The following is a 49,511-nucleotide window of genomic DNA, read 5'->3' on the forward strand; positions in this document are numbered from 1 at the left end:
CCGGCGCGGCGGCCTGTGTGTCCTCCTGGGCGCCCGGCGCGAACTGGGGCGGCTGGCTGATGAAACGCTGCACCAGGCTGTTCCGCCCGGTGTTCTACTATCTGGCGTTCTGGGCCGTCACGCTGACGGTGCTGTATCGGGCGCTGCCGCAACATATCTATGAGCCGATCGCCGGCGTCAGCACGCAGCTGCTGTGGTTCCTGGGGGCCTACGTCCTGGTGCTGGGGGCCATGCCCGTGCTCTACCGCATCACCACGGCCGGGCGCCTGGTCGCCGGTGTGGCGACCGTCTATGGTGCGATCGCGCTGATCGACGTGATCCGGCTGCACTGGCCGGCGATGATGCCGCTGGGGTACCTCAACCTGGCCGTCTGGCTCATTCCCGCCATGTTCGGCGTGGCTTACCGTCGCGGGCTGCTCGGCGGCCGCGCCGCGCCGGCCATCGCCGCCGCCTTCTTCGCCGTGGACGTCGCCCTGGTGCACTGGGGCCCGTATCAGATCAGCATGGTCGGCACCGGTGACCACCACCTGTCCAACACCAGCCCGCCGAGCCTGCTGCTGGCCGGACACGCAATCATCCTGAGCGCGTTGGCGATCGCGGCCGCACCGGCGATCGGGCGCTGGGCGCAGCGGCCGCGGGTGTGGTGGTGGACCGCCATCGGCAACTCCGGCGCAATGACCCTGTACCTGTGGCACATGCCGGTGCTGCTGGGCGTGCACCTGGTGTTCGATTACCTTGGCTGCCCGCGCTTTCCGGGCGCGCCGGACTTCCTCGCCATCAGCCTCGTGCAGGTGCTCCTCGTGGTCGTCGCGGTGGCGGTGCTGTTCGTCGTGCTGCGGCCGCTGGAGAACAACCCGCTGTCCGGCTGGGACGGCGCACCCGCGGTGACCTCGCGCGGGTGGGGCGCAACCATCGGTGCCCTGCTGTGCGTGGCCGGCGTGGCGCTGCTCGCCGCGATCCGATGGGGGCTCAAGGACGACGGGCTGGTGTGCATGGCCGTGGTGGTGACCGCACTGGTGGCCGCGCGTGTCGGGGCTCAGCACAACGGCAAAGTGCTGACGCGGTAGCCGCGGGATTCGTTGACCCGCCGGATTATTCGCACACCCGGCGGGTCACGGCTCTTCGTCGAGGCCGTGCTCGATGGCGTAGCGGGCCAGTTCCACCCGGTTGGCGACCTGGAGCTTGCGAAAGGTCGCCTGCACGTGGTTTTCCACCGTGCGGTGGCTCAACGAGAGCTTCTCGGCGATCTGCTTGGCGGACAGCCCTTTTGCGACATATCGCAACACCTCCGTCTCGCGGTCGGTGAGGCTGGGACGGGCCGGGCCGTCGTCCTTGCTCTGCGCGATGCGCCGGTATTCGCCCAGCACCAGCCCGGCCAGGCTCGGGGTGAACACGGCCCGCCCGGCCGCAGTGTCCGTCACCGCCTGCGCCAGCTCGGCTTTCGAGGCGCTCTTGACCAGGTAGCCCGCCGCACCGGCCTTGACCGCCTCCAGGACGTCCTCGCGTTCGTCGGAGGCGGACAGCACCAACACGCGCGACGAGGGTGAGACCGCGAGCACCGCGGCGGTCGCCTGCGCACCGTCGCCGTCGGTGAGCTGCATGTCCATCACCACCACGTCGGGCTTCACCACGCCGGCCCGCCGCTGGGCGGCGGCCACGCCGTCGGCGGTGGCGACCACGGTGAACCCGCCCTCGGCCAGGTCGCGAGCGACCGCGTCACGCCAGATCGGATGGTCGTCGACCACCATCACCGTCGTCGTCGTGGCGTCATCGGTCATGGCGTCCCTCCCCGCGGCACGCGCAACTCCCACTCGGTGCCTTCCCCGGGCTCGCTGTGCAATTGGGCGCTGCCGCCCAACGACGTCAACCGTCCCACGATCGATTGGGAGATGCCCAAGCGCCCCTGCCGCGTCGCTTCCTCGAGCCGGCCGGCGGCAATCCCCACGCCGTCGTCGCGGACACTGACCAGCACGCAATCGCCGAGGTCTTCCACGAGCACGAACGCGTGCACGTCCGGGCCGGCATGGGCGACCACGTTGTCCAACGCATTGCCCACCGCGGCGTCGAGTTCGGTTGCCGCCCAACGTTCTAACGGCACCGGGGTGCCAGGCAGGCTTATCGACACCTGATCGGAGTTCCGGCACCGCAGCAGCGTGCGCAGGTCGACCGTGGCCCCGTCGGCGTCCTGATCGATGTCCGTGCATGCCAGCCAGCGCCGCAGCGCGCGTTCCTGCTCGCTCGCCAGGTCGGCGAGTTCTGCTGTGGCGCCGCCGATCTCGTGCCCCTTCTTGGCGACCAGGGCCAGTACCTGAATGGCGCCGTCATGCACCTGGCGGGACAGTCGGTCGCGTTCTTGCACCGCGGCCGTCAATTGGGCCGCGCGTTGCAGCTCGTCGTGGGCGCGCCGCGCGGTCTGCGCGGCCATCCCGATCGCCATACCGATCGCCAGTTCGATGATGACGGTGGCGTTGTGCCCGAGGTTGAGCGCGAAATAATCCTTGACGGCGAAATTGGTGGCCATCACCGCCAGGCCCGTCAGCATGCCGCCCGCGGGGCCGAACTGGACGGCGGCCGAAATCGTGGGATTGCTGGCCCACAACGTCGTCGGCCAGGTCTGGTTGTCGGCCGCCCAGTGCGGGCTCGCGACGAGGTTGTTCGACCACATCAGCAAGACGGCGACCACCAGCTCGGCGAGCACCCACGCGGGTTTGCGACCGAAGCCCCGCAGATAGGCGAACGCGCAGGCCGCGCTCCAGCCGATCAGCCCGGCAAAAAGCACCCAACCCAGCACGGGCCGAACCAGATCCGGGTTGATCGCGATTTGAAAGCCGGTGGCGTAGATGCAGCTCAGCAGGCGGAATACTTGCGCCGCGCGCCACAGCGGCGTGGTGGGATCGGGGCCGTGGTTCGCCATCGTGGTCAGCATAAAGGCGGACTGCCCCGCGGCGGGCCGGCCACGGATATTGCCAAAAGTCCCTTGAGCTAGTGCCGTCGTGCCCTCGCGGGGCCGCCGAGAACGCGTGATCGTTGATACCGGCAGGCGCTAGGCGAGAGGGGGATCGGGTATGGACACCCGCTTTCCGGACGCCGGAACGATCCGGACGGCCCTGACTTTGGCATCGCGCGCCCCGTCGGTGCACAACACCCAACCGTGGCGCTGGCGCGTCGACGCGACGAGCCTGCAGCTGTATGCCGATCCCGGCCGTCAACTGCCCAATACCGACCCCGATGGCCGCGACCTGATCCTGAGTTGCGGCACGGCGCTGCATCACTGCGTGGCGGCGTTCGCGGCGGTGGGATGGCGGTCCCGGGTGAGCCGGCTGCCGGACGCCGACGACCCCACGCACCTCGCCACCATCGAGCTCTCCCCTCAGGTTGCCGATTACGTCGACATCGCGCTGGCGGCCGCCATCCCGCGGCGGCGCACCGATCGGCGCCACTACAGCTCCTGGCCGGTGCCCATGGGTGATATCGCCCTGATGGCGGCGCGAGCCGCCCGCACCGGCGTCACGCTGTGCCAGGTGGAAGACATCGACAGGCTGCACGACATCGTCGCCGAATCCGTCCGCGATCACCTGACCCAGGACTATCTCGCCGAGCTGACGGCCTGGAGCGGGCGCTACTTCTCGGTCGCGGGTGTTCCCGCCCGCAATACGCCGATATCCGATCCGGACGCCAAGATCCCCAGTCGTCTGTTCGCCGGTGCGGCCCTGCCGATGGCTCCGGATTCATCCCCGGCCGACGACAACGCGGTGGTGCTCGCGCTCGGCACCCGCCACGACGACCGGCTGGCGCAGCTGCGTGCCGGGGAAGCCACCAGCGTCGCGCTGCTCACCGCGACGTCGACGGGCCTGGCCAGTTGCCCGGTCACCGAGCCCCTGGAGACGGCCGCAACACGCGAAGCGGTCCGCTCCGACATCTTCGGCGACAACAGCTACCCGCAGATGCTGCTTCGGGTGGGCTGGGCGCCGATCAACGCCGACCCGCTCCCGGCGACGCCGCGACGCGATCTCGGCGACTTCGTCGAGTGGGCGGACTGATCGTGGGCGTTACACGTCGCCCGGCGGTGACCCGAACTGAAACCGGCGGCCGGTGACGCTCTCGGGGACGATGCGGACATAGTGCGTCTTTTCCGGCCTGGTCCACGGCAACACCTGCGCGCGCTCGGCCTCCTCGAGCTCTTCGGGCGTGCGCAGCGACCGCGCGGTGCCGCGGACGATCACGCTCCACGCCTCGGCGACGTTGTGGTCGTCGACCTCGAAGAGCACCCGATTGTTGATCGCGGAGCTGACCAGCTTGGTTCCCGCCGCGGTGCGGAACAGCACGGTCCGGCGCTGGACGACGTAGTTGACCGGGAAGATGTCGGGCTGACCGTCGGCGTAGGTGACCAGCCGGCCAAGCGCCAGGCTGCCGAGGAGCTGCCAGCACTCGTGCATCGGCAGGATGGTGACTCCGTCGTCGGTCATCAGGATTTCCTTCCCGCGAATGCGACCGTTGTCCTCAATGGGCCACTGTCGCAATGGGCCACTGCCGCAAGGCTATTGGCGCACCGTCCACCGGAGCGTGGGCCGAATGTCCTCAGCCGTGGGGACCAAAGTCGTTGAACCCGTTGCTTCTCGATGGTTCCCGTCGAGAATATGGGATATTGGATTGGTCTGCCGCAAATCTTTCCAGTTGCGAGACCGGCAGGAAAGGGCCCGCCATGGTCAAGGTGTTCCTGGTAGACGACCACGAAGTCGTCCGCCGCGGTCTTTCCGATCTGCTCGCTTCCGACCCCGATCTCCAGATCGTCGGCGAGGCCGGCACGGTGGCGGAGGCGAAAGCCCGGATACCGGCGTTGCAGCCCGACGTGGCCGTGCTCGACGTACGCCTGCCCGATGGCAACGGCATCGAACTGTGCCGCGACCTGGTATCGGATCATCCCGACCTGCGCTGCCTGATGTTGACGTCGTTCACCTCCGACGAGGCGATGCTCGAGGCGATCCTGGCGGGTGCCAGCGGGTTCGTCGTCAAGGACATCAAGGGCATGGAGCTGGCACACGCGATCAAAGAGGTGGGCGCGGGTAAGTCGCTGCTCGACAACCGGGCGGCCGCGGCGCTGATGGCGAAGCTGCGCGGCACGACGGCGCGCGAGGACCCGCTGTCCGGACTGACCGAGCAGGAACGCACGCTGCTCGGACTGCTCAGCGAAGGATTGACCAACCGGCAGATCGCCGCGCGGATGTTCCTCGCGGAGAAGACGGTGAAGAACTACGTGTCGCGGTTGTTGGCCAAACTCGGCATGGAGCGCCGCACCCAGGCGGCGGTGTTCGCGTCGAAACTCAGTCAGCGGTCCGGCCCACCGTCGACGCCGCCGGACTGGTCTGGGTGACCGGCGGCGAAAAGGGCTCGGCGTTCGCCGGACTCGGACAGCGTGGGCTGGTCAGCAAGATGCATGCCCAGCTCGACGAGCTGCTGGCCGCGCGCGATCAGATGGAGCAATTGCTGCGGGTGATCGTGGAGATCGGCGCGGGCCTGGACCTCGACGCCACGCTGCACCGGATCATCAGCGCGGCAAGGGAATTGACCTCCGCCCCGTACGGCGCGCTGGCCATCCGCGATCGCGACGGCAACTTGATGTCGTTCGTCCACGAGGGCATGGACGCCGAGACGGTTCGGCGCATCGGGCACCTGCCGGTCGGCAAGGGGCTGTTGAGTTTGTCGCTGCTGGACACGCCCGCGCTGCGGATGGACGACCTGACCGCGCACCACGCCGCGGTCGGATTCCCCGAACACCATCCACCGATGCGCGCCTTCCTCGCGGTCCCGATCACCATCCGCGGCACGGTGTTTGGCAACCTCTACCTCACCCACATCGATCCGGCGCGGGTGTTCTCCGAGCCCGACGAGGTTGCCGCGCGTGCGTTGGCGTTCGCGGCCGCCGTCGCCATCGACAACGCGCGGGTCTTCGAACGTGAACGGACCTCGGTGAAGTGGATCGAAGCCAGCCGCGAGATCACCACCGCGCTGCTGGCGCGACCCGAACCGCACCGGCGTCCCTTGCAACTGATCGCCGAACGCGCGCGGGTGTTGACCGACGCCGAACAGGCCATCGTGCTGGTGCCGGCCGACGCCGACGCAGGCGACGACGAGGTCGACACGCTGGTGGTCTCCGCAGCGGTGGGGATACACGCCTCCGATGTGCTCGGTCAGCGAGTCCCGGTGGACGGCTCCACCAGCGGCGCGGTGTTCAAGTCCGGCGAACCGCTGATCACCGAGGAGCTGCGCTACCCGATCCAGGCCTTCACCGACGTCGGGCAGCGCCCGGCGATCCTGATGCCGCTGCGCGCCCGCGACGAGGTCGTCGGCGTGATCGCCATCGCCCGCGGCGCCGAGCAGCCGCCGTTCGACGAGAGCTATCTGGACCTGGTGAGCGATTTCGCCACCCACGCCGCGATAGCGCTGGCGCTGACCTCGGCGCGTGAGGACGCGCGGCAGCTGACCATTCTGGCGGAACGTGAACGCATCGCGCATGACCTGCACGACCACGTGATCCAGCGGCTGTTCGCGGCCGGCATGAACCTGCAGGGCACGCTGGCCAGGGCGCGCTCGCCGGAGGTGGCCGATCGGCTCAACCGCACGCTCGACGACCTGCAGACCATCATCGAGGAAATCCGCACCACGATCTTCGCGCTCAGATCCCCGATGGCCGCCAGCGGCGATTTCCGCCAGCGCATCCAGCGGGTGGTCGCCGACCTGACCGAAAACCGTGATCTCGTCACGACCGTGCGGCTGGACGGGCCGATGACGGCCGTCGGCGCCGAGCTCGCCGACCACGCCGATGCCGTCACGACCGAGGCCGTGAGCAATGCCCTGCGTCATTCGGGGGCATCCCGGCTGACCGTCGAGATCAGCGTCGCGGATATGTTCATCCTGAACGTGATTGACGACGGTTGCGGCATCCCGGCCGGCAACACGCGGCACAGCGGCTTGGCCAACATGAAGCGGCGCGCCGAACAACTCGGCGGCACCTGTGAGATCACCAGCCCGCCCGAGGGTGGCACCCGGGTGCACTGGGTCGCCCCGCTGATCGACCGCTGAGGGCGAAAGGCTTTCTCCTTCAGTGGGTTGACGCGTGATCGCCGACGACGCGGACGCGCTGGTGCGCCGTCAGCATCAGGTGGTCGTATTCGGACTGCGTGTTCAGCGGCAGGCCGGCGCGGCGGAAGTCTTCGGTGATCTGCTCGGCCAGCGGCCGCAGCTTGACATTCGCTTCCTGGGACAGCCATTTGAGCAACTCGAAGGCCGCGCGTTCGCCGATGCCGTAGATCAGCATCAGCATGCCCTTGGCTTGTTCGATGCCCGCGCGATTCTCGCTGATCTCAGCGAGTTTCGCGCTCATCTCGTCCTCGCGCATGCGCTCGCGGGGACCGGAAACGTCGATGTAGAACCCGTGTGTTCCGATCACGTCGCCCTCGTCGTCGAAGATCCGGTCACCGACCACGACGACGTGGTGCACATTGCCCTGGGTATCGACGATCCGATGGCGCGTGCTGAAAGCCTGGTGCGTGTCGACGATTTGTTCGATGGTGGCCGCGACGTGTCCGCGGTCCTCGGGATGCTTGTGTGACAGCACCAGTTCGGTGGTCGGGGTGACGCTGCCGGGCTCGTACCCGTGCATGCGTTGCACCTGCTCCGACCATTCCCAGCGCTGGTCGGTGAAGTAGAACCGAAACCAGCCCGCCGGTTGCGCGGAGCCGCCGGCCAACGCCTGTTCCACGTTGGCCGTTTGGCCGTCGAGTTCCCATTTCATGGTGTATCCGGTCTCCGTGACACCGGGGCGAGACGTTCGCGCCGGTGGCCTGGGGCCGGCGGCGGGCGGCGGTTGGGGGAGTCGGCACGCGGGCGCGTGCCGGAGGGACCGCCGCCCGGCCCGCCGGTCGGTCAGGCGTTGATCACCTCGCGCTGGGCGCCGCCGTCTCGGACGGCCCGGGGTGTGTCACCGCGGCCCACCGCGATCTTGCGCGGCTTGGCCTTCTCGGCCACTGGAACGTGAAGGCGCAGAACGCCTTCGGCATACGAGGCCTCGATCTTGTCGGTGTCGAGGTTCTCGCCGAGCACCAGCTGGCGGCTGAACACGCCGCGCGGCCGCTCGGTGGCCAGCATCTCGCGGTTGGGATCGACGGCCGGTCGTTCGGCGCGCACGGTCACCACGTTGCGCTCGATGTCGATATCCAGCGAGTCGGCATCGATGCCGGGCAGGTCGAACTCGATGACGAACTTCTCGCCTTCGCGCCAGGCATCCATGGGCATCACTGCCGGCCGGGCGGCGGTACCGAGGACCTGGTGGGCGAAGCGGTCGAGGTCACGGAACGGATCTGAACGCATCAGCATGGTGGTCACCTCTCACTCCAATCTAGGCGGTGGGTCGGCAATTTCCTATGTCTAATGACATAGATTTGATATATCATCCTCGACAGAATGATGCAAGTGTGCTAGACAGATTTTTTGAGCCGGTAGTGAAGGAGATGCGCGATGGCCGACCACCGCGGCGACGCGGGTGCCCCCTCGTCCGACCATGGTGTGTACGGCATCTCGGTGGCCGCCGAATTGTCCGGGATCGCGGTGCAGTCGCTGCGTCTCTACGAGCGTTACGGCCTGATCACACCGGCCCGCAGCCGGGGCGGAACTCGTCGGTATAGCGCCGACGACCTGATGCGGCTCAGGCGCATCAGTGAGCTGGTCGAGTCCGGGGTCAACCTGGCCGGCGTCGCGCGCATCCTCGATCTGGAGGACCACAACGCCACGCTGTCGGCGGCGAACACGGACCTGCGGTCCAGCAATCGCACCTTGCGCGAGGCCGCGAAGACGGCCAAGGCCGACGACCCGGGCGCCCGGTAGGGCCCACCGCGGATTGCACCGGCCGACGCCGGGTACTCGTCCCGCTATGCCTTTTGAGGAGAAGCGATGGGTGAGTTGACGGAAGCCGGGGCTCAGGTCGCGGGCAGCGCACGCCAGGAAGCGGACGCCTACCGCGGCGACAACGACCGGCCGCTGGGCGGCTACCTGGTGGTGATGGGCGTCTACGGCGTCGTGGTGGCGGTCGCGGTACTGGCTGCGCTGGCCAGCGGCCGCAGACTGCCGGCCCGGTGGCGCGTCCAAGACCTGCTGCTGCTCACCCTGGGCACCCACAAACTGTCGCGCACCTTGACCAAGGACGCGGTGACCAGCCCGCTGCGGGCACCCTTCACGCACTACAAGGGCACCGGCGGACCCGCGGAGGTTCAGGAGGAGGTTCGCGAGCACAGCCAGCTCCGGCACAGCCTGGGGGAGCTGGTGACGTGCCCGTTCTGCCTGGACATGTGGGTCGCCACGGGTTTTGCCATCGGCCTGGTCTTCGCGCCCCGCTTCACCCGGCTGGTCGCGGGCGTGTTCAGCGCGCTGGCCGGCGCGGACTTCCTGCAGCTCGCCTACGCCGTGGCGCAGCAGCGAGCCGAGGGTTGAGCCGCCGAACTCGGCCGCGTCAGCCCGTCTTCGGCATCGGAATGCCTTCGCTGGCGGTGAATTGCGCGTCGTCCTCGGAGGACAAGCCGATCGAGACGACCGAGCGGGTGAACAGCGCGTCGGTCAGGTAGGCCAGCGACACCGCCCACCGGTTGACGCCTCGTGGGATCGCATACAGGTGGTACGACCGGGTGACTGCCTTGGCGGGTAACCCGGACAGATGGATGTTGAGCGGGTTGGCCACCGCGTAGCGCGGTCCGAGGTCGACCACCAGGCCGAGGTTGCGGTGCTTGTATTCCTTGCTGCTGCCGTAACCCAGGCTGGCCGCGACGTTTCGGGCCAGCGCCTTGCCCTGCCGGGTCGCGTGCTGGGCGGTCGGCGGTGTGACCTTTCCCGGCTGGGTCAGATCGGGAACGGCGGCCGCATCACCGGCCGCAAACACCTCGGGGTGATCGGGCACCTGCAGGTCGGCCTGCACCGTGAGCCGGCCCTTTTCGGTCGGCAGCCCAAGGTTCTGGATCAACGGGGCGCCCGTCACTCCCGTCACCCAGGCGATCGTTCGCGTCTCGATGCGCGAATCATCGGTGAGCACAACGTGATCGGCATGCGCCTCCTTGAGGGTGATGCCGAGCCGGACGTCGATGCCGCGCTTGCGTAGCACCTTGAGCGCGGCGTCGCCCAGCTTCTTGCCCACCTCGGGCATCACCTGATCGGCCAGGTCCAGCAGCAGGAACCGCACCTCCGCGGGGTTGAAGCGCATCTGCTTGGCCGCCGCGTCGGCGAGCGCCCGCAACTGGGCCACCAGCTCGGTACCCGAATACGACGCGCCGACCACCACGACGGTGCGCCGGGCCGCGGCCACCCGGGGATCGTCCTCGATGTTGGCCAGCTCCAGCTGATCGACGAAATGGTCGCGCAGGTAGAGGGCCTCGGCGGTGGTCTTCAGTCCGCGTGCGTGTTTGGCCAGCCCCGGGACATCGAACAACTTGGTCACCGAGCCCGGCGTCAGCACCAGCCGATCCCACGACATGGCATGGCTGCGCTCTTCGGGATCACAATAGGTCAGCGTGCGTTGGTCGAAGTCCACGGCGTCAACCCGGCCGCGCACCGCGCGGACGCCCTTGAGCGAATTGGCCAGTGGGACAGCGACAAAGCGGGCATCGACGACGCCTCCGGCGACGTCCGGCAACAGCGGCGTGTAGAGCATGTAGTCGACCGGCGAGATCATCGTGATGTCGAAGGGAGCACGTCGTCGACGCAGAATTCGGGCCAGCCGACGGGCGCAGGTGAATCCGGTGAAGCCGCTTCCCACGATCACAATGGAGGTCACTGGCCCGAGTGTAGGCGGCTTTCGGGGCTGGATCGAAACCCGCATATCGGATTGGCGCGACGATCGTCACGAAAAGCAGTGTTCGACAACGTGTTTGATGCCATCCAGGTGATACGAGCCCCCCCAGGGGCCCATTCCCGGCGGCCCGGTCGCGCCGCATGCCTGGACGCGTTCGTTATCTGGCCTTGCGCTTCGCTGAATGGCTCATAGACTTCTTATTGGGCGTTGGCGATCGAAAAATTGTCAATGTCAACGCGACGCCTGTGGGAAACGGGCTCCGCGGCCGGGACGGCCTTCGGAGGTGATGTTTATGCGAGACGGCACTATCACCATCGCCGCTCAGCTCGTGGAGCTGGTGTCGAATCTGGAGCGCGACGAGCGCGACACCGCGGCCGGGCTGCACGAGCTCATCGAAAACGGGGTGCACCACGTCACCGGCGCCCAATATGCGGGAATCACGCTGGCCGAGAAGAGTAGGTCGGTCAGCAGTGTCGTCGCCACGCATCGCTACCCGATGATTCTGGACGCGATTCAGAACAGGTTCGGCGAAGGGCCGTGCCTCGCCGCGGCCTGGGAGCACCACATCATGCACATCGCGGACCTGAATGTCGAACAGCGCTGGCTGCGATACCGCCGGTATGCGCTCGAGCAGACCCCGATTCGCTCCATCCTGTCGTTCGAGTTGTTCGTCGACGGCAGCAGCATGGCCGCGCTCAACTTCTATGCCGACACCGCAAACGCGTTCAGCGCGGAGTCCGTGGAGCTGGGCACGGTGTACGCCACCCATATCGCATTGGCCTGGTCGATGATGCGCCGGCAGGACCAATTCCGCAGTGCTCTGGCCTCGCGCGACATCATCGGCCAGGCCAAGGGTGTGATCATGGAGCGCTTCAGTCTCGATTCCGTCGAGGCGTTCGAATTGCTCAGGCGGCTCTCGCAACAGTCCAACACCAGGCTGGTGGACATCGCCGCCGCCCTCATCGACAGCGAACATCCGCTCAAACACCGCCAGCGACTGAATCGCTGAAAACGGCCGTCGGCGGCCGGTTTTCGCGGTAGTCAGTTCATCGGAACGGGCGCGGGCCGACCCTCGGCGATGAGCCGCTCGCCGAGGTCGTAATCGTCGTCGGCGTTGTAGGTCAGCACGCCGACGACGGCGTCGCCCGAGTCGTACCACACCGTGAAGCCGTCGCCGTGGTCGAGCATCCGGCTGCGTTCGTACCCGTCGCCCCAGGCGTGGTACTTCAGCGTCGCATCACCGATCGTGGTCCAAAAGCCGGGCACCCCATCCCATTTCATCTGCTGCCCCGACGCGCAGGCGCCGGCGATCGAGCCCTGGTCGGCCGCGTCCTGCCAATGCTCGGTGGCCACCCGGCGACCGGCGACCTCGTGGTGGGCGAGGGCGACGTCGCCGGCGGCGTAGACACCGGGGACAGAAGTGGCCATGTCGGAACCCACCACGACGCGGGACTCGTGCACCCGCAGGCCCGCCTCGGCGGCGACCTTGCTCTGCGGCGACACACCGGTTGCCGCGAGCACCAGGTCACAGTCGATGGTGACGCCGTTGTCCAGACGCACACCCGCTTCGGTGATCTCCTGCACCGTCACCCCACCGACGTGCCGGGCCCCCGCCTCGCCGACCAGATCGCGCAACCGGGTGGCGGCCTCGCTGCCGAGCCGCTTCTCCTGCGGAAATTGTGACGGCGCAACCACAGTCACCGGGATGCCGCGCATCGCCAATGACGCGGCGGCCTCGCAACCGATGAAACCCGAGCCGATCACCACCGCGGAGGAAGCTTTTTCGGCGGCGGCGCGCAGCGTGCCGGCGTCGGCCAAGGAGCGCAACAACAGCGCGCGTTCCCCGCCGGGAAACGGCGGGGGCGCCGGGGCCGCGCCGCAGGCCAAAATCAACGTGTCGTAGGCATAACTTCGATCGCCGATACACACGGCGCGCTCGGCGAGATCGAGCCGCTCGACCGGGGCCCCGCCGATGAGCTCGATCGCCCGGTCCCCGAACCACCGCGCCGGGTGCAGGTCGACATCGTCTGTCTCACCGCGCAAGTACTCCTTGCTCAGCGGCGGCCGGGCGTACGGCGGATCGATGTCCGCGGTGATGATCCGCACCGGCGTATCGACGTCGTGTTCACGGAACGATTCTGCTGCGGCGACACCAGTTGGTCCGCTGCCCACGATGACGACCCCCGGCTGGTTCATCCCGGGGTGATACCCGCGCAGCACGGGCTCAACCGGTAGCAGCGCCGGTGCCGTTTCGACGGATGCGAGGCGGGTATCGCCCTTCACATGAAGGCTGTCACGTGGCATGGCAAACGCGATGTACGGGTGGAATCGGTGCCCGATCCCAAGATCGAGCAACCCACCGATGCCATCATCGAGGTCACCTCGACCAACATCTGCGGATCCGACCTACACCTGTACGAGATTCTCGGGGCATTCATGAACCCCGGCGACGTCCTCGGGCACGAACCCATGGGCATCGTCCGGGAGGTCGGAACCGAGACGGGCGACCTGCGGGTGGGCGATCGGGTCGTCATCCCGTTCCAAATCTCCTGCGGCAGCTGCCACATGTGCAGTGAGAAGCTCTACACGCAATGCGAGACCACCCAGGTACGCGACCAGGGCATGGGTGCGGCGTTGTTCGGCTATTCGGAACTCTACGGCGAGGTCCCCGGCGGCCAGGCCGAGTTGTTGCGTGTTCCGCAGGCGCAGTTCACCCACATCAAAGTCCCTGTGGGACCGCCGGATTCGCGGTTCGTGTACCTGTCGGACGTGCTGCCGACGGCATGGCAGGCGGTCGATTACGCCAACATCCCGGACGGCGGCTCGGTGACCGTGCTCGGGCTGGGCCCGATCGGCGACATGGCCGCGCGCATCGCCGATCATCTGGGCTATCGCGTCATCGCCGTCGACCTGGTGCCCGAACGGCTGGGCCGCGCGGCGAAACGCGGGATCCACACCATCGATTTGGGGCGGCTCGACGGCTCGCTCGGTGACGCGATCCGTGATCTGACCGACGGGCGGGGGACCGACTCGGTCATCGACGCGGTCGGCATGGAGGCACACGGTTCGCCGGCGGCCAAGCTGGCGCAACAGGTCGCCGGGTTGCTGCCCGATGCGGTGGGCAAGCGGGTCATGCAGACCGCAGGCGTGGACCGGCTGTCCGCCCTGTATTCAGCCATCGACGTCGTGCGGCGCGGCGGCACGATCTCTTTGATCGGCGTGTACGGCGGTATGGCCGACCCGCTGCCGATGCTCACCCTGTTCGACAAGCAGGTGACCCTGCGGATGGGGCAGGCCAACGTCAAGCGCTGGGTCGACGACATCATGCCGCTGCTGACCGATGAGGACCCGCTCGGCGTGGACAGCTTCGCCACCCACGTGCTGCCACTGGATGAGGCCCCGCACGGCTACGACATCTTCCAGAAGAAGCAGGACGGTGCGGTGAAGGTCATACTCAAGCCGTGATCGGCTATGCCACAGCGCTTTCCGGCCAGCCGCGGCAGCGCGGGGCGTGGCGCACAGTTTGACGGCTGTGTAAGCAGGGTATTGAAAGCGCCATGACCACCGCAGACGCCCTCGCCCCCACGCCCACCGGAGAGGTGTGGCCGGGCCGGGCCTACCCGCTGGGCGCCACGTACGACGGTGCGGGCACCAACTTCGCCGTCTTCAGCGAGGTGGCTGAGAAGGTGGAGCTGTGCCTGTTCGACGCCGACGGCGCCGAAAGCCGAATTCCTCTGCCGGAGGTCGACGGCTTCATCTGGCACGCCTACATCCCCAACATCGAACCGGGCCAGCGCTACGGCTACCGCGTTTACGGGCCGTACGACCCGGCCGCGGGGCAGCGCTGCAACCCGAACAAGCTACTGGTGGACCCGTATTCGAAAGCCATCGACGGCTCGTTCGAGTGGAACCAGTCGCTGTTCAGCTACAACTTCGGCGACCCCGACAGCCGCAACGACGACGACTCGGCCGCCAGCATGCCCAAGTCGGTCGTCATCAACCCCTACTTCGACTGGGGCAACGACCGGCCGCCGGATCACCACTACGCCGACACGGTCATCTACGAGGCGCACGTCAAGGGGCTGACCCAGACGCACCCCGACATCCCCGAACAACTGCGCGGTACCTATGCCGCGGTGGCGCACCCGGTGATCATCGAGCACCTCAAGAGCCTCGGCGTCACGGCCATCGAACTGATGCCGGTGCACCACTTCGCCAACGATTCCACCCTGGTCGACAAGGGGCTGTCGAACTATTGGGGCTACAACACGATCGGATTCTTCGCGCCCGACTTCAAGTACTCCAGCGCCACCACGGCCGGAGGGCAGGTCCAGGAGTTCAAGGCCATGGTGCGCTCGCTGCACGAGGCCGGCATCGAGGTGATCCTCGACGTGGTCTACAACCACACGGCGGAGGGCAACCATCTGGGTCCGACACTGTCGATGCGCGGCATCGACAACGCCGCCTACTACCGGCTGGTCGAAGACGACAAGCAGTACTACATGGACTACACCGGAACCGGGAACAGTCTCAACGTCGGGCACCCGCACGCGCTGCAGCTGATCATGGACTCGCTGCGCTACTGGGTCACCGAGATGCACGTCGACGGCTTCCGCTTCGACCTGGCCGCCACGCTTGCCCGCGAGTTCTACGACGTCGACCGCCTGGCAACGTTTTTCGAACTCGTGCAACAGGATCCGACGGTCAGCCAGGTGAAACTGATCGCCGAGCCGTGGGACGTCGGCCCCGGCGGATACCAAGTGGGCAACTTTCCCCCGCAGTGGACTGAGTGGAACGGGAAGTACCGCGACACCGTCCGCGACTTCTGGCGCGGCGAGCCCGCCACCCTCGACGAGTTCGCCTACCGGCTGTCCGGATCGGCGGATCTCTACGAGCACACCGCGCGGCGGCCGGTGGCGTCCATCAACTTCGTCATCGCACACGACGGCTTCACGCTGCGCGACCTGGTGTCCTACAACGAGAAGCACAACGAGGCCAACGGCGAGGACAACAACGACGGCGAGAGCCACAACCGGTCCTGGAATTGCGGAGCGGAGGGGCCCACCGACGACGAGCAGATCAACGATCTGCGCGCCCGTCAGCAGCGCAACTTCCTGACCACCCTGCTGCTGTCCCAGGGCGTGCCGATGATCTGTCACGGCGACGAACTCGGTCGCACGCAGAACGGAAACAACAACGGCTACTGCCAGGACAACGAGCTCACCTGGATCGACTGGGACAGCGCCGACACCGGACTGCTGGAATTCACCCGGACCGTGTCGGCGCTGCGGGCCGAGCACCCGGTGTTCCGCAGGCGCCGGTTCTTCTCCGGCAAGCCGCTGGGCCGCCGCGGTCAGGACGGACTGCCGGACATCGCGTGGTTCACCCCCGAGGGTGCGGAGATGACCGACGAGGACTGGGGCGCCGGATTCGCCAAATCCGTCACCGTTTTCATGAACGGTCACGGCATTCCCGACCGCGATCCGCGGGGGCAGCGGGTGCTCGACGACTCCTTCCTGCTGTGTTTCAACGCCCACTACGAGCCGATCGAATTCACTTTGCCGCCAAAGGAATTCGGTGCCTCGTGGCGGGTTGTTGTCTTTACCGGACCCGAAGAGACGACGCCGGCCGACGAGGTACCCGGGGGCGGCACGTTCACCGTCGAGGCGCACACCGCGGTGGTGCTGCAGGCCCCCGACAACAGCTGAACACCGTGACACAAATCCGCCCGAACGTTACGTAGCGCGCCGCCTGCCGATACGCTGTGCCTGCAGCGAGCTCGTTACAGGAGAGGGCAAATATGTCACGGACAGTGGTGGTCGGCGCGTCGAGTGGCCTCGGGCGCTGCATTGGAATCGGTCTCGCCCAGCGCGGCGACCAGGTGGCGTTTTTGGCCCGCCGGCGCGAGCGCATCGAGACCGCGGCGAAAGAAGCCGGGCCAGGCGCGTTCGCCGTCGAGTGCGACATCACCGACGAGGCGTCATGCCGGTCAGCCATCGACAAGGCCGCCGACGCTCTCGGCGGCATCGACAACGTGGTGTTCACGCCCGCCATCAGCCCCCTGGTCCGCTTGGTCGACACCGATGCGGCAACGTGGCGCCGCATCTTCGACACCAACGTCATCGGGGCGTCGCTGGTGACGGCGGCGGCCATATCGCACTTGACCGCGTCCGCGGGCAAGGCGGTCTACCTGTCCTCAGACGCAGGTCCCTACGGGCCATCCTGGCAGGGGCTGGGCGCCTACGGTGTCAGCAAGGCCGCCCTCGAGCGACTGGTCGACGCCTGGCGCGCCGAACACCCCGACGTCGGCTTCACCAACCTCATCGTGGGCGAGTGCGCGGGTGGTGAGGGTGAGGCCGCCACCGGAATGAACGCCGGGTGGGACACGGATCTCGCCATGTTGGCTGTCCCGGTGTGGGTGTCGGATCGCTGCATGCCGGGCAAGCTGATGCCCGTCGAGGATCTGATCGGCGTGGTGCACACGATCCTGAGCACCAACTCGTCGACGTCGATGCCCGTCGTCGTCGCCAGGGGCGCTCCCGCCGGCACCCCGGCGCTGGCCCCGGTGTCAGCGACGCCCTAGCTTCTCCTTGGCCAGGTCGGTGAGGAAGCGCGCCGCCGACGTGGGCCGGAAGGCCAAGGCCGCCTCGGTGAGCGCGTCACGCGATGCGGTGGGCAGCTCGATATCGGCCGCGGCGACGTTGAACTCGAGCTGCTCGACGCTGGACGCGCCGGGAATGGCGACCACGCCCGGGTAGCTGATCAGCCAGGCCAGCGCCACCTGCGCCGGTTTCGCATCGACGTCCTTCGCGACGTCGCGCAACAACTGCAGCAGCGGCTCGACGCGGCGCAGGTTCTCGGTGCCGAACAGCGAGTTCACCGCGCGGACACCGCCCGGACGGTTGTCGACGCCGTATTTGCCGCCCAGCAGCCCCTGTTCCAGCGGGCTGTAGGCGATCACGATGCGGTTCTCCCGCTCGGCGAACGGCACCAGGTTCTTCAGCGCCTTCGGGTAGGCGAGCGAGAAGTGCACCTGGTTGCTGATCACCGGCCGGCCCAGCGCGGCGTCGGCCTTCTGCCACCTCTGCAGCGAATAGTTCGAGACGCCGGCCGCGCCGATCTTGCCGCTGTCGAGCAGGTCGCGCATGCCCGGCATGATCACCGAATCGGGAAACACCGGGTTGGGCTGGTGAATCTGGTACAGCGGGATGCGGTCCAGGCCCAGCCGCTGCGCGCTGGCGCGGGCGCGCTGCTTGACCACGGCGGGGAAGGGGACGACCGGCATGATCTTGCTGGCCACCGCGACGTCGGCGCGCTCGTCACCGAGGGCCTCGCCCAGGATCCGCTCGCTCTTGCCCAGGCCGTAGACCTCGGCGGTGTCGAACAGCGTCACCCCCAGGGGGCGGGCGCGGCGCACGATGTCGCCCGCGGCGCCGGCGGCGTAGCTGTCGCCGTAACCCCACTCGCGTGACCCGAACTGCCAGGTGCCCAGGCCGATTCGGCTGACCCGGCCGACTCCGTCGACGTCGACAAATTTCATGGGCTCAGCCTAGTGGCGATCGCAAGCGCGGCGGGGCCGGGCGCAGCGGGTCGCCACGCATGAGCTAGTGGCGATCGCAAGCGCGGCGGGGGCTCAGCCGGGGATCTTGCCGAGGATGTAGTTGGCGATGCTGACCGCCGCCGCGCGGGGCGTCGCGCTGTCCGTGGTGCCGCTGGCGGACACGTTCAGGTCGATGACGACGTTCGCCTTGGCCGCGATCGCCCGTGCCGAGCGCACCTGGATGCCCTTGGGCGTCAGGTCCAGGGTGGTGATGCCGTTGCCCGCGTCGGCAGGCGCGCTCACCGACATCGGAATCGGCTGTCCGCCGGGAGCGCTCACGGTGACGGTCGAGCCGCCGCACTTGTGCCATCCCGACAGCAGGGTGCTCAGCTGCGCCTGGGCCGCGCCCGGATCGCGGAACGCCGCCACGCCCTGGATGACCTGCATGGACTTCATCATGCTGCGCGTGTCGGTGAATTCGCCGGCGTGATAGCCGGCCAGCGCCCCCGGCGGGTAGGCGTCCGGGCTGCCTGCGCTGATGCTTTCCCAGCACTCCGGGCGGTCGATGCTGCCGTCATCCGGGGAGCGACCGGGGCTGTTCCACGTCGGGCCGACGTCGAGGTTCGCGTCGGCGGTGATGTTGCGCAGCGCGTCGAGACCCGGCAGCAGGGTGGCGATGGTCTCCGGCGGGACCGTGGGCGGCGGTGGCCCGGCGGCGGAACTGGAGCCGGGGGAAGACCGGTGTGACGAGGTCGAACCGGTCAGCGTGGCCCACCCCGCCAGGGCGACCACCGCCAACATGATGAAGATGTACGACAGTGTCACGCCAACCAGGGCACGGTCCCGGCCGAGTTCGCCGGTGCGACGGATCTGCGCCAGCCCGAGATGTCCCAGAATCGCTCCCACGGGCGCGAACAGGAACGCGAAAACCAGCGACAGCGTCGCCATGGTGTTGACCGGCGGGCGGTAGGGCGCGGGTGGGGGCGGCGGCGTGAACGGCGGCGGCTGCATCGTCGGCGGCGGGGCGGGCGGTTCCACGTCGGGCGGCGGGACGCGGCCGAGCGGGTCGTAGCTCAGCGGGTTCTGCCAATACGGGTCCTGCGGGTTGGTCACCCCAGTGCCTCCTTACCGGCCGAACCTGCCCGAAATGTAGCCGACGAGGGCCCTCCCCTAAACCGGGGCCGTCACAGCCGCGGCTTGGCGATGCTGACCACGTAGGGCGCGTGCGCGAAGGTCAGGTAGACCCGATGCGGCCCGACGGCCATGCCCGACAGTTCGGCCGCCCGGGCATCGGGCGGCAGCCCCGACCGGTAGTCGATGGCGCGCAGCACCGGGATCCGCCCGTCCGGAAAGCCGGTGAAGCTCGCCGTTTCGAGCGCTACCAGCTCGTGGCCGGTGGCGGCGTAGATCCTGGTGTCATCGGTGCCGAGTTCGCGGATCGGCGACGATAACCGCGTGCTGGCCAGCTCCTCCAAGCCCTGTCCGCCGCGGCGGGAGTCGATCGCACGCAGCGTGGCGTCGTCGCGGCCGGCGACGTAGCTGCGAGTCACCGCGGTGCCGTCACCGGCCGAGACCGCAACGTCGAGGTCCAGTGAGCCGCGTTGCGCCGCCGGCGAGGACGTCCCCTGGAAGTGCCGGATGCCCGACGATCCGAACAGGTGGTAGTCGAGCTCGCGGCCGCGGTTCGCGCCGTCGATGGTGTCGGCGCTCGTGCCGGTGACCGCGGTGGGTAGCTTGCGGTAGCCGTACTGATCCACCGGTGTCACCGCCGTCCCATCCGACGACAGCGCCAGCAGCATCCGCAATCCTGCGTCCTCGGATAGGTACGCCGGGGCCGGCCCGGCGTCGAAATCGTTGACCTGGCGCAGACTTTGCAGGTCGACCACGGCCACCCTGCCGCGGTCGGGCTGCGGCACGAAGACCTCACCCTCGTCTCTGCGGCTGATCTGCAGATTGCGTCCGGACGCCATCGGTGCGGAGAACCTCGTCTTGGCATCGCCGCCGCGGTCGCCGGCTGTGACCTCGGCCAGCCGGTGATCATCGGCGACCGCGACCAGGGCGTGCATGCGGTAAGACCACACCGGCTCGTGCAACGCGACACCGGTCCGCCAGAGTTCGACGTCGGGCGCGGATTCCAACGACGCTCCGGGGTGCGAACACCCGGTGGTTATCGCGGCGGCCGCGACCGCTCCGACGACCCCGCGGCGCAACAGCGCCCGCGAGCGCTGGCCCGCGCGGAGACCCATTCCGGCGCCCATCGACCGCGTGCTCCTTCCGCCGTTTGTCCCAGGACATACCCCCTGCGGGCACGGCCACACCCCGTTTGACGGTCGGAATCGTCGGGTAGCCGTTTCAGCGAGCGCGCACAGCCCGGCGCGCCGAACCAAAGTAGATGGGAGGGACACTGTGGCACCGACCGCCATCAAGTCGCCCAGCGACGTGGTCGACTTCCTCGTCAGTCAGCACGAGCAGATCAAGGCGATGTTCGCCGAAACCCTTGCGGCGTCCGGAAAGGCCCGCGAGAAGGCCTTCGTCGAACTGCGGCGGATGCTCGCCGTGCACGAGACCGCGGAGGAAGAGGTCGTTCACCCACGCGCCAAGCGCAAGATCGCCAACGGCACCGCCGTGGTGGACAAGCGACTGCACGAAGAGCACGAAGCCAAGACCGTTCTGCAGAAGCTGGAAAAGCTCGACGTCAACAGCGAGGAGTTCACTCGCGAATTGACGAAGCTGCGCGACGCCGTCGTCGAACACGCCGAGCACGAGGAGCACGACGAATTCGCCAAGCTGGGTGAGGAATTGAGCGGCGAAGAGCTCGAGCGCATGGGCCGTGCCGCCAAGCTCGCCGAGGCGATTGCCCCTACCCGCCCGCATGCCGGGGTGGAATCCCAAGTGGCCAACCTGGCCGCCGGGCCGTTCGCCGCGATGCTCGACCGGGCTCGCGACGCCATCATCGGCAAGGGCTGACACAGTCGCCAAGGCGTGGTCCCCCCGCTCGGTGGGGGAGCGGGGGTACCCACGCCCTTCGTCTCATCATGGCCGCAACATCGAACGCACCCGGGGCCGCCCGCTACCTCCCAGAGCAGCGCGGCCTCGACGCGCTGCGCGATGCGGCCGAAACCTGCCACGGTTGTTCGCTTTTCGAGGACGCCACCCAAACGGTGTTCGGCAACGGGCCCTCCGGGGCCCCGATCATGCTGGTGGGCGAGCAGCCCGGCGACCAGGAGGACCGCGCCGGCGAGCCGTTCGTCGGCCCTGCCGGACGACTTCTCGCCCGCGTCCTCGTGGACGCCGGCATCGACCCGGCGATGGTCTATGAGACCAACGCCGTCAAGCATTTCAAGTTCACCCGTAAGGGTGGCAAGCGACGCATCCACCAAAAGCCCGGCCGCACCGAAGTGGTCGCCTGCCGGCCCTGGCTGATCGCCGAGATCGAGGCGGTGCAACCGCAGGTCATCGTGTGCCTGGGCGCCACCGCCGCACAGTCGTTGCTGGGAACCACATTTCGGGTGTCCACCCAGCGCGGCGAACGACTGCGGCTGCCCTCAACCGCCGACGTACACGTGAAACCCGAGCCGACCATCGTCGCGACGGTTCACCCCTCGTCGGTGTTGCGCGACCGCAGCGACCGGCATGACGAGGTCTACAAGGAGTTCGTCGAAGACCTGCGTAGGGCTGGGCAGGCGCGGATGAGTTGATCTGCCGCGGTCAACTCTTCTTGTGCGGCAAGAACTCCTGAGCCTTGGTCTTCAGGCCGACTTTGACGAAGCCCACGCGATCCTCGTCCCCGGAGAGCACCGCCGTGGTCGCCGACTTGAACTGCTCCCAGGTCGCGTGCGGCGGGATGGGCGGCATGTCCGGGTCGGTGTAGACGTCGAGCACCGTGGGGCGATCCGCCGACAGCGCCTTGCGCCAGGCGTCCGACAATTCCTCCGGATCCTTGATGGCCACGGCGCTCAGGCCCAGGCTGGCCGCGAACGCGGCGAAGTCGATATCCGGAAGATTCTGGGACTCCGCGAATTTCGGCGCACCGGCCATGGCGCGCATTTCCCAGGTGACCTGGTTGAGGTCGTTGTTGTGCAGGATCGCGATGATCAGGCGGGGGTCTTCCCACTCGCTCCAATACCGTTTGATCGTGATCAGTTCGGCCATGCCGTTCATCTGCATGGCGCCGTCACCGCTGAACACGATGACGGGCCGGTCCGGGTGGCCGAACTTGGCGCCGATGCCGTACGGAACCCCGGGACCCATCGTGGCCAGCGTGCCCGACAGCGAGCCTCGCATGTTGCCGCGGAACTTCAGTTGGCGCGCATACCAGTTGGCCGACGAGCCGGAGTCGGCGGTGACAATGGTATTGTCGGGCAGTTGCGGGGACAGCTCGGAGAACAGCCGCAGCGGATTGACCGGTTGGGCGCTGACCATCGCTTCCTTCTCCATGGTCTCCCACCAGCGGGCCACGGTCTTCTCGATGCCCTCGCGCCACGAGCGGTCCTCCTTGCGGCGAAGGTGCGGGATCAGCGCCCGCAACGCGGTTTTCGCGTCGGCGACCAGGTTGACCTCGTACGGGTAGCGCATGCCGATCATCCGGCCGTCGACGTCGATCTGCACCGCGCGGGCCTGATCGAATTCCGGCAGGAACTGCGTGTACGGGAAGCTGGAGCCGACGGTCAGCAGCGTGTCGCAGTCGCGCATCATCTCGTAGCTTGGCCGCGTCCCCAGCAGTCCGATCGAGCCTGTGACCCAAGGCAATTCATCCGACAGGACGTCCTTGCCCAACAGCGCCTTCGCCGCTCCCGCACCGAGCAGGTCGGCAACCTCGGCCAGCTCCTGGTGGGCACCGCGGGCGCCGGTGCCCACCAGGATGGCGACCTTCTTGCCGGCGTTGAGCACATCGGCCGCGCGTGCGATGGCGGTGTCGTCGGGGGCGATGTCCGGGTACTCGATGCCGAGGCTGGAAGGCACCATCTTGAACGCGTGCTCGGGAGGCGAGTACGGCAACTCCTGGACGTCACTGGGAATGATCAGCGCGGTCGGGGCACGCTGCGTCATTGCTATCCGGATCGCGCGGTCCAGCACGTTGGGCAATTGTTCGGGGACGGTGACCATCTGGACGTAGTCGCTGGCGACGTCCTTGAACAGGTTCAGCAGGTCGACCTCCTGCTGATAGTTACCGCCCATGGCGCTGCGGTTGGTCTGACCCACGATGGCCACCACCGGAACGTGGTCCAGTTTGGCGTCGTAGAGCCCGTTGAGTAAGTGAATCGCGCCGGGGCCGGACGTGGCGGCACAGACTCCGACCCGGCCGGTGAATTTCGCATAGCCGACCGCTTCGAAGGCGCTCATCTCCTCGTGGCGCGACTGAATGAACTTGGGCTTGTTGTCCGCGCGGCCCCACGCCGCGAGCAGCCCGTTGATGCCGTCGCCGGGGTACCCGAATACATGTTCAACGCCCCACGCCCGCAAGCGCTCTAGCAGATAATCGGAAACCTCTTTTTTGGACATGTTCTCCCTCCTCGGCAGACGGTTCTAGAGTGCTGGCGGATGGGCATGTGTGGCTATTGTTTGAACCACCCACATGGCAGCGACGCCGAGTCGCGGGCCAACCGATGGCGGACGCCGCTGACAGACGTGACCCATGCAGGCTGCCACCGCGAGGGCGGCTTGGGCACTTCCCACACGAGCCCGATTACCCGCATTCGGCGTCGTTATTCGCTGGGATGCGGCGGGTCAGGCGACTCTCAGCCAGTTTTCAGCTGCGATCGTGCGATCGTCACGCGGTCTTCGGAAGGTCGGATGATCCGGACACGCTGTGACCCTTGGCCACTCGCCGGATCAGCATGCGGGTCGCCTTGTCCAGGATCTCCTGGGCCACATCGGGTTTACGGGCGCGTTCGGCGCGGCGCGTCGCCGCGGCGATGGTGAGTCCTTGCTCGTAGCCGGTGACGACGCGCGGGTCCACGTAAGAACCACGCGCGACGGCCGGGGTGTTGCCCAGTTCCTGGGCCACCTCTTTCATCACCGCGGATTCGACCCGCTTGGCGACGCGGCCCGATACCGGCGGGTCGGCGTCGGCAAACGCCGTGGCCGCCAGCACCGTCCCATGCCACGTCCGCAGGTCCTTGACGGTGTATTCGTCGCCGACCAACTCCTTGAATCGGTTGTTGAGATCGGCGGCGCGCACATCGAGCCATCCGGATGCGGTGCGGCACACCAGCAGTCGCTCGGTGCGGTTGGGCCGGCGCATCAGCGCCCGCACCGCTCGCACCACTTCGGGGTCCTCGACCTCCACGGTGCGCCGGACCCCGCTCTTGGCCGGAAAGTCGAACTCGACCGCGTCACGCCGGACCACCACGTGCTCACACAACAGGGTGGACAGACCGTAGGACTCGTTTTCCTCGGCGTATTGCTCACCGCCGGCGCGAAAGTAGCCGCGATCGAGCAGTCGCAGTGCGAGCGCCAATACCCGCTTGCGGGTCAAGCCCTTCCGCGTCAGGTCCTTGGCGATCTCGGTGCGCCACGCCGGCAGCCGCGTGGACAGTTCGAGCACGCGGTCGAACTTCTCCTCGGCGCGTTCCTGCTGCCAGGCGGAGTGGTAAAGATACTGCCGGCGGCCGGCGGCGTCGACACCTACGGCCTGAATGTGACCGTTGCTGTACGGCGAAATCCACACCTTCTTCCAGGCGGGTGGAATAACCAGATCCTTGATGCGCTGCAGGGTCTCCGGATCGGACAGCGCCTTGCCGTCCGGCCGGTAATAGGAGAAGCCTTTACCGCGTCGCTTGCGCGCGATACCCGGCTTGCTCAGCACGCTACGGCGCAGCCGCATTCTCTCCTCCGGTTCTGGTAGCTGACTGCACAATTACCCGCCGGAGAAGTTGTTCACACAATGGAAAGAAGAGCCCGACGTGGAAACGACCCGCCACAGCGTCGTGGCGGGTCGTCTCGGACCGGAATCAGCCGGCCATGAACTCCTGGTAAGCCGACTCCAGGGAGGGCGGCAGCGCGGAAACATTGCACTGCCGTTCGGTGTCGCCGATCGGAGCCAGGATGCCGCGCAGGTCGTTGTACTCCTGCGGGTGGCCGGTGAAGTAGCCGCGCAGGCTCGATTCGGCCTGCGGCCGCGGCTGCCCGTAGGCGGCCGTCACCACCTGGTTGGCGCCAGGGTGCGCCGCCAGATACTGCTGAGCGGTCCCCTCCACGGAGGAGACGGTGTTGTTCACGCCACCCGGGCTGCAGTCGGGTGCTGCGGCCGCCGACGGCGCTGCGACGATGCCCATCGCCATACCCCCGAGCAAGCAGCCGGCACTGATCCCGGCAACTTTCCGGCGCGCGACAATACTGCTGATTTTCATGATGTTGGTTGTCCTTCGAAACGAAAATGATTTCTCTCGCCAGAGGCTCCCGATCCTCGAAATCCAAAGTAGCCGAAGTCAACAGTGGCGGTGTTCGCTGACGACGAACGCCGGGCGCCGCTAGGGCCGCTCCCGGGGTCTTTCGCTAAGCGAATGATCAAACGAGCCGCGAATTTTTAAGAAAAGGGTCCGGTTCCTAAGGAATTGCGGTCGTGATCGTGACGGAATTGTTATCCGGCGCCAGGGCCGGAGCCGTCCCCGTCCGCTGCATGATGCCCGTCGGTGCTGGGCGGGGCCAGGGTCTGCAGCCACGTGTCGATATCGGGACCGACGACTATCGCCCGGCCCGAAGCGAGCAGCGCGCCGGCGCCCAGCGCGGCGACCGCGGGTTCTACGGTTCGGACTTGTCGGCCATCGCCTTGCTGGGCAAGCAGTTTCGTTGTCAGGTCGGGCAACCGGATGGCATCCGGGCCGGTGATGGTGCGCGGCGAATGCGTCTGTCCCAGGGCTGCCTCGACCAACACGTCGGCGACGGTGTCGGCGGCAATGGGCTGAATCAGCCAGTCCTCGACGACCACCTCGTCCGCACTGCAGGTCACGGCGTCGTGGTTGGTCGCGAATTCGTACCACTGCGTCGACTTGACGATCGTCGTCGGCACCGGGCCGTCGAGCAGGATTCCTTTGGCTTCCCGCTTGGCCTCGTAATAGGGGAAGCCGTCGAATACCGGGTCTTCGATGCCCGCCAGCGTGGACACCACCAGGCGCTGCACTTCCTGCCGGGCGCACGCGCCCACGATGTTGCGCGAGGCGGTCGCGAGCGTCTCGGCGATGTCGGACCGCCCGTCGGGCGGCACCGGATTGGATACGTCGATGGCGACGTCGACGCCCTTGAGCGCATGCGAAAGCTCATGCCCGTTGAACAGGTCGATGCCGTGCTCGCGCGAAATCTCGACGATCGCGACGTCGCGCGATTTCAGCCTGGCGACAACGCGGGATCCGGCAGTTCCGGTTGCCCCGATGACGGCGATGGTGGTCAATTGCTCTTCCCCCCTTCGAAGCCGCGGCCTAGATCTACCCAGTAAAGCCACGTTCAAACGAATTGATTAGCTGGGCGCCACGTGAGCTCGGGCCGCAACCGCCGCCGACGTGATCGCGCGCACATCAACCCCCCGGTGTCCAGGCGTAACGCGGGCCTGGGCCGTTTGACGGGTCCCTCGGTGGGAACGCCCTAGGTGCCATCGAGCGCAAGCTCAGTAACCACCGAGAGGGAGGTCGAACTTATGGGGGATGACAAGAGCGGGCCGGAAGAAGCGGTCAAGGGCGCCGTCGAAGGCGCGAAGGGGAAGGCCAAGGAGGTCGGCGGGGCCGTGCTCGGTCGCGACGACCTGACCAAGGAGGGCCAGGCCCAGCAGGACAAAGCCGACGCTCAACGCGATGCGGGCAAGAAGGAAGCCGAAGCCGAGTCGGCGCGCGCGGGGGCTGACGCGGCCGAAGAGCGCCAGAAGAAGAACCAGTAGGCCACCCGGAAAGGGGCCCGGTCCGGTTTTCCGGCCGGGCCCCTTTCGCGCGTAGGGTGTTCCGACGGCGTTGACCTTCGATCGTTGGTTTCAAGCCGCTCTACCGGGTAATCCACGGCTTGAGTCGCCTTCGGCATGTGGCGTGCGGCGGATGAGCGAGGTGGAAGATGGGCCTGCGAGATCGGGTACTGAGCGTGGTCGCTTTTCTGCGAGCCGGTTACCCCGGGCGTGCGCCCGAGGTGGGGTACGCACCGCTGCTGGCGCTGTTGCCGCGGCGAATGTCCGACGACGAAATCACCGCCATCGCCAAACGACTCCTCACGCCGCGCCGGCATGCCATCGACAGCACCGATGTCGGCGTGGAGATTATCGGCGTCACCGACGAGATGCCGTCCGCCGGCGACATCGAGCGCGTTCTGGTCGCGGTGCAAGCTGGCCGCCACGACGGCTGAACGTCAGACCCGTTGCAGATCCACCACCAGCGGGCGGTGGTCGGAAATGGTCATCAGGTCGGATTCCACAGGGCCGCCGCGCAATCGGTGATCATCGGTCAGGATGTGGTCGAGCTGGCGGTTGGGCAGCTCCGCGGGAAACGTCTGGGCGGCCGCCAGCGCCCGCATCCCCGACCAACGGTGCACGGTCTTCGGGACCATGTTCAGGTCCCCGGTCAACAACCGTGGTCCCGGGAAGCCGCGCAGGTCGTGAATCAGGCGGCGCAGCTGGCGCCGGTTCCAGCCCGGGACAAACGACAGGTGCGTGTTGGCCACCGTGAGCCCGCCCAACGGGGTACGCATTTGCGCGATGACCGCCGCCCGCGGCTCCTCGTCGACGATCATGACCCGGTTGGGTCCGGGCAGGTACATCGGAAAGCGCATCGGGATGCGGGGCAGCCGCAGCACCTGCCAACTGTCCACCGGATATCGGGACAGCAGCGCGATTCCGTAAGCGGCGGTTCCGGGTTGCTCGCGGCCGGTCGCGGCCATCCATGTTGCCCCGGGCGTGCCCGAAATGGCCGCCACGAACCGGTGTTCCACCGCGCCCATGGCTTCGGCCGCCGCGGCGGTCAGGTCCGCGCGCTCGGAGCGGGGCTGATCACAGTCGACCTCTTGCAAGCTGAGCACGTCCGGGTCGAGGCGTCGCACGCAGTCACGCAGCCGCTGGACGACGACACCGTCACCGACGGTGCGACCATGCAAGATGTTGAACGTCGCGACGCGCATAGGTTGTCGCCTACCCACTTTCCCCCGGGCGCAGTCACCCCGGGCGGGTCAGCGCGCGCCGGGCACCCCCTCGCGAGCCGCCACCGACCGCCCGTCGCCGGTGTCGAACACGTCGATGACGACATCGCTGTCGCGGTAGCGGCCAGTGGGCGTCAGCCCCGGTGTCTGCGCGATGACCTGGTGGGCCGCGTCGCCGGTGAGCGGGTAGTCGGCCACCGGGTGACGCCAGTGCGCCGCAACGATATTGGCGCCCGGCGCCATCCTCGGGCACTCCCGGCGCAACACCTCGGCCAGGGTGTCCTCCTCCAGGTAGTAGGCGACCTCGCTGAGCACCAGCAGGTCGAAGGGCCCGGGCGGCCACGGCGCATCCAGCGACGAGCGGGTCAACGTCACCCGGTCGCGGCAGCCGGCCTCCCGCAGCCGGGCATCCGCGCCGCGTAAGGCCGCCTCGGCAACATCCACCGCGGTCAGGTGATCACAGCGGCGCGCCAGCTGCGCCGTGAGGGTTCCGATCGAGCAGCCCGGCTCGAATCCGTGTCGGTAGCGGCGCTGTGGCAGCAGCCCGAGGGTGATCGCGTATTTGCGTTGTTCGTACCACCGGGTCGACAGCTGCCAAGGGTCTTCCGTGCCGACGTACATCTCGTCGAAATAGGCGTCCGGTAGCCGTGCGGTCACCGAAATACGACCTCGCCCACCGCGAGCAGTCGCGGAAGCACGTAGCCCGGCAAGATGGGCGCCGATTGGCTTCCATTGCGCTCGAACTGACTTCGATAGAAGTGCGCGGCGCGGCGCTTGCGTTCCAGCGGCCAGCCGGGCCCGGGTATGGAATAGGCCTGCTCCCACGGCACCGCCGGGTCGGCCGGCACTGCCCAGTGCCACATCCACACTGGGTATTCCAGCAGCGCGGCTCCGCTGTGAGCACACGCGGCGGCGGCCGCCCGCCCCACGGCTTCGTGATCGGGATGGCCGTCGCCCCGCCACGTCGCCGCACACCACGTCGCAGGCCCCGCGGCCTCGAGAATTTCGGTCAGCCTCTCGGTGAGTCTGTCTTCGTGATCCGTCAGCTCACCGTCCGGCAAACCCAGGGATATCGGGGGAGGGGCACCCAAAAGCCCTGTGGCCCGCCGCAATTCGTATCTACGGGTGGTCTCCATGCGAAGCCGGTCCGAGGCCGACGCGCCGGGATGCGCGGCCCCGCCGTCGCTGACCGAGACGACCTGAACGGCAACTCCCGCCGCGGTCAGTTGTGCGATCGTCGCGCCCAGGCCCAGGGTTTCGTCGTCGGGATGCGGGGCCACCACGATCAGGCGTGGGCACTCCGCCAGATCCAGGGCTGGCAGCGGCTTCTCCCCAAAAGCCGCCAGCCACAACGGAGCCGGCGTACCGCCGTGGGTCAGCGGCTTGACCGCAAACCTCGCGCAGTTGCTCGCCGGCAAGGTTTTCATGGGGCCCTCATCGCTCGCTGGCCCGCCAGCCGTCCGAGTTCGGCCAGGTCCCGTTCGGCGTGGCTCTGCCGGATGTAGATGCTCAGATCCGCGACCCGTTGCGCGTGCCGGCCGTCCTGGCACAGCGGGCCCGGGCCCAATGCGCGCCCGGTACGGGTGATGGCTTCGTCGACGGCGTGTTCCACCACCGTGCGGACGCGGCGGGCGAGCAATTGCGCCCTACCGGACTTGTCGAAGGGGTCATCGTCGACCTGGCTCGCGGCCGCGGCCAGGATCGCGTCGCTGGCGGCCAGTGCGGCGTCCACCGCGCCCAGGTGCGCCAGGGAGTAGGCGTCGGCTGATTGACTTGCGGCGCAACGATATAGCGGATCGGCGACCCTGCGTGCGCCGCCGAGCCAGCAGGCGGCCACGCCGATCGCGCCGTGCCAGAATCCGGGCCGGGTCAGATAGTCGCCGGGGTCGCCGACGGCGACCGCGTGGGTGTTGGTGAACTGGACCGGCCTGGTGTCACTGCCGGCCATCCCGGCGTTCCACCACGTGCTGGGCAACGCCTTGACCGCCGGGTCCGTCGCGGTGACCGCGAACAGGCCGCGCGTTCCGTCGTCGAGCCGCGCCGTCACCAGCGCATGGGTGCAGAACCCCGCGCCCGAACACCACACCTTTGTGCCGTTCAGGATGAAGGCACCGTTGCTGTCGGTGGCGGTCAGCACCGCATCCGGGGCCTCGGCCGCCCACACGCCCCAGAGCTGTCCGGGTTCGGGTGGCTTGCCGCCCAATTCGTGAAGTATCGCGACCGCATCGACATGCGCTTCGGCCACCCTGGCGGCCACGATGTTGTCCTCGGCCAGCTGGGCCAGCCGTTGCCAGCGCTCGGCCGTTCGCCCGGAGGCGGGCAGTGGAAGCTCGAGTCGTTCCGACTCCAGCCAGTGCTTGACCAAACCCGCCGTCACACGCAATCACCCGCCGCCGATCTCCCCAATTGCCTGAGGTGATGGGCGAAACCCAAAGGAGCCCGAGCCTGGGTTCGCGCCGACGTGATCACCGACAATTCGGTGTCACGATGTATGCGATAGCCGGCGGCCTCGAACCGCTCGACCAGGTCGACATCCTCGCCCGTCGGCAAGGTGCGGAAGCCGCCCACTCGCCAATATGCCCGGGCGCTGAAGCCCATGTTGGCGCCGTGGATGTGTTCGTGATCGTCGTGTCCATGTGCGGGATCGGCTTGGTAGCACCGCATGTAGCGGTCGACGACGTCGGCAGTGTGCTGGCGCCAGTCGGTAACGCGCACGACACCCAGAACCATGTCGGCGCCGACGCCCAGCTGATGGACCAGCCAGCCCGGATCCACCCGACTGTCGGCGTCGGTGGTGGCAAACCAGCTTCTGGCACCGTCCCGCAACAGCGATCGGGCGTAACCGAAGCCGACCGCACGGGCCGTCCCGACGTTGTGCACGTCGACGCTGATGAAGTGCACGTCGGGCCCGTACTCGCCGGCCAGCTCGTCGCTGCCGTCGTCGCATCCGTCCAGCACCACCACGATCGTGACCGGGATCGGAGCGCACAAGGCGGCCGTCAGTACCGCGCGCAGGCATGCCGGCAGCTTCGCTCGCTCGTTGTGGGCGGGAATCACTACGGCGGCAGCGTCGTAGGCGCATGGCACGGCGGTTGACATAACCCAAAGATTTCCCAACTCGCCATAAGTTAAACAGCTTTGCCTCCGTTGCAGGTTGCTTCCACCGCCGGCCGGGTATGACCTATGCACCATGGCAGCCACCGACGCCCACCCCGACGCACCCGGGTGCGCCACGCGGTTGCGGGATGCACTGCGCGGCGCGGCGTCGGCGCTCAAAGAGAACGGACCGCGTTTCGCCTTGGCCGGCAGCTACGCGTTATGGGCTTACGGGGCACCGGAACCCAAGCACGACGTGGACCTGGTGGTGACGGAGTCCGATGTGGAGGCGGCCGTGGCGACCCTGACCGACGCCGGGTTCGTCATCGAGCGCCCGCCGGAGGATTGGCTGTTCAAGGCCCGCATCGCCGACACGCTCGTCGACGTCCTGCACCGGCTCAACGGGGTACCGGTCGATACCGGCACCCTGGACCGTGCCGAACCGCACGACGTACTGGCCATCAGCATGCCGGTGCTACCGCCGACAATGGTGCTCGTGCAGCAGCTGCGGGCGTTGAACGAGCACTATTGCGACTTCGCGAAGTTGCTGCCGGCGGTGCGCGCGGTGCGCGAACGGCTCGACTGGGAGGCCATCAGGACGCTGACCGCCGACAACGATTACGCGGTCGCGTTCCTGGTGCTGGTCGACCGCCTCGGCCTCACGGGCTAGTGATTACGCAGTTTCGCCACCAGCTTGTCTTTGGTCAGGCTTGAATAGCCCGACATGCCAAGCTCTTTGGCGCGCTTCTTGAGTTCCGGCACTGTCCAGTCCTGGTACGAGCCGGACTTGCCGCCCCTGCGGGCCACCTTCGACTTACCCTGTCCGGCGGCCGCATTCGAAATCCGCGCGGCCTTTTCTTTGGAATCGCCCTTCTTACGCAAATCCTGGTACAACTTTTCGTTCTTGATCGACGAACGCGGCATTTCATCCTCCTGTCCACCATGAGACGTCCTAACACTCCGAGTGCCCGCCGCGGGCGCATAAAAAACCACGTCCTAGGCGGGAACCGGGTCTGTGCGGCGCTCCCAGCACCGGTGCCGGGCGAGTGCGCCGGCGAATTCCTCGACGAAGCGGTCCGGCAATTCGTCGGCCGCGGCCTTGGTGGTGATGACGGATTGATCGTTGAGCACGTCGGTGTCCTCGGCCAGGCGGTTGGTGATTCCGGCGGTGCGCAGCAGGTCAACGCCCGCACCGTAGGCCCCGATCGGCTTCAGGTGCTTGTAGGCCTCGGTCACGAAGTGCACGGCGTAGCCGTCATTGGACAAGGTCGATATAGACCGTGGCCCGCATGCGACCACGACGGCGTCATAGAGCACCGACGCCATCGACGTGAATGACCGGTCAACGGGCAGTTCGCCGCCGGAACCGCCCTCCAGCGTGCCGCCGGCGACCGGGGCCAGCACCTCGACCATCGCGCCGCGTTCGCCCATCTGCTCGATGAAGCGTTGGGTGCCTACTACGTCGACCCCGTCCGCGGCCAGGACGGCGATCTTGCGCGAGGCGATGGTGTCGCTGACGCCGATCTGGGACAGTGCCGGTGACGCGACCACTTGGTCGTCGACCGGCTCCTCGGGCGGCTCGGGCAGCCCAAGCTTGGCCGCGACCTGCGCGGCCAGCCCGCCGTCCACCCGTGCGAGTTGTTCCACAACGGCCGAACGGATCTCGGGCATCTCGACCTTGCCGAGCTCGAAGGCGAATGCGGCGACGATGTGTTCGGCTTCCACTGGCGACATGCTCTGCCAGAACATGCGTGCCTGACCGTAGTGATTCTCAAACGACTTGGCGCGCTTGCGCATCGCCTGTCCGTCCAGCCGCTCGGTGTAGTGGCGGAACACATCCTCATCGGCCAGTGCGGGACACCCGCCGCCGATGCTGTTCTTGAAGTAACTGGAGCGGCCCTGCGGGATTGCGTGCTGCCCGTAGCCGTCGTGCTGATTGGTCCGGACCTCGGCCACCGGCCGGTTGATCGGGAGCTGAGCGAAGTTGGGGCCACCCAGGCGGATCAGCTGTGTGTCCAGATAGGAGAAGTTGCGGAATTGCAGCAGCGGATCGTTTGTGAAATCGATGCCGGGAACCACGTTGGCCGTGTGGAACGCCACCTGCTCGGTCTCGGCGAAGAAGTTGTCCGGGTTGCGGTTCAGCACCATCTTGCCGACCGGCCGGACCGGAACCTGTTCCTCGGGAATGATTTTCGTCGCGTCGAGTAGGTCGAAATCGAACTTGAACTCGTCGGCCTCGGCGACGAGCTGCACGCCGAGCTCCCACTCCGGGTATTGCCCCGACTCGATGGCCTCCCAGAGATCGCGGCGGTTGTAATCGGGATCCTTCCCCGCGATCTTCTGGCATTCGTCCCAGATCAGCGAGTGCACACCGAGCCGCGGCTTCCAGTGGAACTTGACGAAAGTGCCTTCACCGCTGTTGTTTACCAGCCGGAAGGTGTGCACGCCGAAGCCCTGCATCATGCGGTAGCTGCGGGGCAAGGCCCGGTCCGACATCAGCCACATGATGGTGTGCAGCGTCTCGGGCTGCAGCGACACGAAGTCCCACAGCGTGTCGTGGGCTGACTGCGCCTGCGGAATCTCGTTGTGCGGCTCGGGTTTCACCGCGTGTACGAAGTCGGGGAACTTGATGCCGTCCTGGATGAAGAACACCGGGAAATTGTTGCCCACCAAGTCGTAGTTGCCTTGCTCGGTATAGAACTTGGTGGCGAAGCCGCGCACGTCGCGGACCGTGTCGGCAGATCCGCGCGACCCGGCCACCGTGGAGAACCGAACGAACACCGGTGTCTGAACGCCAGGAGTGGTCAGGAATTTCGCCGCGGTGTAATCGGCCAGCCAATCGTCGTACGGCTCGAAGTACCCGTATGCGCCGGCTCCGCGTGCGTGCACTACGCGCTCCGGAATGCGCTCGTGGTCGAAATGGGTGATCTTCTCGCGGGCGTGGAAATCCTCCAGCAGGGTCGGTCCCCGCTCTCCCACGGTCAGCGAATCGTCGGTGTGGTCGACGCGAACGCCCTGTTGCGTGGTCAGGTATCCGGTATCACGGCGGAACCGCGCGGACTCCAGATCGCGCTGTTTCGGATTCTGATCGGTGGCCATGGCTCGCCTCCTTTCAACGGAGGGGAGTACCACCGCGCAATCCGGACAAACGGCACGAACGCGGCCCTATTCATCATGTGGGGGGTTGCCTACGATCTATAGGGGTAGTCGAAAGTGGTGATTGAGACGGCTGAAGTCGGCGCCCTGCAAGGTGTGGTAGCGGTCGGTGCGTCGGCCGGCGGTGTTGAAGCGTTGTCGAATCTTGCCGCCGGGTTATCGCCGGACGTGCCCTACGCCTATCTGATGGTGCTCCACGTGCCCGCCGGGGCGCCAAGCATCCTGGCGCGCATCGTCGACCGCAGCGGTCCGTTGCCCGCGGTCGCCGCCCAAGACGGCGCGCGCCTCGAGCCGGGCCACATCTATGTCGGCATTCCGGACCGCCATCTGCTGGTCGCCGATCATCACGCGCTGCTGTCCCAGGGGCCGACCGAGAACGGACACCGGCCGGCCATCAACGCGTTGTTCCGGTCGGTGGCCTTGGCCTTCGGGCCCCGCGCCATCGGCGTGCTGCTCTCGGGTGTGCTCGACGACGGCGTGCTGGGAATGGCCGCCATCCGCTCGCGTGGCGGCACGACCATCGGACAGTCACCCGAGGACGCGCTGTTTCCGGCGATGCCGACCAACGCCCTGGACGCCGGTGTGGTGGACCGGCAGGCCCCGGCGGCCGACATCGGCGCGGTCCTTAAAGAGCTGTCGCACCGAGAATTAGAGGATCCTGAAATGGAGCGCGACGCCGCGATGGAACTGGAGAACCGCATCGCCATGACTTCGAGGTTCTCGACCGATTTCGACGCCCAGCAGTTGGGTGCGCCGTCCGGTTACACGTGCCCGGACTGTAACGGCTCGCTGGTGTCCATCAGCGAGGGCAACTTTCGCTGCCAGGTAGGCCACGCCTGGACCGCGGAGTCTCTGCTCAGCGCCCGGGACGACGAGGTCGAGGGCGCCCTGTGGGTGGCGCTGCGCAGCCTGCAGGAAAAGGCCAGGCTGGCCCGGGAGATGGCGGGCAAAGCCGAACCTGGTCTGCTGCTCCGGCGCTATACGGCCATCGCGGAGGAAACCGAGCGGGCGCTCGAGGTACTCAGCGACCGGCTGTCGACTACCGCTCCACATGGCGGTGAGCCCGGTGACTGACGTCAGTCCCGCCGTCCGAATCCGCGCGGAATCGCACGAGGACGTGCCCACCCTGGTGGTGGAGGGCGTGCTCGACAGCTCGACGTATCGAACCGTCCGCGACGCCGTCATCAAGGCCGCGATCGACGAGCCACGCGCGGTGATCGTCGATACCAACCGTCTGCACGCGCCGTCGGCGTCGGCCTGGGCGGTGTTCACCAGCGCACGCTGGCACTGCAGCGTCTGGCCAGACGTGCCGATCCTGTTGGTGTGCGCCGAACCGCGGGTGCAGAGGGAGATCGACAAGGCCGGCGTCACCCGTTATGTGCCAGTGCATTCCACCCGCGAATTCGCGCTGGACGCCGTGCGGGGCCAGGCCCTCCAGGTGCGGCGGCGGGCGCGCACCGAACTCGCGCGCAACATCAGCAGCCTCGATATCGCACGCACCGTGATCGCCGACTGGCTCACGCAATGGGACGTCCCTGACGCGATCCCGGCCGCGGCGACAGTGGCGACCGTCTTCGTCGAGAACGTCCTCGACCACACCGAGAGCGCGCCGGCGCTGATCGTCGAGAGCTATCAAGACAGCGTCACCGTAGCGGTGGAGGACGGCAGCTCCCATCTGCCGGGCCGGCACGAGGACGCCGACCGCGGCGCCGACATCGTCTCCGGACTGGCCATCGTGTCCGCGCTGTGCCGCGCGTGGGGCGCCACCCCCACATCGTCGGGGAAAACGGTGTGGGGATCGGTCGGGCGGGAAAACCACCTCTGACACCGCGAGTAGTGTTCAAGTCCTTCGGTGGACCCCTAATCCGGACGGGACTTGCATGGAATCCACGACTGACGAGGCCTTCGAGGCCCTGTTGCGCTACATGCGCGATTCCCGCGGCTTCGACTTCACGGGTTACAAGCGCACGTCGCTGATGCGCCGCGTCCGGCACCGGATGGACCAGGCAGGCTATACCGCGTTCGACGAGTACCTCGACTTCCTACAGGCCAGCTCAGACGAATTCACCGCGCTCTTCAACACCATCCTGATCAACGTCACGTCGTTCTTCCGCGACCCGGACGCCTGGGAGTTCGTCAGTACCGAGGTCATTCCTCGGTTGCTGGCCGAGCGCGGCCCCAGCGACCCGATCCGGGTGTGGAGCGCCGGCTGCGCCTCGGGGCAGGAGGCCTACACCCTGGCCATGCTGCTGGCCGAGGCGCTGGGACCAGACGGGTTCCGGCAGCGGGTCAAGATCTACGCCACCGACGTCGACGAGGATGCGCTCACCGAGGCGCGCATCGCCTCCTACGATGCCAAGGCGGTCGAGTCCGTACCCGCGGAACTGCTGGGCCGCTACTTCGAACACGTCAACGGCCGCTACGTCTTTCACAAGGACTTGCGCCGCGCGGTGATCTTCGGCCGCAACGACCTGGTCAAGGACGCGCCCATCTCGCGCGTCGATCTGCTGGTGTGCCGCAATAGCCTGATGTACCTCAACGCCGAGACTCAGCGAAACGTGTTGGGGCGCCTGCACTTTGCGCTTGCGCCGCAGGGCACGCTGTTCCTCGGGCACGCTGAGATGCTGCTGAGTCACGGTGACCGGTTCGCCCCGCTGAACCTGAAGCACCGCATCTTCCGTAAGGCGGCGGGGACGCACGGCGGCGTGGACCGCTACGACCCCAACGCCGCGTTCTATGAACGAAACGTGGACCTGTCGGGGTTGACGACGGTACGCGATCTGGCCTTCCGTGCCAGCCCGGTGGCCCAGATCGTGGTCACCGGTGAGGACACCGTCGCGATGATCAACCAGCAGGCGGAGACCATCTTCGGGCTCTCGGCCCGTGACATCGGCCGGCTGCTGCGCGACCTCGAGGTGTCCTACCGTCCGGTGGAGTTGCGCGCCTACCTGGAGCAGGCGAAGGTGGAGCGCCGCTCGGCGCGGATCCAGGACGTCAAATGGCAGCGGCCGGGCGCCGAGACGGTGTGGTTCGAGATCCACGTGAATCCACTGGTCGACGCCGACAACGGCTTGCTCGGGGTGTCCATCGTGTTCTTCGACGTCACCGCGACCCGCGCGCTGCTGGACAAGGTCGTCCAAACCAACCGCCAGCTCGAGGCGGCCTACGAAGAGCTGCAGTCCACCAACGAGGAACTCGAGACCACCAACGAGGAACTCCAGTCCACGGTTGAGGAACTCGAGACCACCAACGAGGAGCTGCAGTCCACCAACGAAGAACTCGAGACGATGAACGAGGAGCTGCAGTCCACCAACGATGAACTGCACACCATCAACGACATGCTGCGCGAGCGCAGCCTGGAACTGGACGAAGCGAAGCTCTTCCAGGATTCGCTGATCGACTCGGTTCGGATGGGCATGGTGGTGGTCGACCGGGAAATGAAGGTGATCCTGTGGAACCGTGGCTGTGAAGAGCTCTGGGGGCTGCGCGCCGACGAGACGACCGGGACAGGGCTGACCAATCTGGACATCGGCCTGCCGCTCGACGCCGTGCGGCCCTTGATCGGCAACGCGTTCGTCGACCCGGAGAGCTCCGGTGAAGTCGTGGTGGAGGCGGTCAACCGGCGTGGCCGCCCGGCGAGGGTGCGCATCACCTGCACGCCGTTCCGGTCGAGCGAGGGGACGGTCGGCGGGGCGTTGCTGCTGATGGAGGTCGTGGGGTAGTCAGCCGCGGCGTCGCGGCCTGACGTCGCGGGTGGACGCCTCCTCGGCGGCCTGATGAGCCAGTTGCGCGCGGCAACGCGACTCCGCGGCCCTGCGCCGTGCTACGGCCACCGTCTCCTGCGTGGCACCCAATCCCACCGTCAGCTCCTTGCGGCGGCGTTCGAGCTCCGTCGCGCGCATCCGAGCCAGCTCACCCCGCGCCGCCGCACTGTTCGTGCTGAACCTCGGCGGCAGCCGGTCGAGAATGCCGTACGTGGTGACGGCGGCAGCGGGTTGGTCCACAGCGGGTTGGTCCACAGCAGGTTCTGCCGGCGGTTCTCGCCGCGCGGGAAAGGCCGCTCCTCCGACAATGGCGGTCACGACGCCGGCGATTTCGGCGACGTCCAGCACCAGATCGGCGCCGGCACGCGCGGCAGCGATCGGCATCGATGGGTACTGCGCGGTCTCCGGACTCTGGGCGATGACGACGGCGCCGGCCCGCTTCATCGTGATGGTGCCTGCTGCGCCGTCATGTCCGGAACCCGACAGCACCACCGCAATGCTGCGCGGGCCGTACGAGCCGGCGATTGACGCCAGCAGCACGTCGAACACCAGCGCCTGATGCCGCTGCGCATCCTTGAGGCGACAGCGGCCCTCCGCGCTCAGTTGCAGCAGCACCCCCGGTGGGCAGACGACCACCTCTCCGGGCCGCAAGGTCAGTCCGTCCTGCGCCCAACCGATCGCACGACCCGTCTGCCTGTGCAGGATCGTGGTCAGCAGGCTGTCGTGGCCGCCCAGGTGTTGCTGCACGACGACGGCGGCGGGAAAGTCGGCAGGCAGATCCCGCAATACGGTCGACAGGGGTTCCAAACCCCCCGCCGACGCCAGCAGGACCACCAGCTGAACGCCCCGGCCATGCGCGTCAGTCGTCACCTCTTAAGTCTCCACCTTGTCGGCCCGCCGCCATAGTCCTGCGGCGGACGGTCCCGCGCGGCCGCGTTCCAGCAGCTCACCGTGGGTCGGACAGGCGGAGCCTCGCCCGCCCGCAAAAGGCGGTCCAGTCCGTTTCGCGAGTATCGGGCAGGGTATGCCACCTAAGGTTGGTGGATGGACGATGGCGCGCGGAGGGAATTGCAGTTGAGGATTGCAATTGTCAGCGGCGATGACGTCGTAGGGGAGGATCCGGAGCAGCTGTGCGCCGCGCTGGCGGACCAGGGGCATGACGCAACGGTGTGTCTCCGACGAGCCGGTCGGCGCTCGGTAAAGGCAGCCGCGGACGGCCACTACCGCTGCCTGTCGGTTCCCGTCGGCCCGCGCACCTCCGCGTCGTCGATCGACGTCCTGCCCTATGTGGGGGACTGGGCCGCCAAACTCGAGCGGTCCTGGTCAACGGAGCAACCCGACGTGGTACACGCATACGGCTGGCTGGGCGGCTTGGCCGCTCAGTTGGCCGCTCGCCGTCAGCGCATCCCCGTCGTGCAGACCTTCCTGGGTCTGGCCGCCACATCCCGGGGCCACGCCGACGCCGGCTACACGAGCGAACGCGAGCGCATCGAACCGCTGTTGGCGCGCGGTGCGAGTTGGGTCACGGGCGAGAGCAGCGCCGACGTCGACGCACTGGCCCGACTGCGCCGCCGCCGGACCAGGGTTTCCGCCTTGACCTGCGGCGTGGACGCCGAGCGCTATGCCCCGACCGGCCCGGCCCTCTCGCGTAACGGCCTGCAGCGCATCCTGTGTGTGGCGCCGAATCCGCTGTGGCCCAACGGTATCGATATCGGAATCCGCGCCTTGGCCAAGGTGCCTGGTGCGGAGCTGGTGGTTGGCGAGAATGACGCAACGAACGCCGACCATGATGACGCGCGGGCCCGGTTGCGCCGTCTCGCCGAAGAGCTGGGTGTGGCCGACCGTGTCGGCTTTGCCGGGACGGTCGCCGATGACGAACTGCCGAAACTGATCCGGTCCGCCGACGTCGTGGTGTGCACTCCTCGCGAGCCGCCCCGGGCCACCACCGTGTTACAAGCCATGGCCGCCGGGGTGGTGGTGGTCGTGGCCACCGTGGGCGTGCTACCCGACGTCGTGCTCGACGACATCACCGGACTCATGCTGTCGCCGGAGAATCCGGTCGGCCTGGCCGTCGCGTTGAGAAGGCTTCTCGCCCACAGCTTTCAGAGCGAAAGTATGGGCGCGGCGGGTCGCAGTCGCGCGGTGTCACGCTTCGCTTGGGAGCGGATAGCGCTTGATGCGCTGAATATCTACGGCAGCATCGGGTCGCCGGATCGGGCACCGATAGGTACGGCACGGTGATGCGGGAGTTCGCGGTCTTTTCTCAGGGCCGGCCATGACCACCGCGACGAGCGGGATCGACGGCAAGGTCCCCACGCTGGTCATCGATTCCGACGGCGAAACACCCCGGGGGGCTCGGTCCGACTTCTGCCCGCCCCGTTCGGCGCTCGCAGCGGATGCCGAGCACGGGTTCCGCCCGGCCGCCGTGCAGTACAAGCAGTTCCGGACGGCCGATGCGCATGCGACACGTCGATACTTCGCCGGCGCGTATCGGCCGGGCTGGCGAATCTCCGGGCTCGGCAATCACGCCCTGGTGTCACACCGGCGCAGCGACGCGGGCTCGATGACGGTCGACGAGGTGATGATCCAGGGGCGTGCGACGATCGAGATTCCGGCGGCGGCCGACACGATTGTGGTGATCCAGCCGCGCGCCGGGTCGTTGAGTGTCGCGGGCGGACCGGTGGCGACGGCGGACTTCCCGATTCTCGTCGCCCACGGAATGTCTTGCGTATTGCACTGCAACGGTGCGCGTTTCGATGTGGTAACGGTCGAGGCGGACGTACTGCACAAGGTCGCCGCCGATTGGCACACGTCGTTGGCTCAACAGACCCAGTTCGTGAACTGGCGGCCACGTTCCCGTGCGGCCGTGCGGGCGTGGCATCGAGCGCTGGACTATGTGGTGGCCACCCTGGCATCCGCCGACACCGCCAAGCAGCCGCTGATCGCCGCGGGCATGGCCACCCTGGTGGTCGGTGCGCTGCTCGAGTGTTACCCGTCCAACCTCACCGAACAGGATCCGGCCAGCGATCTCGCGGTGCCCGACACCCTCAGGGAGGCGGTGTCTTTCATCCACCGTCATGCCTCCGAGGACATCGGCATCAACGATGTCGCCGACGCGGTGCACCTGACGCCGCGGGCGGTCCAGTACCTGTTCCGCCGGCAGCTCGACACGACGCCGACGGAGTACATGCGTCGCGTCCGGCTCGGCCACGCCCACCAAGAGCTGGTGGCGGCGACCGCCGCCGCGTCCACCGTTACCGAAATCGCCCAACGGTGGGGGTTTGCGCATACCGGCCGGTTCGCGGTGCTCTACCGGCAGACCTACGGTCAGAGCCCGCACACCACGCTGCGGCAGCAGGCCTCGCCCCCCTGATCGCCGAGCGACCGGTCACCCATTCAGTTTGTGCAGCAGCTGGTTCGCGGCGTAGCGACCGCTGGCCAACGCGCCCGCCACGGTGGACGGATTGTCAACGCCCACAGCCTCGCCTGCCAGATAAAGCCGGTCGCCGATCGGTCGCTGCAAGCGGCGCCGGTCGTCCAGACCGGAGCCGGGCGGGTGAAACGAATACGCACCGAGCGCGTAGGGGTCGAGGGTCCAGTTCGACGTTCGCACGTCCGTCAGCGCCACGTTGTCGCCGAACAGCCGGCGGGCCACCGGTAGCGCGCCGGTCAGCAGATCCTTTGGTGCGCAGGATTCCACGAACCGGCCCCGCCCGCCGCCGTGGAAGGCCACGGCGATGGGACCGGTGGTGCTCGGCAAGGTGAACCATTGCGACCACAGCCCGCCTTGGGGCCCGATGTACTGATAGAAAGCGTTGTCTGTCTTCCACTTTCGTTGATCGAAGCGGAAGAAACTCTTCGACAACGCCCCGAAGCCCAGCGCCCGCACCGCTTGGGCATGGCCATCGGGCAGCGGCGGATCGAAGGCGATCACACCTGATTTCAGCACGCCGAGGGGGACCGTCACGATCGCGGCGGGTCCCTGGAACGATCTGTCCTTGGTCCGCACGATGACGGCGCCGTCGCGCTGGACGACGGCGGTGACGGGCGAGTTGAGCTCGATGGTAAGTCCGTCGGCGAGCGATTTCGGCAGGGCGTCATAGCCGTTCGTGATGACGTCCTGGTCACCACCGGTGTAGTCGCCCTTATCGAAGCTGCCGGCCGAGAGCTGGTTCGCGTCGGCGGCGTACTCGTCCTCGATCTCGGTGGTGAGGTAGAACTCCAGCTGTGTGCGATCGGCCGTGGACAGCCGTGCGCTGTCGGCGGCGGCTTGCACGGCGGCGCCCAGGCTCCCCGCACCGGCTTGACCGCGCGCCCGCTCGACAAACGATCGCCAGGTTGCGCTGTGGTAATCCAGCGGCGCCACGGCGGGATCCACCGCGAGCCCGGCCCACCCGTAGTAGTCGGTGCTGACCAGCTGGGCCCCTGCCCGCCGGGCCAGCTCGGTCAGCGGGTTGTCCGTTGTGCCGTGAATCCACGACGCACCCAGCTCCAGGGGCGTGCCCCAGCCGCGATCGGTACACACCCTGCCGCCGATGCGGCCGCGGGCTTCGATGACTCGCACCGGCCGTCCGGCGTCGGCAAGACTGCGCGCGGCGGACAGACCCGCCATCCCGGCGCCGACGACGAGTATCGACGTGGTGTCGGGCGGCGGCGGATCGGACGGGCGGTCGCTCGCATGCGTCGACGGGTTCGACGCGCAGGCCGCCGTCAGCCCACCGCCGGCCATGCCGGTCGCGGCCGCGAAGAATGCCCGACGCGACAACCCAGACACGGATCTAAGCGTCTCATAAGAATCGTTTGCCGGATTTCCCAAAAGCGAACCGAACTTGAGGATAAAATCGTCTCATCCTTAGCTGCGGCAATGGGGCTGCGTTCGAGGGGGGAGCGGTGATGAGTGCTCGACGATCGGCTCGCCCAATTGACCCTTTTCCCGACCAGTTGCCGCCCAGCGAGACGGTGTCGGTCCGGGCCGTCGACGGCACCCGGCTGCACGCCGAGGTGTTCGGGCCGCCCGACGGTTATCCGATCGTCTTGACCCACGGCATCACCTGCGCGATCAGGGCGTGGGCCTATCAGATCGCCGACCTGTCCAACGACTATCGGGTGATCGCCTTCGATCATCGCGGACACGGGCGAAGCGGCGTGCCCCGACCCAGGGGCTACAGCCTCAAACATCTTGCCTCCGACCTGGATTCGGTGCTCGATGCGACGCTGGCGCCCCACGAGCGGGCCGTGATCGCCGGTCACTCGATGGGCGGCATCACCATCGCCGCGTGGTCTGAGCGCTACCGCCACAAGGTTTCCCGTCGCGCCGACGCCGTGGCGCTGATCAACACCACCACCGGAGACTTGATCCGACAGGTGCAGCTATTGCCGGTGCCGTACGGGTTGTCGCCCGCCCGAGTTCTCGCCGGGCGCGCCTTGATCAACGCGTTCGGTGGCTTTCCGGTCCCGGGTGCCGCCCGCATCCCGAGCCGGTACGTGGTGGCGATGCTGGCCACCGGACGAGACGCCGATCCGAGCATCGCCAGGCTCGTCTACGAGCTCTTCGAGAAGACATCACCGGCGGGGCGGGCCGGCTGCGCGAGGGCGCTGGTCGCGTCGCTGGGGTCGCGGTATCTCAACCTGGACGGCCTGACGGTGCCGATGGTGGTCATCGGCAGCGAACGCGACCGCTTGACCCCGATCAGCCAGTCGCGCAGGATCGCCCGCACGGCACCCAACCTGATCGAGCTGGTCGAGCTGCCCGGCGGTCACTGTTCGATGCTGGAACAGCCGCGCGAGGTGAATCGTCAGTTGCGCGCACTCGCCGAGATGGCGATACACAACGCCGCCACCCGGCGGATCAGTTCATAGCAGGGCGGCGATCTCGGCGGCCGCGCGCTGCCCGGAGCGGATCGCCCCATCGAGGAACCCGGTCCACTCGTCGGCCGTTTCGGTGCCGGCCCAGTGAATCGGTCCGACCGGTTCGCGCAGCCACGGCCCGAACCGGGTCCACGACCCCGGCGGGACCGCGGCGGTCGGGCCGCCGGGCGCGAATTTCTCCACCCCCCAACAATGATCGACGTAATCCAGGGGTTTGAGCGCGTCATCACCGAAAAGCGTTGCGAAGCAGCGCAACGCGTCGCGGCGACGCTGGTCGCTGGGCAGTGAGTCGAAGGCGCGGGCGTCGACGAAGCCCATCAGGATGCCGGGACCGTCCGGGTGTGGGCTGACGTCGAAGGTGATGAAAACGGGACCCTCGTCGGACAGCGCCTGCCCGGAAAAGCCGTTGGTCCGCCAGAACGGCGTGGAGTAGGCCGCGTACGCCTTACTGAGCCGGCCCTGCGGCCAATGCCGGGCGAGTTGCTCGTACTCGGCGGGCAGCGGGGGAGTGAACTCGATCGAGGCGCGGTGGGCCGGCGGGATGGCGACGATGACGAACCCGGCCTCGGTCTCGCCGACATCGGTCGTGACGGTGACGCCCGCGCCGTGGCGCTCGATTCGGCGCACCGGGGCGTTGAGCACCACCCGGGTGCCCAGTTCGGCGGCCGCGGCCTCGGCGATCTGTTGGGTGCCGCCGGGGAAGCGGTCCTGTTGGGCGCCGTCTTGGACGTCGAGCAGCCGGTCCAGGCCGCCGGCCGCGTGCGCGTACCGGGCAGCGTGCAGCATCGACACGTCGTCGGGTTCACATCCCCAGGTCACCCGCGCCACGATCGCCAGCAGGTCGTGCGAGGAAGCGGTCGCCCGCACCGAGCGCAACCAGCCGCCGAGCGACAGGCCGTCGAGCTCGCGCGCCCGTCGGGCGTCCCACGGCGCCGCCAGCGGGACGCTGCGCGCGATCCTGTCGAACTGCCACCGCAGCCGGCCGATGTCCACCAGTCCCGTCAGCGAAAGCTTGGGGATGGTGCCGTGATACGCGTGCGTCCATCCGCGCCAATGGATGAGGTTCTTGCCGTCGTGGTGCGTCGGGGTGGTCGGGACGTCGAGTTCGGCGGCCATCGCCAAGACGGCGTCCTGAGTCGGCCCGACGAAAGTGCCGCCCAGATCGGCAGGCAATCCGGCGACGCTGCCGGTCAGCGACCGTCCGCCGACCCGGTCGCGACCCTCGAAAACCACCACGTCATGGCCCTGTTGATACAGCTCGCGCGCCGCGGCGAGTCCGGCAAAGCCCGCTCCGACCACGACAACGTCGACAATCCGCGGGGGTTTTGACACGCGGTCCAGTGAACCGCATTTCTGAGATTTTCATGGCGATTTCTACAAGCCAACTGCCGAACCGGCGGGCGTTTCGCATCACAGCGATGGCAAACATATGCCGACCGGGCCCTGTTAATTACGCTGCGACCACGTGATTTCCGCCAGTTTTGCCGGTTCGGCGCCGGTCGCGGGCACCAAGCCCGACCTGCGAACCGTGGCCCTGGGCAGCATGATCGGGACCACCATCGAGTGGTATGACTTCTACCTGTACGCGACCGCGTCGGCGCTGGTCTTCAAACCGCTTTTCTTCCCGAACATCTCACCGACCGCGGGAACAGTGGCCTCGTTCGCCACCTATGCCGCCGGATTCGGGGCCCGGCCGCTTGGCGCGGTGCTGTCCGGACACTTCGGCGACCGGTTGGGCCGTAAAGCAGTTCTGGTGGGCGCGTTGGTGGTGATGGGATTGGTCACCACCGCGATCGGAGTGCTGCCGACCTATGCCGAGGCGGGGCTGCTGGCGCCGGCCCTGCTGGCGTCGCTGCGTGTGCTGCAGGGTCTCGCTGTGGGCGCCGAATGGGGTGGCGCCGCGGTGCTCTCGGTGGAGCATGCGCCGCCCGATCGTCGCGGATTGTTCGGCAGCTTCACGCAGCTGGGCTCACCGGCCGGCATGCTGCTGGCGACGTCGGTGTTCTTTCTCGCCCGCAGGGCCACCGGGCCCACCGCGTTCCTAGCCTATGGATGGCGAATCCCGTTCCTGCTCAGCGTCTTTCTGGTCGGAATAGGCCTGTTCGTCCGGCTCAAGCTGACCGACGCCGAGATCTTCGACCGGGCCAAGGCGCGTGACGAGCTGGCCCGGCTGCCGATAGTCGAAGTGCTGCGCACCGATTCGCGCAACGTTGCCATCACCACCGGGCTGCGACTCTCGCAGATCGGGCTTTTCGTGTTGCTGACGACGTATTCTCTTACCTATCTGCAGGATTCGTTCGGCAAGGGCAGCTCCGTGGGCCTGATCGCGGTGCTGGTCTCGTCGGCCCTGGGTTTCCTGAGTACGCCGGGGTGGGCGCTGCTGTCGGACCGGGTGGGACGGCGGCCACCGTATCTGTTCGGCGCGGTGGCCGGAGTGGTTGCCCTGGTGTTGTTCTTCGTCGCCGCCGGCAGCGGGTCGGCACTGTGGGTGGTGCTGTCAATCGTGTTCGGCATCAACATCGTTCACGACGCCATGTACGGGCCCCAGGCGGCCTGGTTCGCCGAACTCTTCGACACCCGGGTGCGCTACAGCGGCGCCTCCTTGGGCTATCAGATCGGCGCGGTGCTCTCGGGCGGGTTCGCGCCGTTGATCGCCGCCTCGTTGTTGGTGGTCGGCGGCGGCCGGCCGTGGCTGATCGTGGGCTACTTCGCGGTGCTAGCGTCGATCACGGCCGCCGCCGCGTACGCGGCGGGCGAGACGCGTGAGGATCACCTCGGATGAGTGCACCGCGAAGGATCTTTCTCAACGCCTTCGACATGGCCTGCGTCGGGCACCAGTCCGCGGGGCTGTGGCGGCACCCCGACGACCAGGGCTATCGCTACCGGGAACTGGGCTATTGGACCGAGTTGGCCCGCATCCTTGAGGCCGGCGGCTTCGACGCGCTGTTCCTCGCCGACGTGCTCGGGGTCTACGACGTGTACGGGGGGTCGCGCGACGCGGCGGTGGTCGACGCCGCCCAGTTCCCGGTCAACGATCCGACGGCCGCGGTCTCGGCGATGGCGGCGGTGACCGAGAGCCTCGGCTTCGGAATCACCTTGTCGCTGACCTACGAGCAGCCGTACGCGCTGGCCCGTAGGCTCTCGACGCTGGACCACCTCACCGGCGGCCGGGTGGCGTGGAACATCGTTACGTCCTATCTGGACAGTGCCGCAAGGAATTTGGGGCTTGGTGCCCAGATCCCGCACGACCAGCGTTACGAGATCGCCGACGAGTACCTCGAGGTCTGTTACAAGCTGTGGGAAGGCTCGTGGGAGGCCGACGCAGTGGTGCGCGACGCGGAGCGGGGCGTGTTCACCGATCCGGCCAAGGTGCACGACATCGAGCACAAGGGCCGCTACTTCTCGGTCCCCGGCCCCTTCCTGTGCGAGCCGTCGCCGCAACGCACCCCGGTGCTGTTCCAGGCCGGGGCCTCCCCGCGGGGCGTCCGGTTCGCCGCGGCGCACGCCGAGGCCGTCTTCGTCTCGGGTCCGACGCCGCAGGTCGTGTCCGGTCCGGTGCGGGCGCTGCGCGCGGCCGCCGCCGAGCTGGGCCGCGACCCCCGTTCCATCAAGGTGTTCACCATGGTGACCCCGGTGGTCGGCGAGACGCACGACGAGGCCGTCGCCAAGCTGCAGGACTACCGGCGGTTCGTCAGCCCGGCGGGCGCGCTCGCCTTGTTCGGCGGCTGGACCGGGGTCGACCTGGCCGAGCTCGACCCCGACGAACCGCTGACATACGTCGAGACCGACGCCAACCGCTCGGCGCTGGCATCGTTCACCACCGCCGCGCCGGAACGGGCGTGGACCGTGCGGGAGCTGGCCGACGAGATCGGCATCGGCGGCCGCGGCCCGGTGCTGGTGGGCTCACCGACCGAGGTGGCCGACGAACTGGAGCGGTGGGTCGACGAGTCCGACGTCGACGGGTTCAATCTGGCTTACGTGACGACCCCGGGCACCTTCGACGATTTCGCGAAATTCGTTGTCCCCGAGCTGCGCCGGCGGGGACGAGTGCCCGGGGAGCCGTCGCGCTCCACCCTGCGCCAGCGGCTGGGGGCCGCCGGGCCGCTGCTGCCCGACGATCACCCCGGCGCGAAGCACCGCCGCTGAACTACGGCGCGACCGTCAGCCAGTCCTTGAACCCGGACGGGTCGTGCCGGCCCAGCGCGCCGTGCTCGTAGAGGCCCCAGCCCTCGACCGGCTCGCCGTCGCCGTCGCGGCAGAGCGCGCGGCCGACATGGTCGATCACGCCGAAGCCCGCCCGGCCGATGATGGCCGGGTCGGTCATGTCGTAGGTCAGGCGCTCGGCGAACTTCTCGCCCTTCCACATGCCGTGGATCCAGTCGGAGTCGCCGCCGTAGCCGCCGCCGACGTGAATGGGCACCGGCAGCTTGGACTCGACGTCGAAGTGCACCGGGGTGCCGTCGGGGGCGGTGGCGTCGATCGTCGCCCCGGTCGGGATGCGGGTGCCGGAGCGGTAGTGGATCTTGACCCGCGGCCAGCCCAGTTGCTCGACGCGGCCGTCGCGCCAGATGCGGGTGCAGTCGTTGAGCGAGCGGAACCCGTTGGGCTCCTCCTGGATGATCAGCACGATCGCGAAATCGTCGAAGGCCATGGGCACGTACAGCCACCACATGCCCTCGAAGGGCGGGTCGGCGGGGCGTCCCGCGGGCTCGGCCTCGCCGATCGGACGGATGCCCCAGGACCGGTCGCGGCTGCCCAGCCAGGTGTTGGGGTCGACGGCGATTTCCTCGCCGTCGATGACGATGTGTCCGCTCCAGCTGCCCAGCTGCGCAAAACGCTGCGCGTCCAGCGTCACCCGGTTGCCCGCCCGCAGGATGTGCGGCTGTTCCTGGACGACGTCGAACAGCCCTTTCCAGGTGAGATCGGCTGCGATGCCTTCGGTTTCGTCGAGGACGATCCGCAGCTGGTGCAGCGGTTCGATGACCTCGACGCGGTAGCCGTTGACGTGCTGGTTGAGCCGGTCCTGGTCGATGGCGTCCGAGACGTGCACCGCGGTCTGGGTGTCCCCGCGCCGGACGAGCAGGAACGCATCCTTGACCCCGAGGTTGGGGTAGTACCCGATGCCGCTGATCACGAAGATGTTCCCGGT

At 67.7% G+C, this 49,511-nt stretch carries 47 protein-coding genes and 1 pseudogene; 23 read left to right on the plus strand and 25 right to left on the minus strand.

Going from position 1 to position 49,511, the window contains the following annotated elements; translation table 11 throughout:
- The coding region (locus A5708_RS23350) for an acyltransferase family protein (RefSeq protein WP_065030884.1) at positions 1-1,067 on the plus strand (1,067 nt) is incomplete at its 5' end.
- A gap of 45 nt (positions 1,068-1,112) precedes the next feature.
- On the opposite strand, the gene A5708_RS23355 is transcribed toward A5708_RS23350, so the two are convergent.
- A complete protein-coding gene (locus A5708_RS23355; protein WP_065030885.1) occupies positions 1,113-1,778 on the minus strand; it encodes a response regulator in 666 nt (221 codons plus the stop codon).
- Positions 1,775-2,926, minus strand: a complete 1,152-nt coding sequence (macS, locus tag A5708_RS23360; protein WP_065030886.1) for a MacS family sensor histidine kinase — start codon at positions 2,924-2,926, stop codon at positions 1,775-1,777. The genes A5708_RS23355 and macS overlap by 4 nt, the downstream gene beginning before the upstream one ends.
- Before the next feature lie 139 nt (positions 2,927-3,065).
- Here macS and A5708_RS23365 point away from each other — a divergent pair, with 139 nt between their 5' ends.
- Positions 3,066-4,040 carry an Acg family FMN-binding oxidoreductase gene (locus A5708_RS23365; RefSeq protein ID WP_065030887.1) on the plus strand — a complete coding sequence of 325 codons (975 nt, stop codon included), beginning with the start codon at positions 3,066-3,068 and terminating at the stop codon, positions 4,038-4,040.
- Positions 4,041-4,049: 9 nt separating this feature from the next.
- Here A5708_RS23365 and A5708_RS23370 read toward each other — a convergent pair whose 3' ends face one another.
- On the minus strand, positions 4,050-4,466 hold the full coding sequence (locus A5708_RS23370; protein ID WP_065030888.1) for a pyridoxamine 5'-phosphate oxidase family protein: 417 nt from the start codon (positions 4,464-4,466) through the stop codon (positions 4,050-4,052).
- Between the two features lie 236 nt (positions 4,467-4,702).
- Between A5708_RS23370 and A5708_RS23375 the strand changes: the two genes are divergently transcribed.
- Positions 4,703-5,371, plus strand: coding sequence for a response regulator (locus A5708_RS23375; RefSeq protein ID WP_065030889.1), 669 nt, complete (start codon positions 4,703-4,705; stop codon positions 5,369-5,371).
- Between the two features lie 59 nt (positions 5,372-5,430).
- Positions 5,431-7,080 carry a GAF domain-containing sensor histidine kinase gene (locus A5708_RS23380; protein ID WP_065030924.1) on the plus strand — a complete coding sequence of 550 codons (1,650 nt, stop codon included), beginning with the start codon at positions 5,431-5,433 and terminating at the stop codon, positions 7,078-7,080.
- A gap of 19 nt (positions 7,081-7,099) precedes the next feature.
- Here the strand turns inward: A5708_RS23380 and A5708_RS23385 are convergent, their stop codons facing one another.
- Both A5708_RS23385 and A5708_RS23390 read right to left on the minus strand, forming a co-directional pair.
- Entirely contained in the window at positions 7,100-7,792 is a 693-nt protein-coding gene (locus tag A5708_RS23385) for a PAS and ANTAR domain-containing protein (RefSeq protein ID WP_065030890.1), read from the minus strand.
- Between the two features lie 131 nt (positions 7,793-7,923).
- On the minus strand, positions 7,924-8,373 hold the full coding sequence (locus A5708_RS23390) for an Hsp20/alpha crystallin family protein (RefSeq protein ID WP_065030925.1): 450 nt from the start codon (positions 8,371-8,373) through the stop codon (positions 7,924-7,926).
- A gap of 141 nt (positions 8,374-8,514) precedes the next feature.
- Between A5708_RS23390 and A5708_RS23395 the strand changes: the two genes are divergently transcribed.
- Both A5708_RS23395 and A5708_RS23400 read left to right on the plus strand, forming a co-directional pair.
- Complete coding sequence (locus A5708_RS23395; protein WP_065030891.1) at positions 8,515-8,880, plus strand: MerR family transcriptional regulator; 366 nt, start codon at positions 8,515-8,517, stop codon at positions 8,878-8,880.
- Between the two features lie 66 nt (positions 8,881-8,946).
- On the plus strand, positions 8,947-9,483 hold the full coding sequence (locus A5708_RS23400) for a DUF1360 domain-containing protein (protein ID WP_065030892.1): 537 nt from the start codon (positions 8,947-8,949) through the stop codon (positions 9,481-9,483).
- Positions 9,484-9,502: 19 nt separating this feature from the next.
- On the opposite strand, the gene A5708_RS23405 is transcribed toward A5708_RS23400, so the two are convergent.
- Positions 9,503-10,813, minus strand: coding sequence for an NAD(P)/FAD-dependent oxidoreductase (locus tag A5708_RS23405; protein WP_065030893.1), 1,311 nt, complete (start codon positions 10,811-10,813; stop codon positions 9,503-9,505).
- Between the two features lie 310 nt (positions 10,814-11,123).
- Between A5708_RS23405 and A5708_RS23410 the strand changes: the two genes are divergently transcribed.
- A complete protein-coding gene (locus tag A5708_RS23410; RefSeq protein WP_065030894.1) occupies positions 11,124-11,840 on the plus strand; it encodes a GAF and ANTAR domain-containing protein in 717 nt (238 codons plus the stop codon).
- Positions 11,841-11,872: 32 nt separating this feature from the next.
- On the opposite strand, the gene A5708_RS23415 is transcribed toward A5708_RS23410, so the two are convergent.
- Positions 11,873-13,027, minus strand: a complete 1,155-nt coding sequence (locus A5708_RS23415; protein WP_065030926.1) for an NAD(P)/FAD-dependent oxidoreductase — start codon at positions 13,025-13,027, stop codon at positions 11,873-11,875.
- An 87-nt stretch (positions 13,028-13,114) separates the two neighbouring features.
- Between A5708_RS23415 and A5708_RS23420 the strand changes: the two genes are divergently transcribed.
- From A5708_RS23420 to A5708_RS23430, 3 genes are all read left to right on the plus strand, one after another.
- Entirely contained in the window at positions 13,115-14,296 is a 1,182-nt protein-coding gene (locus A5708_RS23420) for a zinc-dependent alcohol dehydrogenase (RefSeq protein ID WP_065030895.1), read from the plus strand.
- 92 nt (positions 14,297-14,388) lie between these two features.
- Positions 14,389-16,539: a glycogen debranching protein GlgX gene (glgX, locus tag A5708_RS23425; RefSeq protein WP_065030896.1), complete on the plus strand. Its 2,151-nt coding sequence runs from the start codon at positions 14,389-14,391 to the stop codon at positions 16,537-16,539.
- Positions 16,540-16,643: 104 nt separating this feature from the next.
- The gene (locus A5708_RS23430) at positions 16,644-17,414 is read left to right on the plus strand and encodes an SDR family oxidoreductase (protein ID WP_081293064.1); all 771 of its coding nucleotides are present in this window, start codon (positions 16,644-16,646) and stop codon (positions 17,412-17,414) included.
- Here A5708_RS23430 and A5708_RS23435 read toward each other — a convergent pair.
- From A5708_RS23435 to A5708_RS23445, 3 genes are all read right to left on the minus strand, one after another.
- Complete coding sequence (locus tag A5708_RS23435) at positions 17,400-18,371, minus strand: aldo/keto reductase (RefSeq protein WP_065030898.1); 972 nt, start codon at positions 18,369-18,371, stop codon at positions 17,400-17,402. The two genes, A5708_RS23430 and A5708_RS23435, sit on opposite strands and share 15 nt — an antisense overlap.
- Before the next feature lie 93 nt (positions 18,372-18,464).
- Positions 18,465-19,484 (minus strand): sensor domain-containing protein, encoded by a 1,020-nt coding sequence (locus A5708_RS23440; protein WP_065030899.1) that lies wholly within the window; start codon positions 19,482-19,484, stop codon positions 18,465-18,467.
- 71 nt (positions 19,485-19,555) lie between these two features.
- Positions 19,556-20,629 (minus strand): hypothetical protein, encoded by a 1,074-nt coding sequence (locus A5708_RS23445; protein WP_065030900.1) that lies wholly within the window; start codon positions 20,627-20,629, stop codon positions 19,556-19,558.
- A 148-nt stretch (positions 20,630-20,777) separates the two neighbouring features.
- On the opposite strand from A5708_RS23445, the gene A5708_RS23450 reads away from it, so the two are divergent.
- Together A5708_RS23450 and A5708_RS23455 are read left to right on the plus strand one after the other, a co-directional pair.
- Positions 20,778-21,338: a hemerythrin domain-containing protein gene (locus A5708_RS23450; RefSeq protein WP_065030901.1), complete on the plus strand. Its 561-nt coding sequence runs from the start codon at positions 20,778-20,780 to the stop codon at positions 21,336-21,338.
- Positions 21,339-21,406: 68 nt separating this feature from the next.
- Positions 21,407-22,069: a UdgX family uracil-DNA binding protein gene (locus A5708_RS23455; protein ID WP_065030902.1), complete on the plus strand. Its 663-nt coding sequence runs from the start codon at positions 21,407-21,409 to the stop codon at positions 22,067-22,069.
- A gap of 10 nt (positions 22,070-22,079) precedes the next feature.
- On the opposite strand, the gene A5708_RS23460 is transcribed toward A5708_RS23455, so the two are convergent.
- The 4 genes from A5708_RS23460 to A5708_RS23475 all read right to left on the minus strand — a co-directional run bounded on the left by A5708_RS23460 (position 22,080) and on the right by A5708_RS23475 (position 26,760).
- Positions 22,080-23,873: a thiamine pyrophosphate-requiring protein gene (locus A5708_RS23460; RefSeq protein ID WP_065030903.1), complete on the minus strand. Its 1,794-nt coding sequence runs from the start codon at positions 23,871-23,873 to the stop codon at positions 22,080-22,082.
- A gap of 268 nt (positions 23,874-24,141) precedes the next feature.
- Entirely contained in the window at positions 24,142-25,197 is a 1,056-nt protein-coding gene (locus tag A5708_RS23465; protein ID WP_065030904.1) for a DNA topoisomerase IB, read from the minus strand.
- A 127-nt stretch (positions 25,198-25,324) separates the two neighbouring features.
- On the minus strand, positions 25,325-25,723 hold the full coding sequence (locus A5708_RS23470) for a heme-binding protein (protein ID WP_065030905.1): 399 nt from the start codon (positions 25,721-25,723) through the stop codon (positions 25,325-25,327).
- A gap of 230 nt (positions 25,724-25,953) precedes the next feature.
- Positions 25,954-26,760 carry an SDR family oxidoreductase gene (locus A5708_RS23475; protein ID WP_081293066.1) on the minus strand — a complete coding sequence of 269 codons (807 nt, stop codon included), beginning with the start codon at positions 26,758-26,760 and terminating at the stop codon, positions 25,954-25,956.
- A gap of 243 nt (positions 26,761-27,003) precedes the next feature.
- Between A5708_RS23475 and A5708_RS23480 the strand changes: the two genes are divergently transcribed.
- Positions 27,004-27,240: a general stress protein CsbD gene (locus tag A5708_RS23480; RefSeq protein WP_065030906.1), complete on the plus strand. Its 237-nt coding sequence runs from the start codon at positions 27,004-27,006 to the stop codon at positions 27,238-27,240.
- Positions 27,241-27,407: 167 nt separating this feature from the next.
- Positions 27,408-27,783, plus strand: a pseudogene (locus A5708_RS23485) (DUF3349 domain-containing protein).
- On the opposite strand, the gene A5708_RS23490 reads toward A5708_RS23485, so the two are convergent.
- Genes A5708_RS23490 through A5708_RS23510 form a run of 5 tightly spaced genes read right to left on the minus strand, consistent with a single transcriptional unit; the run spans position 27,696 to position 31,577 of the window.
- A complete protein-coding gene (locus tag A5708_RS23490) occupies positions 27,696-28,460 on the minus strand; it encodes an endonuclease/exonuclease/phosphatase family protein (protein ID WP_065030908.1) in 765 nt (254 codons plus the stop codon). The pseudogene A5708_RS23485 and the gene A5708_RS23490 sit on opposite strands and share 88 nt — an antisense overlap.
- Before the next feature lie 48 nt (positions 28,461-28,508).
- Entirely contained in the window at positions 28,509-29,135 is a 627-nt protein-coding gene (locus A5708_RS23495) for an SAM-dependent methyltransferase (protein ID WP_231118001.1), read from the minus strand.
- Positions 29,132-29,905: a PIG-L deacetylase family protein gene (locus tag A5708_RS23500; RefSeq protein ID WP_065030909.1), complete on the minus strand. Its 774-nt coding sequence runs from the start codon at positions 29,903-29,905 to the stop codon at positions 29,132-29,134. The genes A5708_RS23495 and A5708_RS23500 overlap by 4 nt, the downstream gene beginning before the upstream one ends.
- Entirely contained in the window at positions 29,902-30,855 is a 954-nt protein-coding gene (locus tag A5708_RS23505; RefSeq protein WP_065030910.1) for an acyl-CoA dehydrogenase family protein, read from the minus strand. The genes A5708_RS23500 and A5708_RS23505 overlap by 4 nt, the downstream gene beginning before the upstream one ends.
- Positions 30,852-31,577, minus strand: coding sequence for a glycosyltransferase (locus A5708_RS23510; protein WP_065030911.1), 726 nt, complete (start codon positions 31,575-31,577; stop codon positions 30,852-30,854). The genes A5708_RS23505 and A5708_RS23510 overlap by 4 nt, the downstream gene beginning before the upstream one ends.
- A gap of 91 nt (positions 31,578-31,668) precedes the next feature.
- Here A5708_RS23510 and A5708_RS23515 point away from each other — a divergent pair, with 91 nt between their 5' ends.
- Positions 31,669-32,244 carry a hypothetical protein gene (locus tag A5708_RS23515; protein ID WP_065030912.1) on the plus strand — a complete coding sequence of 192 codons (576 nt, stop codon included), beginning with the start codon at positions 31,669-31,671 and terminating at the stop codon, positions 32,242-32,244.
- Here A5708_RS23515 and A5708_RS23520 read toward each other — a convergent pair.
- Both A5708_RS23520 and A5708_RS23525 read right to left on the minus strand, forming a co-directional pair.
- The gene (locus tag A5708_RS23520; RefSeq protein ID WP_065030913.1) at positions 32,241-32,498 is read right to left on the minus strand and encodes a DUF7218 family protein; all 258 of its coding nucleotides are present in this window, start codon (positions 32,496-32,498) and stop codon (positions 32,241-32,243) included. The genes A5708_RS23515 and A5708_RS23520 overlap by 4 nt on opposite strands.
- A 72-nt stretch (positions 32,499-32,570) precedes the next feature.
- Positions 32,571-34,673: a catalase gene (locus A5708_RS23525; protein ID WP_065030914.1), complete on the minus strand. Its 2,103-nt coding sequence runs from the start codon at positions 34,671-34,673 to the stop codon at positions 32,571-32,573.
- Between the two features lie 114 nt (positions 34,674-34,787).
- On the opposite strand from A5708_RS23525, the gene A5708_RS23530 reads away from it, so the two are divergent.
- From A5708_RS23530 to A5708_RS23540, 3 genes are read left to right on the plus strand one after another with little or no spacing between them, the layout of a single operon-like run.
- Complete coding sequence (locus tag A5708_RS23530) at positions 34,788-35,804, plus strand: chemotaxis protein CheB (RefSeq protein ID WP_065030929.1); 1,017 nt, start codon at positions 34,788-34,790, stop codon at positions 35,802-35,804.
- Complete coding sequence (locus A5708_RS23535) at positions 35,797-36,555, plus strand: STAS domain-containing protein (protein ID WP_419538351.1); 759 nt, start codon at positions 35,797-35,799, stop codon at positions 36,553-36,555. The genes A5708_RS23530 and A5708_RS23535 overlap by 8 nt, the downstream gene beginning before the upstream one ends.
- A 55-nt stretch (positions 36,556-36,610) precedes the next feature.
- Positions 36,611-38,452 carry a CheR family methyltransferase gene (locus A5708_RS23540; protein ID WP_065030916.1) on the plus strand — a complete coding sequence of 614 codons (1,842 nt, stop codon included), beginning with the start codon at positions 36,611-36,613 and terminating at the stop codon, positions 38,450-38,452.
- Here A5708_RS23540 and A5708_RS23545 read toward each other — a convergent pair whose 3' ends face one another.
- Entirely contained in the window at positions 38,453-39,364 is a 912-nt protein-coding gene (locus A5708_RS23545; protein WP_065030917.1) for a chemotaxis protein CheB, read from the minus strand. It abuts the gene before it with no gap.
- 204 nt (positions 39,365-39,568) lie between these two features.
- On the opposite strand from A5708_RS23545, the gene A5708_RS23550 reads away from it, so the two are divergent.
- Together A5708_RS23550 and A5708_RS23555 are read left to right on the plus strand one after the other, a co-directional pair.
- Entirely contained in the window at positions 39,569-40,735 is a 1,167-nt protein-coding gene (locus A5708_RS23550) for a glycosyltransferase (RefSeq protein ID WP_065030930.1), read from the plus strand.
- 34 nt (positions 40,736-40,769) lie between these two features.
- Entirely contained in the window at positions 40,770-41,867 is a 1,098-nt protein-coding gene (locus A5708_RS23555; RefSeq protein ID WP_065030918.1) for a helix-turn-helix transcriptional regulator, read from the plus strand.
- Between the two features lie 15 nt (positions 41,868-41,882).
- Here the strand turns inward: A5708_RS23555 and A5708_RS23560 are convergent, their stop codons facing one another.
- The gene (locus A5708_RS23560) at positions 41,883-43,268 is read right to left on the minus strand and encodes a flavin monoamine oxidase family protein (RefSeq protein WP_065030919.1); all 1,386 of its coding nucleotides are present in this window, start codon (positions 43,266-43,268) and stop codon (positions 41,883-41,885) included.
- A 119-nt stretch (positions 43,269-43,387) separates the two neighbouring features.
- On the opposite strand from A5708_RS23560, the gene A5708_RS23565 reads away from it, so the two are divergent.
- Complete coding sequence (locus A5708_RS23565; RefSeq protein WP_065030920.1) at positions 43,388-44,353, plus strand: alpha/beta fold hydrolase; 966 nt, start codon at positions 43,388-43,390, stop codon at positions 44,351-44,353.
- Here A5708_RS23565 and A5708_RS23570 read toward each other — a convergent pair.
- Positions 44,348-45,694, minus strand: coding sequence for a flavin monoamine oxidase family protein (locus A5708_RS23570; protein ID WP_065030921.1), 1,347 nt, complete (start codon positions 45,692-45,694; stop codon positions 44,348-44,350). The genes A5708_RS23565 and A5708_RS23570 overlap by 6 nt on opposite strands.
- A gap of 211 nt (positions 45,695-45,905) precedes the next feature.
- Here A5708_RS23570 and A5708_RS23575 point away from each other — a divergent pair, with 211 nt between their 5' ends.
- Positions 45,906-47,144: an MFS transporter gene (locus A5708_RS23575; RefSeq protein WP_196772728.1), complete on the plus strand. Its 1,239-nt coding sequence runs from the start codon at positions 45,906-45,908 to the stop codon at positions 47,142-47,144.
- Positions 47,141-48,508, plus strand: a complete 1,368-nt coding sequence (locus tag A5708_RS23580; RefSeq protein ID WP_065030923.1) for an LLM class flavin-dependent oxidoreductase — start codon at positions 47,141-47,143, stop codon at positions 48,506-48,508. Before A5708_RS23575 ends, A5708_RS23580 begins: the two co-directional genes overlap by 4 nt.
- A gap of 1 nt (position 48,509) precedes the next feature.
- Here A5708_RS23580 and A5708_RS23585 read toward each other — a convergent pair.
- A partial coding sequence (locus A5708_RS23585) for a hypothetical protein (protein WP_065030931.1) occupies positions 48,510-49,511 on the minus strand: 1,002 nt, incomplete at its 5' end.

The sequence above is a fragment of the Mycobacterium colombiense genome, from assembly GCF_001672755.1.
Lineage (GTDB): Bacteria > Actinomycetota > Actinomycetes > Mycobacteriales > Mycobacteriaceae > Mycobacterium > Mycobacterium colombiense_C.

Coding starts and splice junctions, on each gene's coding strand:
- A5708_RS23500 (WP_065030909.1), bottom strand. CDS start 29,905: ATGAAAACCTTGCCGGCGAGCAACTGCGCGAGGTTTGCGGTCAAGCCG.
- A5708_RS23525 (WP_065030914.1), bottom strand. CDS start 34,673: ATGGCCACCGATCAGAATCCGAAACAGCGCGATCTGGAGTCCGCGCGG.
- A5708_RS23385 (WP_065030890.1), bottom strand. CDS start 7,792: ATGAAATGGGAACTCGACGGCCAAACGGCCAACGTGGAACAGGCGTTG.
- A5708_RS23355 (WP_065030885.1), bottom strand. CDS start 1,778: ATGACCGATGACGCCACGACGACGACGGTGATGGTGGTCGACGACCAT.
- A5708_RS23555 (WP_065030918.1), top strand. CDS start 40,770: ATGACCACCGCGACGAGCGGGATCGACGGCAAGGTCCCCACGCTGGTC.
- A5708_RS23455 (WP_065030902.1), top strand. CDS start 21,407: ATGGCCGCAACATCGAACGCACCCGGGGCCGCCCGCTACCTCCCAGAG.
- A5708_RS23460 (WP_065030903.1), bottom strand. CDS start 23,873: ATGTCCAAAAAAGAGGTTTCCGATTATCTGCTAGAGCGCTTGCGGGCG.
- A5708_RS23410 (WP_065030894.1), top strand. CDS start 11,124: ATGCGAGACGGCACTATCACCATCGCCGCTCAGCTCGTGGAGCTGGTG.
- A5708_RS23465 (WP_065030904.1), bottom strand. CDS start 25,197: ATGCGGCTGCGCCGTAGCGTGCTGAGCAAGCCGGGTATCGCGCGCAAG.
- A5708_RS23375 (WP_065030889.1), top strand. CDS start 4,703: ATGGTCAAGGTGTTCCTGGTAGACGACCACGAAGTCGTCCGCCGCGGT.
- A5708_RS23420 (WP_065030895.1), top strand. CDS start 13,115: ATGAAGGCTGTCACGTGGCATGGCAAACGCGATGTACGGGTGGAATCG.
- glgX (WP_065030896.1), top strand. CDS start 14,389: ATGACCACCGCAGACGCCCTCGCCCCCACGCCCACCGGAGAGGTGTGG.
- A5708_RS23540 (WP_065030916.1), top strand. CDS start 36,611: ATGGAATCCACGACTGACGAGGCCTTCGAGGCCCTGTTGCGCTACATG.
- A5708_RS23415 (WP_065030926.1), bottom strand. CDS start 13,027: ATGAACCAGCCGGGGGTCGTCATCGTGGGCAGCGGACCAACTGGTGTC.
- A5708_RS23565 (WP_065030920.1), top strand. CDS start 43,388: ATGAGTGCTCGACGATCGGCTCGCCCAATTGACCCTTTTCCCGACCAG.
- A5708_RS23435 (WP_065030898.1), bottom strand. CDS start 18,371: ATGAAATTTGTCGACGTCGACGGAGTCGGCCGGGTCAGCCGAATCGGC.
- A5708_RS23580 (WP_065030923.1), top strand. CDS start 47,141: ATGAGTGCACCGCGAAGGATCTTTCTCAACGCCTTCGACATGGCCTGC.
- A5708_RS23490 (WP_065030908.1), bottom strand. CDS start 28,460: ATGCGCGTCGCGACGTTCAACATCTTGCATGGTCGCACCGTCGGTGAC.
- A5708_RS23575 (WP_196772728.1), top strand. CDS start 45,906: ATGATCGGGACCACCATCGAGTGGTATGACTTCTACCTGTACGCGACC.
- macS (WP_065030886.1), bottom strand. CDS start 2,926: ATGCTGACCACGATGGCGAACCACGGCCCCGATCCCACCACGCCGCTG.
- A5708_RS23390 (WP_065030925.1), bottom strand. CDS start 8,373: ATGCTGATGCGTTCAGATCCGTTCCGTGACCTCGACCGCTTCGCCCAC.
- A5708_RS23480 (WP_065030906.1), top strand. CDS start 27,004: ATGGGGGATGACAAGAGCGGGCCGGAAGAAGCGGTCAAGGGCGCCGTC.
- A5708_RS23400 (WP_065030892.1), top strand. CDS start 8,947: ATGGGTGAGTTGACGGAAGCCGGGGCTCAGGTCGCGGGCAGCGCACGC.
- A5708_RS23370 (WP_065030888.1), bottom strand. CDS start 4,466: ATGACCGACGACGGAGTCACCATCCTGCCGATGCACGAGTGCTGGCAG.
- A5708_RS23380 (WP_065030924.1), top strand. CDS start 5,431: ATGCATGCCCAGCTCGACGAGCTGCTGGCCGCGCGCGATCAGATGGAG.
- A5708_RS23510 (WP_065030911.1), bottom strand. CDS start 31,577: ATGTCAACCGCCGTGCCATGCGCCTACGACGCTGCCGCCGTAGTGATT.
- A5708_RS23365 (WP_065030887.1), top strand. CDS start 3,066: ATGGACACCCGCTTTCCGGACGCCGGAACGATCCGGACGGCCCTGACT.
- A5708_RS23395 (WP_065030891.1), top strand. CDS start 8,515: ATGGCCGACCACCGCGGCGACGCGGGTGCCCCCTCGTCCGACCATGGT.
- A5708_RS23470 (WP_065030905.1), bottom strand. CDS start 25,723: ATGAAAATCAGCAGTATTGTCGCGCGCCGGAAAGTTGCCGGGATCAGT.
- A5708_RS23515 (WP_065030912.1), top strand. CDS start 31,669: ATGGCAGCCACCGACGCCCACCCCGACGCACCCGGGTGCGCCACGCGG.
- A5708_RS23520 (WP_065030913.1), bottom strand. CDS start 32,498: ATGCCGCGTTCGTCGATCAAGAACGAAAAGTTGTACCAGGATTTGCGT.
- A5708_RS23445 (WP_065030900.1), bottom strand. CDS start 20,629: ATGGGCGCCGGAATGGGTCTCCGCGCGGGCCAGCGCTCGCGGGCGCTG.